Here is a 56,579-nt window from a genome sequence, read left to right on the forward strand (position 1 = left end):
ATCTCCACGGCCGCCATGGAGTCCGGGAGCAGCGCGTGCCGCATCCCCAGGCCCATCCAGAACATCGGGAAGACCTGCCCGACCCCCTGGAGCCAGGTCGGCAGCGCCGTGATCGGGTAGAAGATCCCCGAGATCGCGACCATGCCCATGATGGGGAACATGACCAGGCCCATGTTCTTGGGGTTGTCGAGCAGCGCCCCGAGGACCGCGCCGATGGGCAGGGTCGCGACGATGCCCATGAGCAGCACGGCGATGAAGGTCAGCCACCGGTCGGGGCTGGCGAACTCCAACCCGTCGAACAGCGGCAGCCCGACGGCGAGCAGTGCGACCGCGGAGACGCTGATGAACATGGCGGTCGAGACGAGGTGCCCGACGAGGTAGCCGGTCATGCCGCCGGGCATGGACTTGGCGCGCAGGAGCGTGCCGTTGGTGCGGTCCATGGCGAGCGCGCCGACCATGCCGATGATGCCGCCGAACACGACGTTCATGCCGATGAGGCTCGGCATGTTCATGGAGCCCAGGGAGACCGGGGCGCCCTCGAAGTCGGCCTTCTGCATGAACAGGAGGACGACGATGGCGATGGCGGTGGGCATGATGAAGCCCATGAGGTCGCCGATGCTGGTGAGCGAGATCTTGGTCTCGATGAGGGCCCGCTTCCAGCCGGTGCGGTACTCGTGGAGGGTGTTGGTGCTCATCGGGTGACCTCCTTGAACGCGTCGACGGCGGTGGCCGCTTCGCCGGATTCGAACTTGGCGACGAGTCCGAGGTAGGCGTCCTCCAGGCTCGCGCGGTGGATCTCCAGTTCGGTGACCTTGCCGTCGTCGGTGGCGAGGAGCTTGCGCACGAAGTCGGTGGCGTCCTCGGTGGCGTGGATCTGGAGCTGCCCGTCCTGGATCCACTTCACCTCGGCGGTGGTGGAGGCGGCGCGGGCGAGCTGGTCGGGCGAGCCGTCGGCGATGATGCGGCCGCCCGCGAGGATGAGGATGCGCTCGGCGAGCTTCTCGGCCTCGTCGAGGTCGTGGGTGGTGAGCAGGATCGTGGTGCCGTCGAGGTCGGTGAGCCGGTGGATGAGCTCGTGGAACTCGCGGCGGGCGTGCGGGTCGAAGCCGGTGGTCGGCTCGTCGAGGAACAGCAGGGCCGGGCGGCCGATGATGCCGAGGGCGACGTCGAGGCGGCGGCGCTGCCCGCCGGAGAGGGTGCGCACGCGCTGCCCGGACTGGGCGGCGAGGCCGACCATGTCGAGCAGTTCGTCGGCGCCCCAGGGGTCGGTGTACGGCTTGTAGTACTCGGCGAAGTGCGTGACGATGTCGCGCACCTTCCACTTGCCGTTGTCGCGCCACTCCTGGAGGACGACGCCGAGCTGGGCCCGCCAGCGCTCGTCGCCGTGGGCGGGGTCGGTGCCGAGGACGCTGACGTCCCCGGCCGAGCGGCCGCGGAAGCCTTCGAGGATCTCGATGGTGGTGGTCTTGCCGGCGCCGTTGGGGCCAAGGAGGGCGGTGACCCCTCCCGCCTCGATCTCCAGGTCGAGACCGGTGAGCACGTCCTTGTCGCCGTAGCGCATGCGCAGGTCGGCGACCGCGATGGCGGGTCCGTCGTGCGTTCGGGGGTGTCCCATGGATCGCTCCGTTGTATGTTTCCGATCGTTGATAGCACTCATACTACAACTCGTGGGAGAGTTCCGCTAACCCGTATTGCGCGAGGGGCCGTTCACGCAGGTGAACGGCCCCTCTGTTGCGAAGAGACGGGTCTAGGTCCGGCGCTTCTCGCCGGAGCGGGCGAGGACGCGCTGGAGGAGGATGAACGCGAGGAGGAGCACGCCGACGACGATCTTCGCCCACCAGGAGTTGAGGTCCCCTTGGAACGCGATGATCGTGGAGAGCATCCCGGTGACCATGACCCCGGCGACGGTGCCGAGGACGAATCCGGCACCGCCGGTGAGGAGGGTCCCGCCGATGACGACGGCGGCGATGGCGTCGAGTTCGAGGCCGACGCCCGCGAGCGGGTTGGCGCTCTTGGTGTAGAACGCGGAGACGACCCCGGCGAGGGCGGCGCAGAAGCCGCTGACGGCGTAGACACCGATCTTGGTGCGCGCCACGGGGAGGCCCATGAGGAGCGCGGACTGCTCGCTGCCGCCGACGGCGTAGACGCCGCGCCCGAACCTGGTGTAGTGCAGGACGACGAAGGCGACGAGCACGACGGCGAGGGCGAGGAACGAGAGGTTCGGGAGGCTGAAGCCGCCGTCGCGCACGTTCCCGAACTCGGTGCGCTCCATGCCCCAGCCGATCCCGGCGACGTCGCGCATGGACACGTCCTCGTCGGAGATCTGGAGGGTCAGGCCCCGGTACAGGAACAGCCCCACGAGGGTCGCGATGAACGGCTGCACGTTGAAGTAGTGGATGACGGCGCCGGTGAGCGTCCCCGAGAGCGTGCCGAGGGCCAGGACCATGGCGAACGCGAGCGGTGCGGAGATCCCGGCGTCGACGGTGAGCCAGGCGCAGGCCATGGTGGAGAACGCCATGACGGAGCCGACGGACAGGTCGATGCCGCCGGAGAGGATCACGAAGGTCATGCCGACGGCGATGATGAGCAGTCCGGCGTTGCCGATGAACAGGTCGGGGACGAGCTGCGGGTTGTCGAAGTTGCGGTAGTTGGCGAGGCCGCCGGTGTACATGAGCGCCAGGAGGAGCACGGTGGCGCCGATGGGCACGTAGCGGCGCAGGCCGCCCGCGGCGAGTGCGGCGGTCGCCCGCCCAGTGAGGGTCTGCGCGCTCATCGTCCGGTCCCTTCGACGGCGGGGGTGCGGCGCAGCGGCCGCAGGGTCCAGGCCCGGAACTCGGGGCTCTGGAGGAGTGCGACGGCGAGGACCACGATGGCCTTCGCGGTGAACTGCCACTGGCTGGAGAGGCCGACGTTGATGATGGTGACTTCGAGCGTGCCGATGATGGCGACGCCGATCGTGGTGCCCAGCAGGAAGAACCGGCCGCCGAGGAGCGCGGTGCCGCCGATGACGACGGCGAGGATCGCGTCGAGCTCGATCCACAGGCCGCCGTTGTTGGCGTCGGCGCTGCCGAGGTTGGCGGCGCCGATGATCCCGGCGAGTCCGGCGCACAGGCCGCACACGAGGTAGACGAGGACGGTGATCCCCTTGGCGCGGATGCCCGCGAGGCGGCTGGCCTCGGGGTTGCCGCCGACGGATTCGAGGAGCATCCCGAGGGCGGTCCTGCGGGTGAGGACGGCGAGGGCGGTGAGGACGGCGGCGGCGATGACGATCGGCACGGGGACCGTGAGGATCGCGCCGCGGCCGAGTTCCACGAACGGGCTGGTGTCGGCGACGTTGGGGATCTGCCCGCCGGTGATGAGCTGGGCGATGCCGCGTCCGGCGATCATGAGGATGAGGGTGGCGACGATCGGCTGGATGCCGAAGCGCGCCACCATGGTCCCGTTCCACGCCCCGATGGCGGCGGCGACGGCGAGCGCGAGGGCCACCGCGACGAGCACCGTGCCGACGCTGTTCTCGTTGGGCCCGGAGATCCACTGGCAGGCGACGGCCGCGCCGATGGCGTAGACGGCGCCCACGGACAGGTCGATCCCCTTGGTGGCGATGACGAGCGTCATCCCGAGCGCGATGATGAGCAGCGGCGCGGAGCGGCGCAGGATGTTCACGAACGCGCCGTTGAGCCGGCCGTCCTGGACACCGGGGATGAGGAAGTCGAACCCGGTGATCGCGATGTTGACGACGATGAGGACTACGAGCACGCCGAGCGGCCACACGAGCCGCTTCAGATAAGGGTTCATCGTTCCCCTCCGGCGACGATGGTGTCCACGATCCGCTCGGTCGTCATCCCGGCCCCGCCTTCGAGGGTCGCGATGAGTTCGCGGTCGCGCAGGACGGCGATGCGGTCGGCGAGGCGCACGACCTCGTCGAGTTCCGCGGACACGAACAGGACGGCCATGCCGCCGCCGGAGAGCTCGGCGACGAGCCGCTGGATGTCGGCCTTCGCTCCGACATCGATGCCGCGGGTGGGCTCGTCGAGGATGAGGAGCTTGGGCTCCACCAGCATCCAGCGGGCGAGGAGCACTTTCTGCTGGTTGCCGCCGGAGAGGTTCCTGACGGGCATGTCGGGGTCGGCGGGGCGGATGCCGAGCTTCTCGATGAACTCGGCGACGAGCCGGGTCCGCTGCGCGGCGGGGACGGAGCGGGCCCAGCCGCGGGACGCCTGCATCGCGAGGATCATGTTCTCGCCCACGGTGAGGTCCCCGACGAGCCCTTCGGTCTTGCGGTTCTCGGGGCAGAACGCGATGCCGCGGGCGGCGGCGGTGCGCGGGTTGTGGCCGCTCACCTTCGCGCCCTCGAAGTCGAGTTCGCCCGCGTCGGACCGGTCGGCCCCGGCGAGGAGCCGCGCGGTCTCGGTGCGCCCGGACCCGAGGAGCCCGGCGAGGCCCACGACCTCGCCGCGGCGCACCGCGAGGTCGAACGGGGCGATGGAGCCCTTGCGGCCCAGGCCCTTCGCGTCCACGAGCGGCGCGTCGTCCTCCACGTGGTGCGCGGCGGCGGCCCGCTCGATCTGCTCCAGGGCCGCGGCTTCGCGCCCGAGCATGTGGCCGATGAGCGCGTTCTCGCCGAGTTCCGCGGTGGCCCACTCCCCCACGAGCCTGCCGTTGCGCAGCACGGTCATGCGGTCGCAGATCTCGTAGACCTGGTCGAGGAAGTGGGAGATGAACACCATCGCGGTGCCCTTCTCGGCGGCGAGGCGGCGCATGACCCCGAGGAGCACGGCCACCTCGTCGCGGTCCAGCGAAGATGTCGGCTCGTCGAGGATGAGGACCTTCGACTCCACGTCGACGGCCCGCGCGATGGCGACGAGCTGCTGCATGGCGATCGAGTACGCCGACAGGGGCGCGGAGACGTTGAGGTCGAGCCCGAGGTCCTCCAGGAGCGCGGTCGCCTTGCGGCGCATGGCCCTGAAGTTGATGAACGGCCCGAGGCGCGGCTCGCGCCCGGCGAAGAGGTTCTCCGCGACCGAGAGGTTCTCGGTGAGGTTGACCTCCTGGTACACGGTGGAGATCCCGGCGGCCTGGGCCTGCTTGGGGCTGGAGAAGCGCACGGGCGCGCCGTCGAGGAGGATCCGCCCGGCGTCGTGGCCGTGGACCCCCGTGAGCACTTTGATCAAGGTGGACTTCCCGGCGCCGTTCTCCCCCATGACGGCGTGGATCTCGCCGGGCCTGAGGGTGAAGTCGACGCCGTCGAGGGCGCGCACGCCGGTGAAGTCCTTCACGATGCCGGTCATCCTGACCAGGGCAGCGTCGTCGGACATGTGGTCCCGTCCTTCGGTCGGGGCGCCGCCGCCCGCGCACGCGGCGCGGGCGGCGGTCCTGGGACTAGAACTGGTGCTAGAACTGGCGGTTCGGGAGCTCAGCCTCGAACTGGGTGCTGTCGAAGACGCCCTCTTCGACGGCGATGAACTTCTCGACCTCGTCGCCGTTCGCGACCTGCGCGACGACGTCCATGAGCTGGTCGCCGAAGGCGGGGTTGCACTCGACGATGTAGTTGACCTTGCCGTCGACGCCGGCCTGGAACCCGGCCGCGGAGCCGTCCACGATGATGACCTGGATGTCGGTGCCGGGGACCTTCCCGGCCTCCTCGATCGCCTGGATCGCGCCGAGGCCCATCTCGTCGTTGTGCGCGTACAGCAGGTCGATGTCGTCCAGGCCGTACGTGCTGATGAAGGTCTCCATGACCGCCTTGCCCTCTTCGGCGGTGAAGTTGCCCGACTGGGAGTCGACGATCGTGTACCCGACGCCCTGCGTGTCGAGCTCGTCGAAGAACCCGGCCTTGCGGTCGTTCGCGGGCGCGGACCCGGTGGTGCCCTGGAGCTCCAGGATCCGGAAGTCGGTGTCGGCGCCGAACGTCTCGGCGGCCCACGCCCCGGCGCTGTGGCCCTCGGCCACGAAGTCGGAGCCCAGGCGGGTCGTGTACAGGGCCTCGTCGGCGTCCTCGATGCCGCGGTCGGCGAGGACCACGGGGATGCCGGCCTGCTCGGCCTCGGTGAGGACCTCGGTCCAGCCGGTCTCCACGACCGGCGCCAGGACGATCACGTCGACCTTCTGGGTGATGAAGTTGCGGATCGCCTCGATCTGCTTCTCCTGCTCCTGCTGCCCGTCGACGAACTGGAGCTCGACGCCCGCGGCCTCGGCCGCGGCCTTCACGGAGTCGGAGTTGGCGGTGCGCCAGGCGGATTCGGCGCCGACCTGCGCGAAGCCGACGACCAGCGCGTCGTCGCCGCCTTCACCGGAGTCGCCGTCCCCGCCGCACGCGGAGAGGCCGAACAGGAGTGCACCGGCGCCGAGGCCGGCAAGGACTTTCTTGAGCACGGGGGTGTCGCCTTTCGAAGGGTGCGAGGTATACGGGGTTGTAGATATTTGCGGATACGAATGTTACCGCTCATATCCTTCACCCGTGTGATCGCTCCCGTCAAGAACGGCACCCCTCAGTGCCGTAACGATTTCACAACGCGCCGCGAGCGGCCGCCCGGCTAGCCCTGCGACCCCCGCGGCGCCCACAGCACGTCCCCGCCCGGGTTCGCCTTGCGCGCCAACACGAACAACAGGTCCGAGAGCCGGTTCAGATAGGTCACGGGTACCGCGTGCGTGGTGTCCGGTTCGGACTCCAGCAGCGCCCACACCGACCGCTCGGCCCGCCGCGCCACCGTGCACGCCTGGTGCAGCAGCGCCGCCCCCGGCGTCCCCCCGCGCAGGATGAACGACCGGAGGTTCTCGAGATCGGCGTTGCACTCGTCGATCCACCCCTCCAGCCGCGCCACATAGGACCCGTCGATGCGCAGCGGCGGGTACTTCGGGTCCGCCGCCACCGGGGTGGACAGGTCCGCGCCCACGTCGAACATGTCGTTCTGGACCGCGAGCAGGATCTCCCGCTCGCGCTCCCCGATCTCCCCCGTCTGAAGGGCGAGCGCCGTGCCGATCACGGCGTTCGCCTCGTCCACATCGCCGTACGCGGCGAGCCGGAGGTGCGTCTTGGGGACGCGGGAGAAGTCGGCGAGACCGGTCGTGCCGTCGTCGCCCGTCTTGGTGTAGATCCTGGTGAGATTGACCGCCATACCCCCGACCATATAGCCTCCCCCCATGACACAAGTCGCGGTAATCGGTTCGGGACTCATGGGTTCCGGGATCGCACAGGTCACAAGCCTCGGCGGTTCCGACGTCACGCTGATCGACACGGACGAGGGGGCGCTCGACCGGGCGCTGGCGGCGATCCGCTCCTCCCTCGACCGCTTCGTCGCCAAGGAGAGGACCACCGCGGAAGCCGCCGACGCGGCCCTCTCGCGGATCACGGTCGCCACGGACCTCAAGGCCGCCGCGGGCGCGAGTATCGCCGTCGAAGCGGTCTTCGAGCGCCTCCCGGTGAAGCAGGAGGTCTTCCGGCAGCTCTCGGAGATCGTGGCCCCGGAGACCGTGCTCGCCACGAACACCTCGGCGATCCCGATCACGGAGATCGCCGCCGCCGCGACCCATCCGGAGCGCGTGGTCGGCACCCACTTCTTCTCGCCGGTCCCGATGATGCAGCTGTGCGAGCTCGTGCGCGGCCTGCACACGAGCGACGAGGCCCTGGCTTCGGCGCGCGCGTTCGCGGAGGCCGCGGGGAAGACCTGCGTGGTCGTGAACCGGGACGTCGCGGGCTTCGCGACCACCCGCCTGATCTGCGCGCTGATCAACGAGGCGGCGCGGCTCGTGGAGGACGGCGTCATCTCCGCCGAGGACCTCGACACGGCCTGCAAGCTCGGCTTCGGCCACCCGATGGGCCCGCTCGCGACCGCCGACCTCACGGGGATCGACGTGATCGCGCACGCCACGGAGAACATCTACGAGGACACCGCGGACCCGCAGTTCTTCCCGCCGGCGCTGCTGCGCCGCATGGTCGCCTCGGGCGCGATCGGCCGCAAGAGCGGCAAGGGGTTCTACGACTACTGAGCGTTGTCCACAGGGCTGTGGATAACTTCTGAATCAGGGTGGCGCGGGCGGGTGCCAGCACCCGCTCGCCGCCGCTCAGCGCGGTGATCGCCAGTTCCACGGTGCCGCCGTCGGCCTTGCGGACCTTGCCCTCGACCTCGACGGACGTCCCCGCGACGGGGACGACGACGGGCTTGGCGAAGCGGGCGGTGAACTCGGTGAGCCGGGCGTCGATCCCGTTCGCGGCGGCCCATTCGAGGATCGCGCGGGAGACCAGGCCCATCGTGTACATGCCGTGGGCGATGACGTCGGGGAGCCCGGCGGCCTTCGCGGCCGCTTCGTCCAGGTGGATCGGGTTGTGGTCCCCGGAGGCGTCGGCGTACGCGGCGAGGTGCCCGCGGCCGACGGGGTAGGAGGCGGTGAACACGGTCTCGCCGACCGCGAGGTCCGACAGGTTCACTGGGGGTCTCCTGCAACGAACAGCGTGGTCCACACCTCGGCGGCGAGGCCCTGGGCGTCGTCGACGGCGGTGCGGAGTGAGAGGAGGTCGCTCCCGGCGACGGTCTTGATCGACTCGACGGTGACGGTGCACGTCACCGCGTCCCCGGCCCGGAGGTCCCGGTGGTACGCGAAACGCTGCTCGCGGTGGAGGACGCGTCCCCAGTCGAGCCCGAAGTCCGGGTCGTCGATGAGGCGGTCCGCCGCGGGCAGCGTCAGCGAGATCAGATAGGTAGGGGGGACCGCACCGGTGTCGGCGAGGCCCACGGCCTCGGCGAAGCGGGTCACCGACTCGGCGGTGAGCACCACCGGTTCGGTGGTCGGCAAGGACCGTCCCACATACGAAGCGTTGAGCATGTACCGGGGGCGGGGAAGACTAGCGGGTCTCTTTGTGGACCTGCGAGGTCTTGCAGCGCGGGCAGTACTTCTTCAGTTCGAGCCGGTCGGGGTCGTTCCGCCGGTTCTTCTTCGTGATGTAGTTGCGCTCCTTGCACTCCGTGCACGCCAAGGTGATCTTGGGGCGGACGTCGGTAGCCTTGGCCACGATGAGTGCCTTCCTCTAGCGGAACCCGCCGGTCGGCGGGTTCTCCCTGCAAAACAAAACGGCGACCAGCGTAACGCAGTGGTCGCCGATTGCCAAAAGTAGCGATGGGCAGGATCGAACTGCCGACACAACGATTATGAGTCGTTTGCTCTACCACTGAGCTACACCGCCGTGTGCTCACTGCCGCCAGATTGGCTCTGGGTGAGCAGTACAACACCAGTCCGCTTTCGCTTCGAGGTGCTTCCGAGCCCCCTTACGGAATCGAACCGTAGACCTTCTCCTTACCATGGAGACGCTCTGCCGACTGAGCTAAGGGGGCGTTCGCGAGGCTTCCCTCGCGGCCTTGACAAGAGTACATGACCGGGCCCGGTCCGCCGAAGCGGGGCCCGCCGTGCGGCGCGGGCCACAGGCCCGGGTCAGACCACCCGCAGCCGGGCCTGGCCGCGGTTCCAGCCCTGCCCGTCGAGCCAGGCCGCGAAGCGGTCCGGGGGCAGCGGGCGCGAGAAGTAGTACCCCTGCCCGGCCTCGCAGTGGAGGCCCCGGAGCTGCTCGACGGTCTGGTGCGTCTCGATGCCCTCGGCGACCACGTCGATGTCGAAGTGGCGCGCGAGCCCGAGGACGGCCTCCACGATCGCGCGGTCGTCGTCGTCGGTCGCCATGCCCTGCACGAACCGCAGGTCGATCTTGATCTCCTGCACCGGCAGCCGCCGCAGGTACGCGAGCGAGGAGTACCCGGCGCCGAAGTCGTCCACGGAGAGGCGCACGCCCATCTCGTGGAGGCGCTCCAGCGCGGGCGTGAGCCGCGGCTCGCCGGAGACCACGTCGTCCTCGGTGATCTCGAACGTGAGCCGGTCCCCGGGGACGCCGTGGCGCTCCAGGAGCGCGGCGACCCGGTCGGGGAACTCGTAGTCGGACAGGGTGCGCGGCGACAGGTTCACGGACATCGGCAGCGGCCCGTCCTCGCCGGCCCACTCGGCCGCGCGGCGCAGGGCCTCGTCCAGGACGGTGTCGGTGAGCCGCCCGAGCTGGCCGGTGGAGGCCGCGATCGGGATGAACTCCTCGGGCGCGACGGCCCCGTACGTCGGGTGGGACCAGCGCACGAGCGCCTCGGCGCCGACGACGGCCCCGCCCGCGTCGAGGTCCCGGTCGAGCCGGACCTTCGGCTGGAAGTGGACTTCGAGGCGGCCCCGGTCGAGGGCCTTGCGCAGGTCGGCGGCGAGGCCGATGCGCCGCAGGGACTCCGATTCGAGCCCCGCGTGGTACAGCTGCACGCCGTCGGCGGTGTCCTTGGCCTGCCTGGTGGCCCCGTCGGCGCGCTTGAGGAGCTCGTCGGCGTCGGCGGCGAAGTCCGGGTGCGTGACCACGCCCACGGCCGCGGAGAGGCTGACGGCGACGCCGCCGACCTCGAACGGGCCCTGGACCTCCTCGCGCAGGCGCCGGGCGGTCTCCACGGCCGCGTCGGTGGACGCCAGGCGGGTCTGGAGGATGAACTCGTCGGAGTCGATGCGGCCGATGAACGAGGCCGCGGGCGAGTGCGCCTTGAGCCGCCGCGCGAACTCCCGCAGCGCGGTGTCCCCGGCCTCGTGGCCGAGCGCGTCGTTGATCTCGTGCAGCGAGTCCATGTCGAACATGAACACGGCGACGACCTCGCCGGCCACGGTGATCGAGAGGGCCTCCTGGAGCGCTTCGAGCGACCGGCGCCGGCTCGGCAGGCCCGTGAGCGGGTCGTGGTAGGCGTCGTAGCGGAGCTGGTCAATGAGGCGCGAGTTGTCGACGGCGATGCTCACGTGCGCGGCGACGGTCTCCAGGAGCTGGAGGTCCACCGGCAGGAAGTGCGACATCTCGCCGCCGAAGCGGTCGGAGACCGACAGGCACCCGTACACCTCGTCGCCCGAGCGCAGCGGCACGAGCAGTGCGTTGCGGAGCCCGGCGGCCGCGAGGGCCTCGCGCTGCTCGGGCGTGCCGTGCCGGGGGCCGATGAGGGTCGGCTCGCTGGTGTCGATGACGGCCTGCTGGAGCTCGTCGGGGACCGGGTCGAGGTCGGTGAGGCCCACGTCGTCCACGGACGAGGTGAGCCGGATCTCCGGGTAGCGGCCGTCTGCGGGGACCCACACGGTCGCGGACTCCGCGGACAGGAACTCGCGCAGCCGACCCAGGGTCGCGTCGATGAGCCGGTTGGACCTGACGGACCCGGCGACGAGGCTGGTGAAGTTGTTGAGCTCGTTGAGGATGTGCCGCTGGCGCCGCAGCTTCATGTAGCTGCGGGAGAGGGCCACGATGACGAGCAGGAGCGCCCCGAGCGGGATCCAGGCCCACGGGGTGGCCTCGATGAGGATGAGGAACACCAGCCCCACGCAGGAGGCCATGAGCGGCCCGGCGAGGGTGAGCGCGAAGCCCGACCACGCCTTGAGCATGCTCCGCCACCCGTTGAGCAGGAACATGAGCGAGGAGATGAGGGCCGTGGTGATGAACCCGGTGATGACGATCGCGCCGACGATGACGAGCCACGTCATGGGGTTGTTCGCCGAGCCGATGCCGACGGCCTGGACGATGGCCGCGGAGGTGCCCGCGCCGAGCGCGGAGATGCCCATGTTGAACAGGGACTTGAGGGGGCCGACCGGGGAGCGGAGGTACCGCCCGCCGTAGAACAGGCCCGAGGAGACGATCCGGACGGCCACGATCCAGAACGGCGGCAGGTAGAACAGCGCCAGGACCAGCGGGATGTCGGCGAGGTTGAAGGAGATGCGGTGGCCGCGCAGGTCCTGCTGCACGAGCAGGTTCTGTGCGGCTAGGAACGCGACTGTGAAGGCGCCCGCCTGGAGCAGCGGGGCGTTCTCGGGCGGTCCGAAGGCGACGAGCATCCCCGCGTCGGCGCCCAGGACGAGGATCGTGAGCGCCCATGGCGCGGCTTTGAGCAGGATGCTGCTGAACTGCTCATTCGCCATGGGCGGACTCGATCGACATGCGGTACCCGGCTACGGGGTGATCTCGCCGGAGTTCTGGACCGTGTACGACGACTCGGTCACAGCGGCGGCCTTGGTGATCTCACCGGAGTTGCCCCCTGCGGAGGCGGGTCCGGCGATCACGCAGGCGGCGATCAGGCCCGCAGCGGCCGCCGCGCTGAGCTTCTTCAAAAATCTGGCCGGTTTCACAGGGCCTCCCGTGAGTGGTGGGTACGTTCAGTCAAGGGGACCAGTTGAGCCCATGGTGCCACAGTCGGATCGCACTAGGGAAGGCTTGCGACCGTGATTCTCGTGCTCTTTCTGGTTCAGCCCTACGTGCGAGTAGGGTCCGCGCCCATTGTCGCCGATGACCCCGCGGCGTTCGCTGACGGGTCGGGCGTTCGCAGCGCATGACACGGCCCTTGTGAATAGGTTAGGCTTGCCTTACTCCTGAAGACGGCCACAACTCGACAAGGAATACGCCCATGTCTGCTGACACCGCCAGCGCGATGTCGTTCTCGGCCCGGATCCGCGAGGCGTCGTGGTCCCGCCACCAGGGCCTCGACCCCTCAGCCGACGCCGAGCGCGAACCGGGCCTGTTCGACCGGCTCTTCGACGGCTCCCTCGGCGTGGACGACTACACCCGCTGGCACGCGCAGCAGTTCTTCGTCTACGAGGCCATCGAGGCCGCGGGCGACCGCCTCGCGGACGACCCGGTCGCCGGGCCGTTCGTCTTCGCGGAGCTGGCGCGCCGTCACTCGATCGAGGCGGACCTGAAGTTCCTCATGGGCCCGAAGTGGCGCTCGGGCGCCGAGCCGCTCCCGTCCACGCGCGCCTATGTGGATCGCATCACGGAGGCCGCGGCGGAGCCGGGCGGGTACGTCGCGCACGCGTACACGCGCTACCTCGGGGACCTCTCGGGCGGGCAGGCGTTCGGGAAGGCCGCGCGCCGCAACTACGGCTTCAACGGCGAGGGCGCCTCGTTCTACGAGTTCACCGGGATCGGCAGCCCGAAGGCGTTCAAGGACGAGTACCGCTCGCGCCTGGACGCGATCGACCTGCCCGAGGACGCGAAGGCCCGCCTGGTCGAGGAGATCCTCCTCGCCTACGACCACAACGGCGCGGTGCTCTCGGAGCTGGGCGCGAACCTGGGCCGCAACCCGTTCGAGCCGAAGACCGTGGCGGCGATCTGCCACCACATGAACCACGACCACGCCGCCGACACCCTCGTCATCTGCCGCGGCGCGGGCGGGCGGCCCGAGGCGCACGCGGCCCGGATGACGGGCTTCGACGGCGAGGGCGCGGACTTCAAGGCGTCGGTCGGCGACGGCGAGGTGGCGATCCGCCTCGCCTGGGCCCGCCCCCTCACCGAGCGCGCGGAGGTCCGGCCCGAGATCGTGCGGATCTTCACCGAGTCCAAGGAGCAGCTGGACGGCTGACCCTTACCGGTCGGTGATGTCCTGATTGTCGCGACACGCCGGGCGGTGACGCATCTCCCCCGCCCGGCGCCGTCGGCGCTACCGTGTCCCGGTTGCCAAGCTCACGGACGGCCCCCCGGAGCCGCACTCGCTGCGGCCCGCCGTCCCGTCCGATGAGTCAGCCATGGACCCGGAGGATTCGTTGTCCGATACCGGACCGGTAGGCGCCGAAGCGATTCGGCGCCACGCCGCCCGGCCGCACCGCACGAGGGGCCAGCACCGCGCCTCGTGGGCCGCAGAACTCTCCCCGCTGCTGGCGGGGACCCAGCGCCGCTACACCGCCGTCGTCGGCTCGGCCGTGGCGGGCGCTTCCATCGTCGCGATGGCGACCGCCGCCGGTATGCCGTCCGGTGAGGAGCCCGAGCCGTCCAGGGCCGTCAGCGACATCGCCGCGCTCGCCGCGGAGGCGAGCGTCCCCGAGGACGTGCTCGCCGAGGGCACCGGAGACGCCGGGGCCGTCCCCGCGGGGGCCGCGCCCGGTGAGGCCGTGGCCGCCGCGGACACCGCCGAGCGCGTCTCGCCGGTGACCGCGCAGGACGCGCAGGTGAAGTGGCGTCCGATGCTCGACCACATCACGATCACGTCGCTGTTCGGGCAGCGCTGGGGCCGCAACCACAACGGCGTCGACTTCGACGCCGCGACCGGCGACCCGGTCTACGCGGCCTACCCGGGCACCGTGAAGCACGCGGGCTGGGAGACCGGCTTCGGGAACCTCGTGATCATCGACCACGGCAACGGCGTCGAGACGTACTACGCGCACAACTCGAAGATCGTCGTCGCCGAGGGCCAGTGGGTCGACGGCGGCGAGCAGATCTCCGAGGCCGGGAACACCGGCCGCTCCTTCGGCTCCCACTGCCACTTCGAGGTACACGTGAACGGGGAGCCGGTGGAGCCGCTGAACTACCTCTCCGGTGTGGGCCTGGAGCTGCGCTAGAGCTTCGTCACCGGGGCGAGCCGCAGGATGACCCATTTGGGTTCGCCGTCGCCGAAGTCGATGCGCGCCTGGGCCCGCGGGCCCGAGCCCTTGAGCTCCACGACCCGCCCGAGCCCGTACTTGTCGTGCGTGACGCGGTCGCCCACGTCGAGCACGGGGACGTCACCGGAGTTGCGCATGACGATCGGCTGCCCGAACGAGGGCGCCTTCGTCTTGACGACCCGCGGCGGCGGCGCGGACTCGGACCACTCGATGAGGTCCCCGGGGATCTCGGCGAGGAACCGGCTGGCCGCGTAGTACTGCGGCTGCCCGAAGATGTTCCGGGTCCCGGCCCGCGTCAGGTGCAGGTGCTTGCGGGCGCGGGTGAGGCCCACGTACGCGAGGCGCCGCTCCTCCTCCATGTCCCCGGGCTTGCTCATGGACCGCTCGTGCGGGAACAGGCCGTCGTCGAGCCCGGTGAGGAACACCGTGTCGAACTCCAGGCCCTTCGCGGTGTGGAGGGTCATGAGCGTGACGACCCCGCCCTCCTGGGCCTCGGGGTCGGGGATCGAGTCGGCGTCCGAGACGAGCGCGACGTGCTCCAGGAACGACGGCACGTCCGCGTTCAGGTCCGCCTCGCCTGTCTCGTTCTCATACGCGTCCGTAGTGCCGCGCATGACCTGCTCGGTGAACTCGTGCGCGACCGCGACGAGCTCCTGGAGGTTCTCGATGCGCCCCTCGTCCTGCGGGTCCTTGGACTGCTCCAGCCCGTCGAGGTACCCGGTGTCGGCGATGAGCTTGTCGAGGACCTCCTCGGGCGGCGCGGTCTTCGCGAGTTCCGTTGCGGCGTCGATGATCTCGCAGAACTTGCGGATGCCGGGCCGGGCCCGGCCGGAGATCCCGGCGGCCTCGTCGGCCCGGTGCAGCGCCTCGGGGAACGACACCTTCAGCCGCGCCGCGAGCGCCTCCACCTCGGCGACGGCCCGGTCGCCGACGCCGCGCTTGGGCGTGTTCACCACTCGCATCGCCGAGACCGTGTCGTCCGGGTTCGCCGTCAGCTTCAGGTACGCGAGCATGTCGCGGACCTCCTTGCGCTCGTAGAAGCGCACGCCGCCGACGACCTTGTACGGGATGCCGCGGCGCACGAACACCTCCTCGAACGCGCGGGACTGGGCGTTGGTGCGGTAGAAGATCGCGGTGTCGCCGAAGCTCGTGTCCTTCGCGTCCACGAGCTCGTCGATGCGCCCGGCGACCCACGCGGCCTCGTCGTGCTCGTTGTCCCCGGTGTGCCCGAGGATGCGCCCCCCGGGGCCCTCGTCGCTCCACAGGCGCTTCTCGCGGCCGCGCTCGGTGTTGTTGCGGATGACCCCGTTGGCGGCGTCGAGGATCGTCTGCGTGGACCGGTAGTTCTGCTCCAGCAGGATCGTCTTCGCGTCGGGGAAGTCCCGCTCGAACTCGATGATGTTGCGGATCGTGGCGCCGCGGAACGCGTAGATCGACTGGTCGGCGTCGCCGACCACGCACAGCTCGGCCCGGTCGTCGCCGGTGCCGACCAGCTCGCGCACCAGCGTGTACTGGGCGTGGTTGGTGTCCTGGTACTCGTCGACCATGACGTGCCGGAAGCGCATCCGGTACAGCTTGGCGACGTCCGGGAACGCCCGGAACAGGTGCACCGTGGACCCGATGATGTCGTCGAAGTCGACGGCCTGCGCGAGGCGCAGCCGCTCGTCGTACTGCGCGTACACGTCGGCGACGAGCTTCGTGCGCGCGTCGTCGGCGCTCGACGCGGCCTGGTCGGGCCCGATCAGCTCGTTCTTGAGCCGGGAGATCTCGGCGGCGAGCCAGCGCGGCGAGTGCTTCTTGGAGTCGAGGCCGAGGTCCTTGACGATCTGGGTGAGCAACCGCCGGGCGTCGTCGGTGTCGTAGATCGTGAAGGACTGCTTCCAGCCGAGCCGGTGGGCCTCGCGGCGCAGGATGCGCAGGCACGCGGAGTGGAACGTGAGGACCCACATGGCCCGCGAGCGGGGCCCGATGAGGTCGTCGACGCGTTCGCGCATCTCTGCGGCGGCCTTGTTCGTGAAGGTGATCGCGAGGATCTCGCCCGGGTGGGCGCCCCGCTCCCCCAGGAGGTAGGCGATGCGGTGGGTGAGGACGCGGGTCTTGCCCGAGCCCGCGCCCGCCACGATGAGCAGCGGCGATCCGGCGTGCTCGACGGCTTGGCGTTGCGGTTCGTTGAGGCCGGTCAGGAGGTCGTTCATCACCGTTGATTATGCCGCGCCGGGTACGACAATCCGGCGCGGCGGTCGCCCGTTAGAGCGGCCCGCGGCCCGCGCGCAGGACCAGCATCGCGATCTGGACGCCGTCCTCGCCGAGGGCCGTGCGGTACTTCTCCAGGATGGCGCGTTCGCGGTCGAGGACCAGGCGGGTGCCGCCGTTGGCCATGCGGATCTCGCCGATGCGCTTCGAGACGGCGGCGCGGCGCTGCCAGATGCGGATGAGCTCGTCGTCGAGCGCGTTGATCTCGGTGCGCAGGCTGTCGAGCTCGTCCGTCGTCACTTCGGTCTGGGCGGTCATCAGGGTCTCCTTGCGTGGATTCGGATCTAGGTCCGGGAGGTCGCCCCGAGCGTGAAAAAAGCCCCGGGCGGATCCGCCCGGGGCTGTAGGTCTGAGTTCAGCGCGACCTACGGCTCGGGTGGTCCGTGCCGTAGTAAAAGTAAAATCGCGCGCTCTGAGTCACGCCGCAAGTATGCCACACGCCCGCCGGTGGGACCAGCGGGCGTGTGGCGATAACTACAGTGTTCGCCTGGTGTTTAGGCGTCCGAACCCCAGTCGGCGCGGGCGGCGCGGCGGCGCATGAGCACCATCGCGACGACGCCGGCGACCAGGACCGCACCGCCGATGGAGGCGATGTAGGTCAGGCTGGTGCCGGTGACCGGCAGCTGCGGCTTCGGCGACTCGGAGGGCGTCTCGACGACGTCGAGGTTGAACTCCAGCTCGGCCGCGTACTCCGAGGTGTGCTCCTCGGCGAGGATCAGGCGCTGGCCGACGACGTCGGCGCCTTCGGCGTCGACGGGCACGAAGGTGCGCCCGGCCGGCGTGGTCCAGGTGATCGAGTCGGTGACGAGCGTGACGCTCGCGTTGGCCGCCTCGTCGAACTGGACGTAGAAGGTCTGGCCGTCGACGAAGGTGGAGACCTCGTCGCCGTTCTCGTCGACGATGGTGGCGCCCTCGGGCTGGCTGAAGGTCAGCTCGTCGAAGTTGGTGGAGACGGTGAACGGGCCGACCTTGGCGCCGTCGGTGACGGCCGCGGAGTCGTCGACCTCGAAGTAGGGCTCGAAGTCGGGCTCGTCGACGGGCTCGGCGATCTCCAGGAGGTAGTCGTGGACCGCGAGGACCGCGGTGTCGACACCGGCCTCACCCTCGGTGGGGTCGGAGGCGTTGATCGCGAAGCCGTCGGTCAGCTCCCAGATGGCGGCCTGGGTGCCGGCGTAGGCGACCTCGTCCTGGGTGAACGGGTCGATGGTCTCGCCGTCGACGCCGGCGGCGGCCAGCAGGTCGGCGGCGTTGTTGCCGTTGTAGCCCTCAAGGAGGACGCCGAGCACGTACGGCAGGGCGGCCGGGTCGTCGAGGGCGATGTCGTCCCAGGGGCGCTCGGCGTGGATCAGGTCGCTTTCGAGACCGACCTCGATCTGGATGCAGTAGACGGTGCGGGCTTCGCCGTCACCGAGGTCGATGCCCATGACGACGGCCTGCGGGTTCTGGTTCCCGTGCAGGCGGATGCCGTCGGACTCGAACACGATGGTCCCGGACGCACCCGACGGGGTGGGTTCCTCGTCTTGCGCTTGGGCTGCGGCGACACCGCTGAGGCCGAGCATGACGCCCGCCGCAGCGGCGAGCGTCCCTTTCAGGGCTTTGCTCATCATTCGTAGAAGTCCCTTTGCTTTTCCGAGGGATTGACGCGTTGGAATGTTCCTTCCGACACGTTAGCGGCCGCCCGCCGGTTGCATCAGGGGGCCGGGGATCGCTGAGCTGGGGACCTGTTGCGAGGCAACGAAAGCGGCGCGACCTGGGAGAGGCGCGCCACTATAACGATTCGGTATCGACTCACCCTGTGCGATCAGGACGGTGACGGGGGGCGACCAGCGGGGCCGGTGTGGCGCGCGCGAGCGGCCGGAACCGGGGCGGATCGCTTGCCCCGGTTCCGGCCTCATCATGCGCCGGGCGGAAGAAGAGCCGAGGAGCGCGCCCGGCCGGACCGGGTCGACGTGGTCCGGATCGCTCCTGCGGCAGCGGACGGGTCTGGGGGACCGCCCGCGTCCCTGGTGCTTAGTGCGCCGTGGCCTTGCGGCGCTTGGCGAACACGGTGACCGTGAGGCCGCCGACGAGCAGCGCCAGCCCGGCCGCGAACGCGACGGTGAGGCTGGTGCCGGTCTTGGGGAGCTGCGCGCCTCCGGCCTCGGAGGGCCGGTCGGTGGGGGCGTCGAGGGCGAAGCGCCATTCGGCGGGGACCTCGCCTTCGCGCGGCTGCGCGAGGATCAGCTTCTGCGAGTCGCCGGAGATCACCCGGTTCGCGGCGTCGCCCGAGAGGGACGCCTCGGTGGTCGCGAGGAACACCCGGCCCACCGGCAGGTCGTATGCGGCGGTGCCGGTCACGGTGATCTCGCTGCTGTTGTCGTCGAGGGCGATCCAGAACTGCTCGCCGTCGTCCAGGGAGTCCGCGATGTCGCCGTTCTCCTTCTCCAGGCGGCCGCCGTCGGCTTCGAGCGCGACGGGGCCGGCGTTGGACCGCACCGTGTACGGGCCGAAGCGCCCGTCCACGTAGGCGGCGTCCTCCTCGCCTTCGAGGTCCACGATGTACTCCGAGGGGTCGGGCACGCGCCCGGGCTCCTCGGTGAGGTGCTCGTAGATCGCGAGGACCGCTTCGTCCTCGCCGTTGTTGCCGCCCTTGACCGGGTTGTCCTCCAACAGGTCCCAGCCGTCGGTGAAGTGCCAGACGGCGGCCTGCGTGCCCGCGTACGCGACTTTCACGGTCTGCTCGTCGGACCAGTCGGGGTTGACCTCGCCGCCGGAGCCCTCGATGAGGTCTTCGGCGCCGACGTTCGGGTACCCGTTGAACAGGACCCACCGCACCGCTTCGAGGTTCGCGACGCCCGACTCCTCCCAGAAGCCCTCCTCGTAGGGGGACTCGGTGTCGAGCGGGGTGCGGATGTCGATGCAGTAGACGGTGTACGTCTCCTCGGTGCCGTGCGGGGTGAGCCCGAGGACGTTGGCCCACACGTCGTACCGGTCGTCGTCGAGGTTCCCCCGCAGCTCCAGGCCCGGCTCGGCGACGGGGTCGCCGGTGATCGGCGCAGGCTCCTCCTGCGCGAAGACGGGCCCGCCGGTGAGGACGGCGGCCATGGCCGCCGCGGCGGCGAGCGGAGTGCGGATCGTCTTGAGTCTCATCGTGATTCGGTCCTCCTGGGAGTGGACGTGAGGTGTGGGGCCGCGGCGCCCGTCACGAAGGGAAACGAGGCCCCTGCGCGAACGGGCGCGGCCACTCCACCGAACGATGTGGAGAATCCTCCGAAAGTACGAGGACGAATCAGGGCAGGCGCCGCTCGCGGCACTCCCGCAACACGCAAGCAGGGGCCGGAGCACCCCGCGGCGCGCTCTATAGTCGGAGTCATGCCGATCTCGAAAGCCGCCGCTCGCGGCATCACCGACGAATTCGCCCGGCGGAGGGGCCCCAAGACCGGGCTGGTCGTGGGCGCGTCCTGGGGGAACCCGGTGCTGACGGCCGCGCTCGAAGCGCTCATGCCCAAGGACAGGCTCACCGTCGTCGCCGACCGGTCCTCCATTGAGGACCTCCGCGCGTCGCTGGCCGCCGAGGGCTCCTGGACCGCCGGGAACGTCACCGCCGTCGCCGACCTCGGCGACGCCGAGCCCGCCGAGGAGGTCATGCTCGCCGAGGCCGTGACCGTCGAGGCCGAGGCGTTCATCGACCGGATCGCCCTGCTGCGCGAGAAGGTCGCCCCCGGCGGGGTCCTGTCCTTCGCCGCCACCCTCACCGCGCCCGCGCGCGAGGAGATCGCCGAACTGGTCGCCGACTACGGCATCGGCACCGACCTCATCGTCCGGTCCCTCCCGCCCGTGCGCATCCACAAGCTCCGCATCGGCTCCGCGTCCGAGCACGACGGCGCGCCGCGGGCCGTCGCCCCCGCCGAGGACCTCGCCCCCGCCTGGCGCGCGTCCTCGGTCGCGCTCACCCCGAGCACCCACATCGACTCCAACGGCGTCATCGCCGCCGGACTCCTCCTCGGGACCGCCTGGGCCGCGAAGAAGATCAGGCCCTCCTCGAAGGCGTGGGTCCTGCCCGCGCTCGCCGCCGTCCCCGTCGCCGCGTTCTTCCGCGACCCCGTGCGCGACGCGGACCTGCGCGGCGAGGACGACGAGCCCGAAGCCGTGCTGGCCGCCTCCGACGGCCGCATCATGGCCGTCGAGACCGTCGTGGACGAGCGCTTCGGCGCCGCCACCGGCAGCGCGGGCGCCGAGTGGCTGCGCATCGCCGCGTACCTGTCGATCACCGACGTGCACATCAACCGCTCGCCCGTCGCGGGCGAGGTCGTCGACGTGTTCACCGAGCGCGGCGGCTACGCGAAGGTCTCCGCGCCCGAGGCCGAGCACAACGCCGCCTGCTACACCGTCGTCGCGACCCGCCGCGGCCGCGTCGTCGTCGCCCAGCGCACCGGCGCGGTCCTGCGCCGCATCGTCAACCGCACCAAGCCCGGCGCCTCGCTCGCCAAGGGCGAGCGCTACGGCCTCATCAGGTTCGGCTCCCGCACCGACGTGTACCTCCCCGCCGGAGCAGCCGAAGCCGCGGTCGTCCCCGGCGACCCGGTCAGGGCCGGAGAGACCGTGATCGCCCGCTGGCGCTAAGCCTGGGCAGCGAGGTTCTTGAGGTCCACGACCTGGAGCGCGTCCTCGACGGCCGCCGACAGCGGCAGGTCGTCGAGGGCCTCGGCGTCCCACCAGCGCGACTCGCTCGTGGAACCGCCCGCGGCCTCCACGACCACGGCCGCCGAAGGATCGGGGACGGTGGCCGAGTAGATCGCGCGCACCCCGTGCCAATCGAGGGGGTACCCCTCGGGGCCGATGGCGCGGCGGTGCCTGAACGACGTGACGTTGAGCAGCCCGCCGACCAGGGCCTCCTGGCCGGTCTCCTCGTAGATCTCCCGCGCGACCGCGGCCTTCGGGGACTCCCCGAAGTCCACGCCGCCGCCGGGCAGGTGCCAGGTCCCGCCGCCGGGGTAGCCCTCGGCGATGCGGGCGAGCAGGATGCGGCCGTCCACGTCCGCGACGACCCCGTACGCGCCGAAGCGCTGGCCGCGGCGGCGACGCCCCTTCTTCGCCTTCGCGGGCGGGACGGGGCGGGTCTCCTGCGGGGCCTTGTCGACGCGCCCGGCGAGCCGGTCGTCGGCGAGCCCGAGGGCCGCCGAGACGAACGGCGAGTGGGGTTCGGCGGCCGCACGCGACGGCTCGACCCACTCCGCCGTCTCACCGGCACTGTGCTCTAGAACGACGCCCTCAGCAGGCCCGCCCTTGACGTCGGCGGCGTAGACGATCGCGTTGGTGTGGACCCCGCGGCGGGCGACCGCCACGGCCTCCAGGGGACGCCCCACGACCACCTCGTAGCCGGTGTGCTCGGCGAGGAGCCGCCCGGCGGCCCGCTTCGGCGGCTCGCCGTGGTCGACGACCCCGCCCGGCAGGTGCCACGGCCCCGCTTCCCTGCCCGCGCGCTTCCGGCGCGTCAGCAGGACCCGGCCGTTCTCGTCACGTACCTCCCCGTACGCAGCTATCCGGAATTGCATCCCTCAACTGTACGGCGTGTTCACGTGGCGACTACTCCCATTCGATCGTGCCCGGGGGCTTCGAGGTGACATCGAGCACGACGCGGTTGACGTCGGCGACCTCGTTGGTGATCCGGGTGGAGATCTTCGCGAGCAGCTCGTAGGGCAGGCGCGACCAGTCGGCGGTCATGGCGTCCTCGGAGGAGACCGGGCGCAGCACGACCGGGTGCCCGTAGGTGCGGCCGTCGCCCTGGACGCCCACGCTGCGCACGTCCGCGAGGAGCACCACCGGGAACTGCCACACGGACCGGTCCAGGCCCGCGGCGGTCAGCTCGGCGCGCGCGATCGCGTCTGCGGCCTTGAGCAGGTCCAGGCGCTCCTTCGTGACCTCGCCGACGATGCGGATGCCCAGGCCGGGGCCGGGGAACGGGTGGCGCCAGATCATCGCCTCGGGCAGGCCCAGCTCCAGGCCGATCGCCCGGACCTCGTCCTTGAAGAGGGTCCGCAGCGGCTCCACCAGCGCGAACTGGAGGTCGTCGGGGAGCCCGCCCACGTTGTGGTGGCTCTTGATGTTCGCGGTGCCGGTGCCGCCGCCGGACTCGACCACGTCCGGGTACAGGGTGCCCTGCACGAGGAAGTCGATGCCCTGCTCCTCGGCGAGCCCGCGGGCCGCGGCCTCGAAGGTGCGGATGAACTCGCGGCCGATGATCTTCCGCTTCTCCTCGGGGTCCGTGACGCCCTTGAGGGCGGTGAGGAACTGCTCCGAGACGTCCACGGTGCGCACGTCGATGCCGGTGAGCTGCGCGTAGTCCTTCTCGACCTGCTCGGCCTCGCCGGCGCGCAGCAGCCCGTGGTCCACGAACACGCACGTCAGCTGGTCGCCGACGGCCCGGTGCACGAGCGCCGCCGCGACGGAGGAGTCCACGCCGCCCGAGAGCGCGCACAGGACCCGCTTGTCGCCGACCTGCTCGCGGATGGCCGCGACCTGCTCGTCGATGATCGCCGAGTTCGTCCAGTTCGGCTTGATGCCCGCGATGTCGTGCAGGAAGTGCCGGATCACGGCCTGGCCGTGCGGGGTGTGCGCGACCTCCGGGTGGTACTGGACGCCCGCGAGGCGCGACTCCAGGTTCTCGAACGCCGCCACCGGCGCGCCGCCGGTGCGCGCGACCACGTCGAAGCCCGCGGGGGCCTCGGTCACGGAGTCGCCGTGGCTCATCCACACCGACTGGTGCTCGGGGAGCCCGTCGAGGAGCTTCGAGGCGCACAGCACGTCCAGCTCGGTCCCGCCGTACTCCGACAGGCCGGTCTTCGCGACCGTCCCGCCCAGGGCCTTCGCCATCGCCTGGAACCCGTAGCAGATCCCCAGCACCGGCACCCCGGCCGCGAACAGCGCCGGGTCCACCTGCGGGGCGCCTTCGGCGTACACGCTCGAAGGGCCGCCGGACAGGATGATCGCGGCGGGCTCCTTCGCGAGCATCTCCTCCGCGGGCATGGAGGACGGGACGATCTCCGAGTAGACGTGGGCCTCCCGGACGCGGCGAGCGATGAGCTGCGCGTATTGGGCCCCGAAGTCGACCACCAGCACCGTTTGTCGCATGCCACCAGCGTAACCGGTCGTCGTCCTCACACCCGTAGGCGCCGCTACGCTTTTGACGTGCTCAACAACCCGGGCGTGGACGAGTCGGTCCGCCGGGTCGGCGACGACCTCAAGTCGTGGACCCCTGGCGAGGCCGCGCCGGTCCTCGCCGTGCGCGCGGCCTGCGGGATCGCCGTCGCCATGGCCGCCGTCGCGTTCCTCGACCACCCCGGCTGGGGCCAGGCCGCGATCATGGGCGCCTGGCTCGGCGGGGTCGCCCTGCTCACCCCCGGGACGCGGACGGGGCCGTCGCTGCCGCTGCTCGTCGGGTTCGCCGGGTCGCTCGGGGTCGTCCTGGGCGCCATCCACAACCCGGTCCTGCTGGTGGCCGCCGCCGCGGCGTACGCGTTCACGCTCACGTTCACCGGCTCGGTGACGCACGTCGCGGGCGTGACGTTCACCGTCTCCGGCATCATGTTCTTCCTCGCCGAGCACATCACCGCCGGGACGACGCCGCTCATCGCGGCGGCCGCGGTCCTCGCGGGCGGGCTCCTCCAGGCGCTCATGGCGCTCCTGCCGCCCTATTTCCGGTGGGCCGAGGACCGGCGGACCCTCGCCGAAGCATGGCTCGCGCTCGCCGCCGAGGCCGAGACCCTCGCCTCGGACCCGGACGCGCCCTTCGACACCGAGGCCCTCCACGAGGCCGCCCGCGAACTCGACCGGCGCCGGGTCCTGCCCGCGGCGATCCTCGACGCACGCCGCCAGATCTACGCCGTCTCGGCCGCGATCGGCCGCACCGCCTCCGCGCGCGCCCGCGCCGACGCCCAGGACCGCGACACCGTCGCGTTCTACTCCGAGGCCCTGGAGATGGCCGCGCGGCTCCTCACCCACTTCGCCGACCGGATCACCGCCCGCCGCCCCGCGGACCTCGACTGGGACGACCTCCTCGCCGGGCTCTCCCAGAACCCCATGGCGACGTCCACCGGCACGATGCCCACCGAGATCGGCGGGCTCCTGCGCACCCTCCACGAGACCGGCGGGTTCGCCGAGCGCATCACCTCCGGCGGCGACTCGGTCGTCGCCGACCCCGCGCTCGCCCACGCCACATCCACCGTCCGCCAGGCCGCCGGGCAGCTTCGGGCCCGGCTCCACCGCCGCGACCCGGTCGTCCACCACGCGCTGCGCCGCGCCGGGGTCATCGCGCTCGCCATGACGATCGGACTGCTCTGGCCCACCGGCCACGGCTACTGGATCCCCTTGACGGCGTGGCTGGTCCTGCAAGCGGACTTCTCGGGGACGCTCACCCGCGGCGTCACCCGCGCGGCCGGGACCACCGGCGGCGTCGTCCTCGCCTCGCTCCTCGGGCTCCTGATCCCGCAGGGGCAGGTGTGGATCAGCCTGACGATCCTCACGTACGCGCTCCTCGCCTACCTGGTGCGCCCGGTGTCGATGCTCGTGTTCACGGCCGCGGTCTCCGGGTTCACGGTGTTCCAGATCGACCTCACCGGCGAGAACCCGCTGTCCGCGGCCCTCGACCGCGGCGCCTGCACCCTCGTGGGCGCGGCGCTCGCGATCGGCTTCTACGTGCTGGTCCCGACCTGGCAGACGCGCCGCCTCGGCGACCTCCTCGGGGACCTCGTGGACGCCTACCGCGACTACGCGCGCCTGGTCCTGGACCGCCAGGCCCACCCGGACGACTACGACCGCAAGACGATGCACGCCGCGATCGACCAGGTGCGGGCCCGCCGGGCCGCGCTCACGCAGGCCGCGGACCAGGCGAAGGCCGAGCCGATCGGCGGCCCGGGGCCCATGTCGGGGGACGTGCTCGGCGCGGAGGCGGCGCTGTCGCGGGCCGCGCGGGCCCTGGTCGCGGTGAACGCGACGCTCGCCCGCGGCGAGGAGGCGCCGGGCCTGGCCTGCGTCGACGAGTTCGCGGATGCACTGGACGCCGCCTACATGCGGCTGGCGGCCCTCGCACGGAACGCGGCGCCGCCGCGGGGCGTGGACCTGAGCGACGCCACCGCGCGGCTCGACAGGGCCCTGGGGGCGATCGAGGACCGCGGGACGCGCACGCGGCGCAACGTGCTCCGCTGGGAATCGGACAACCTGGTGGACGCGCTGGACGACGCCGCGCACGTCATGACCGGCTGGGTCGACTAGAAGAGGGCGGCGCGGGCCGTCGCGACGGCTGCCTCTGTTCTTTCCCTGTGCGCGTCGCTGAGCGGTTCGAGTTCGATGAGGTCCACGCCCACCACCTGGAGCTGGTCGGGCAGGTGGAGGTCGTTGGGGAGGCGCGGGACGGGGCGGCGGGGCCGGTCCTCCGCGTCGGCGGCGATGTCGGCGATCTCCTGCACGAGGGCGTGCATCGCGTCGGCCCGCGGAGACCAGCGAGCGGGCGACCAGTGGCGCGTGCCTTCGACGACGCGCCCGATCGCCCGCTCGATGTCGGAGCTCACTGCCGCTAGTCGCCCTGGAAGTAGGACAGGAGGCGCAGCAGGTTCCAGTACAGGAAGATGAGGCCCGCGGTGAGGCCGAAGGCCCCGGCCCACGCGTATTTCTTCGGGGCGCCGTTGTTCGCCGAGTACTCGATCATGTCGAAGTCGAGGATGAACGAGAACGCGGCCCACAGGGTGATGCCGATCGCGATGATCCACTGGAGGGTGTTGGCGTTGCCGTCGTTCGCGAACAGGCCGAGGTCGAGGCCGAAGAGGCTCGCGACCAGGTTGACCATCGACAGCGCGAAGATGCCGATGCCCGCGCCGACCATGACCTTGACGAACACCGGCGAGGCTTTGAGGATGCGGAACTTGTACAGCGCCAGCATGGCGCCGAACACGAGGATCGTCGCGAGCAGCGCGTTGACCACGATGCCGGGCCACTGCTGCTCGAAGATCGCCGAGACGCCTCCGAGGAGGAGGCCCTGTCCGATGCCGTATGCGAACGCCACGAAGGGGTTCGTGATCGGCTTGAACATGGAGAAGATGATGACGCCGAGGCCGACGACCCCGCCGACCGTCATGAGCAACCCGGCCGTGCCCAAGGACGAGGCGTCGCCGCTGCCGACCATGCCGTACGTGAGGAGTGCGGCCACGAAGGTCGCGGCGACGAGGGCGACGGTGCGGATGATGACGTCGTCGATCCGCATGGTCTCGACCTGCGGCGCCTGGGTCATCTGTCCGTAAGGCCCGTACGCGGCACCCATGTGCTGCTCGTTGTACTGGGTCTTCACCATGTTCCGTAGGGATGAGTTCCTGCTCTGGATTGCCATGACCTGCGGTCCTCCGTCGAATGTTCAGGGTGGTACCAGACTATCCGGTACTTGCTGGGAATACGAGAAGCGGCGGGGGCATTCCGCCCCCGCCACCTGTGAATCTCTTCAGGAACTACGAGACGACCGTGATGCGGCCGAGCTCGGGCGCCTCCAGGGGCGCGGCCTGGGTGCCGTACTCGGCGATGTAGTCCTCGAACGCGTCGACGTCGAGCTCGCCGAAGAGGCGGTTCTCGCCCTCGGCGAACGCGGCGAAGGAGTCGCCGCCGTCGGCGAGGAAGGAGTTGACCGTCACGCGGTAGACCTGGTCGGCGACGATCGCCTCACCGTTGAGGGTGAGCGAGTCGGCGACGATCTGGTCGGTGCCGGTCTTGGTCTTGTCCCATGTGTACGTGAAGCCCTCCGACACCTGGAGGACCAGGGTCGTGGAGCGGCCTTCGCTCGGCAGCTGCTGCTGGAGCGCTTCGAGGATCTGCGCGCCGGTCAGGTCGAGGGTGACCACGTAGTTCGCGAACGGCTGCACGGTGAACACCTCGCCGTAGGTCGCCTCCCCCGGCGTCCCCTGCGAGTAGAGGAGGTCGGCTCTGACGCCGCCGGGGTTCATGAACGCGATCTCCGCGCCCCCGGTGTCGGCGCCCGCGGTGTTCCACAGCTGCGCGTCGGCGATGAGGCTCCCGAGCGGGAACTCCTCGGCCCTGGTGGCGCCGCGCTTGATGTCCTCGGCGATGTAGCCGACGACGCGGTTCCCGGCCTCGGCCGCGAGCGGGCCGTACTCCTCCAGGATCTCGGTCTGGTCCTCGTCGGCGTCGACGTCGCGGGTGACGACGGTGTTGGAGCCGACGACGGTGGACCGGACGATGTCCTTGGTGCGCTTGTCGTAGGTCGCGTCGATCTCGGTGAACACGCGGCCGTAGTTGGACGCGGAGGTGACCAGGCGGGGGTTGCCGTTCGGGTCGTCCACGGAGCAGACGTACTCCTGGTGGGTGTGGCCGGAGACGATGACGTCGACGAGGGGGGTCATGGTCTCGGCGATGTCGACGATCGGGCCGGACATGCCGGTGGAGGTGCCGTCGGCGGACTCGCAGTCGTGGCCGGTGTCCTCGGCGACGGGCACGCCGCCTTCGTGGAGGAGGACGACGATCGCGTTGACGCCCTTGCGCTTGAGCTCGCGGGCGTACTTGTTGGCGGTCTCGGTCTCGTCCTTGAAGACGAGGCCCTCGATGCCGGACTTGGAGACGATGTCGCCGGTGCCTTCGAGGGTCATGCCGATGAAGCCGACCTTGACGCCGCCGCCGAAGTTCTTGATCCAGTACGGGTCGAGCACGGGCCGGCCGGTGTTCTCGTCGACGACGTTCGCGCCGAGGTAGGGGAAGTCGGCGCCCTCGAAGTCGTCGTCGCCCTCGATGATCCGGTTGAGCTCCTCGTACCCGGCGTCGAACTCGTGGTTGCCGACGGAGGAGACCTCGACGCCCATGGCGTTGAGGGACTCGATGGTGGGCTCGTCGTCGAAGACGGCGGACATGAAGGGGCTGGCGCCGATGAGGTCGCCGGCGGCCACGGTGGTGGAGTAGCGCTCGCCTTCGCGGGCCTGCTCCAGGTGGGTGGCGAGGTACTCGGCGCCGCCGACGGGCTCGGTGTGGCCGGGCCAGGTCAGGCTGGAGGCGGCCTCGATGTTGCCGTGGAAGTCGTTGATGGCCAGCAGCTGGAGGTCGACCTCGCGGCCGTGGCCGTTCCCGTGGCCGGGCCCGAAGGACCAGGCGCCGACCGCGAGCGTGGTCGCCGCGAGGGCGAGTGCTCCTGCCGCCGCGACGGCGCGGCGTTTGAAGTTGAACATGGCTCTCCGTACGGATGGGGGGTCGATGGGCAGGGCAGACACCCCAGATCCAATCATGGGACGATTGCCCGCGAGTCAACGCAGCATAACGGCTCGGCGAAGGCCGGGCAACGTAGCACGCGGTCACCGTCCGCACACCCTCACTCCCGGGATTTGGGATTATTTGGTTTCCTTGGGGCCCAACGGTTCGTTACCGCCACGTAACCGGCTTTGGTCCACATTGCTGACCCTTGCCCCATGAGACTCGCGTTGCTACAGTCACTGCGAGAACATTTCGCATATACAGCTTGTCACTTGGTGGGGACCACCGCACCACGTGCGGACATCGACGAGCGCACGCCCACAGGGGGGTTACCCGTTGACGACCGGCTACTTCACGACCGAAGAGCATGACACCCTCAGAGCCCGGGTGCGGGACTTCGCAGAGAGCGAAGTCCGACCGCACATCCCCGAAATGGAATCCACGAAGACCGTCCACACCGAGCTGTCCCGGCGCATCGCGGCGCAAGGATGGCTCGGCGTCACCGTGCCCGCCGAGTACGGCGGCATGGGCATGGGCCACTTGGCGAAGACCGTCATCATCGAGGAGCTCGCCCGCGTGTCCGGCGCGATGGGCGCGATGGTGCAGGCGTCCCAGCTGGGAGTCGCCAAGATCCTCCACTTCGGATCCGACGTGCAGAAGAAGACCTGGCTCCCCAAGGTCGCCGACGGGTCCTGCCTCCCCACCATCGCCGTCACCGAGACCGCCTCCGGCGGCCACGTCCTCGGCATGCGCGCCAGGGCCGTCCGCGACGGCGACGACTACATCCTCAACGGCCACAAGGTCTTCGTCGGCAACAGCCACGTCGGCGACCTGCACGGCGTGGTCGTCCGCACCGGCCTGGGACCGAAAGGGCTGACGGCTTTCCTGGTGGAAGCCGACCGGCCCGGGTTCGCGGTCGCACCGCAGCAGACCACGATGGGGCTCCACGGCTTCTCCTTCGGGGAGCTGCTGTTCGAGAACTGCCGGGTCCCCGCCGCCAACCGGCTCGGCGACGAGGGGGACGGCCTCGCCGTCGCCTACTCCTCGTCGATCCTCTACGGGCGCGCGAACCTCACCGCCGTCGCGCTCGGCATCCACCAGGCCATCCTGGAGGAGACCGTCGCCTACGCGACGGAGCGGGAGCTGTACGGCAAGCCCATCGCCGAACTCGACAACATCAAGCAGAAGATCGGGCAGATCACCTCGCGGCTCATGACCGCCCGCATCACTGCCTACCACGCCGCGGACCTGCTCGACCAGGGCAAGCCCTGCGACATCGAGCTGATGAACGCCAAGCTCGTCAACGTCGAGTCCGCACTCGACTCGGCGCGCGAGGCCATGGAGATCCACGCGGGCATCGGCCTCACCACCGAACGCCCGATCGAAAGGTTCCTCCGGGACGCGTACCACATATACGCCCCGGCGGGGACTTCCGACGTGCAGCGGCTGCGATTGGCCGAGGCCGCGATGGGACGGACCAAGGGCCAGTGGTCCGAGCGCATCGCGGCCGGGGCGGTCAAGGTCGGTAGTTAGCGTTCACCTTCCGGAGGGATCGGCCGGACGGCGAACGAAAAAGAGGAGGCAGCTTCGGCTGCCTCCTCTTCTCTGTTGCCCTACCCCTGGAGGGGGTTGTCGCCCCCGTACGGGTCGCGCTCCAGCGCGTTGCGCTCGCGGATGCGGTCCATCACCTTGGCGGCCATGCCCTTGATGATGTCCAGGCCCGGACGGCCCCAGTCGTGCGTCTCGGTGTCCACCACGCACACCGTCCCCAGGGTGTTCCCCTCGTCGTCGATGAGCGGCGCGCCCAGGTACGAGCGGATGCCGATCTTGTCGACCACCGGGTTCCCCGCGAACCGCGGGTAGTCGCACACGTCGCCGAGCACGAGCGCCTTGCCGCGGACCACCACGTGCGGGCAGTACCCGTGGTCGCGGTCCATCTCGCGGCCCACCTCGACCGCCTCCCCCGCGCCCGCGATCGCCTGGTTCCCGGCGTCCTCGTCCGGGGCGGCGAGGCCCGCGAAGTACTGGCGGTCCTCGTCGATGAAGTTCACCATCGCGTACGGCGCGCCCGTGAGCTGCGTCAGCTCCTTGGCGAGCTCGTCGAACTCGGGGTCCGGCAGGTCGCCGATCCCCAACTGGCGCAGGCGTTTGACCCGTTCGGGCGCGCCCGGGTCGTCGGGCGTGATCGTGAGACGGAACTCGTTCTCGGACATGGACATTGCAGGCTCCTTTACCGGACGCTCGAAGCAGCGGCCGACATCAGGTGCTTCGTCAGAGTGACCAGCACCAAGGTTGCGGAACGTGGATCGCGTGCGTCGCAGCAGACGATCGGGATATTCGGTTTGAGGTCCAGAGCGGCCCTGACTTCGTCCGGCTCGTAGTGGAACCCGGTCTCGAACTCGTTCACCGCCACGATGAACTGCGTCCCCCGCCGCTCGAAGAAGTCGAGCGCCGGGAAGCAGTCCTCCAGGCGGCGCGTGTCCGCGAGGACCACCGCGCCGAACGCCCCGTCCGACAGCTCGTTCCACATGAACCAGAACCGGTCCTGCCCGGGGGTGCCGAACAGGTACAGGATGTGCTGCGGGTCGAGCGTGATCCGGCCGAAGTCCAAGGCGACCGTGGTGGTCGTCTTGTCCCCCACGCCCGTGAGGTCGTCCGTCCCGATCGAGGCCGTGGTGATGGTCTCCTCGGTGCTCAGCGGCTCGATCTCCGAGACCGCTCCTACGAAGGTGGTCTTGCCGACCCCGAAGCCCCCGGCGACGAGCAGCTTGATGGCGGTGGGCAGGACTGGTTGTTGTGCGGGCGCTCGGTCAGAGTCGCCGTTGTAGGCCATTGAGGAGTGCCTCCAATACGGTTCTGTCAGTGGGATCGACGGCGGGGTCGGGGGCGTGGGCGGTCACGGCCCCGCAGTCCACGAGATCGGACAGCAGGACCTTGATGACCATGGCGGGCAGCCGCAGGTGGGCCGAGACCTCCGCGACCGAGATGGGCTCCCGGCACAGGATCAGCGCCTCGGCGTGCTCGGCCTCCAGCTGCGAGGGACGCAGCTGGCCGGTGGCGCGGACCAGGGACAAGAGGTCCAGCTTCGCCGTGGGTGCGGTGCGCCCGTTGCTGACGGTGTACGGCCGGACCAGCGGGCCCGCGTCCTCGTCGAGCAGTGGCCGGTGCTCGGAGTCGCCCATCAGCTCACCATTTCGCCGCTCGGTCTCCGGACGGGTGTCTCCAGGTACGGACGCACGCTCTTGACGAGGATCGACATCTCGTACCCGAGCACCCCCGCGTCCGCCTCCCGCCCGGCCGCCACGGCCAGGACCGCGCCCTGGCCCGCGGTCGACACGAACAGCAGCGTGTCGTCCAGCTCCGCGACCACCTGCCGCACCCCGCCCGCGGACCCGAACTGGGCCCCCGCGCTGCGCGCCAGCGAGAACATCCCCGACGCGATCGCCGAGAGCTGGTCGGCCTGGTCCGTGCCCATGCCGTGGAACGCCTTCTTGATGCCGTCCGAGGACAGCAGCAGTGCGCTGCGCGTGTGCGGGACCTTCCTGATGAGGCCCGCCAGCAGCCAGCTCAGATCCGTGTGGGCGCCTGCCTCGTCGCCTGCCATTAGAACTCCTCATTCCTGTACGGAGAAGAAACGGAATCGTTGGGGATCTGCGGACTCCCGTCCGCGCGCTGCTGGCCCTGCTGGAACGCCGCCATGAGCCCGGGGTCGTGCCCCGCGTCCGAACCCCGCGCCGACCGCACCGGGTCGTCCCGCAGCTGCGGGGCCAGGTGGGACTGCTTGGTGCGCTTGGGAAGGACGGGACGGCCGTCGGGGCCGTACGAGGGCTCCTGATATGCGGGGGCGTCGTACTGCGGGGTGTCGAACGACGGCCCCTCGATCGCCTGCATCTCCGCGGTCACCGGCAGGGCACCGGTGTCCACCGCGACGCTCACCGGCGTGTAAGCCGGGGCCGCATCCATCCGCGGCTGCGGCATCGGGGCGCTCCGCGGAGTCGCCCCCGCCGACGGGAGCGGACGCAGCTGCACCGAGGGCAGCTGCGGCGGCGTCTGCGAACCGGGCTGGCGCACCGGCATCGCCTGCGGCGCGGCCGGGATCTCCCGCGGCGCCGGCGCCTTCGGCGCCGGCGGCGTGTCGTCGCCGAGGAGTTCCTCGGGGACCACCAGGACCGCCTGCGTGCCGCCGAAGATGTTCGACTGCAACTGGACCGTCAGCGTGTGCCGGCGGGCCAGCGACGAGACCACGTACAGGCCGATGCGGCCGTCCGCGAGCAGCTCGTCCAGGTCGACACGGTCCGGCGTCGCCAGCATCGTGTTGTACCGGTTCCGCTCGTGGTTCTCCATGCCCAGCCCGCGGTCCTCGACCTCGACGGCGAGACCGGTCCGGACCCGCTGAACCCGGATGAGCACCTGCGTGCCCGGGGCCGAGAACGTCGTCGCGTTCTCCACGAGTTCGGCGACCAGGTGGATGATGTCCGCGACCGCGTGGCCCTTGAGCGTCCCCTCGATGGGGCGCACCAGCTTCACGCGGGCGTACTGCTCCACCTCGGCGACGGCCGAGCGGAGCGCCTCGTACACGTTGACCGGACGCGACCACTGCCGGTGCGAGGTCGCCCCGCCGAGGACCGCCAGGTTCTCGGCGTGGCGGCGGATGCGCGTGGCGAGGTGGTCGACCGAGAACAGGCCCTTCAGCAGGTCCGGGTCCTCGACCTGGTTCTCCAGCTCGTCCAGCTGCTCGATCTCCCTGTGTACCAGGGATTGCAGGCGGCGGGCCAGGTTCACGAAGATGCCCACGCGCGAATGCACGTCGACCGCGTCGATCGGGCCCGACGTGACCATCTGCTGGGGCATCCGGGCCGGGACCTGCGGCTGCTGTTGCTGTTGCGGAGGTGTCGGGCGGACGCCTCTGGCCGCCACTGCCTCGGCGGCCGCGCGCAGGTGCCTCGCCTCGGACGCGAGGAGGCGCAGGGCCTCCTCGGTGGAGGCGGCGCTGGCGCCGGGGTTGGGGAGGGGGACGGACCAGCGCTGCTCCTGGGGGAGTTCGCGCTGGAGGTCGTCCAGGATCTGCCAGACCTTGTAATGGGTCTCCACCGTGGAGCGGCGGACGGTCTGGACCTGGCGGGTGATGTCGGATTCGGCCCTCGACGCCGCGGCGGACGCGAAGTACGCGACCACCGCGATCAGCACGAGTGCCGAGCCGAGCACGGCCGGGACCATCCATGAAGGACGGTCCGCGGCATCGGTGGCCGCGAACACGACCGCCGCACCCGCACCGAGGAACGCTGCTGCGGTCAACGGCAGCAGCGCGATGCGCATCAAACGGGGTTTGAGTTCCGGGGCGCCGGCGTCTTCGCCGGAGAAGCCTTGGGGCGCTGGCCCGGAGGGTTGAAAAGTATGAGTTGTGGACCGAGGTGTTTCGGGCATCGCCATCCTCACGACACTGGCCTATCGGCTTCCGCGATACCGGGAAGTGACAAAGTCGTTGCAGCAGAAGGGAAGGCATTAGCCCCCACCGGCTTGCTCGACAGAATGGTATCAGCGCTCGCCTCCCTGGATAGCACGGCGGCCCTGTGCAGTCAACCTGCCGATGCATTTGGCCCAGATGGCGAAACACGCCGTTCACAGTGCCGGGCGGGCAGGTCAGGGGTTGTTTGATCGCAGAGAGTCACCGGTTCCGCAGGAGCGCCGCGGCCTCACCCGTTCGGGCGGAACGCGTGGCTTGCTCGCGAATGCGAGGAACGACACCCCGGGACCGGACGGTCCCGTACCGTCCGATCCCGTTGGCCGACAGGACGAGGGCTGTGCCCGGTGCCCGAGACGGGACTTGAACCCGCAAGTCTCCCGACGGCCGGTTTTAAGCCGACTGTGTCTACCAGATTCCACCACTCGGGCCCGTATGCTGCCACGCTATCGGCTTCCAGGGGGTCCACGGGGGCGCTGGTTTACGGGTATACCGCTCCTACCTGCGGAGACGGCGAAGTGTCAGCATCCCGACACAAGGTGGGATTTTCCCAGGCGGGGGGTGGTCGGGTTTGCGGTTGAGTGTCCATAAGGTTCAATTGGCGGCGACAAAGAGGTGAGCGGGTTTTCTTGTCGCACTTGGGCTTTGGGGTGCGGTGGGGTTGGGGCGGGGCGGATCTCTTAAGTCTACTTAGTACTAATGTTCACCCGAATGAGTGATGACACCAGCCTCACTACCTGTCACTATTGAACTACCGCACCAGAAGTCACAACAGGAGAGGAGGAGATCAGATGTCCGCAGCCGTAATCGACCAAGACCGCGAAGCCTCTCTTCTCCACTCCGACATCGAGTCTCTGGCTTCTCAGGCCCGCGCTCTTGAGGCCGCGGCACTCAGGGCGGTCATCGCCTACACCTCGGCGGGCTTGCACAAGACCCGGGACGGGTTCTCGGGCATCCGCGACTGGATCATGGAGACCTACTCCTTCAACTCCTCCAGTGCCGGGCAGATGGCCTCGATCGCACGCCTCGCCCCCAAGTTCAAGCACCTGGCGGAGGCGGCGACTTCTGGGACCGCCAGCCTTGACTCCATTGCGTATGCCATGCGGCGCATCGAGAGGGAAGGGCTGGCCCTCCACTGCCGGGTTCCCTACCCTGAGCCGGTCGAGTCCCCCTACTCCCCCTCGCTGTGCCGCACTCCCGAGGAGCTGATCCGGGAGTACTGCACCCACGCGGTCCGCTCCGAACTGGCCGAGCACTTCGATCGGATCTGCGCAGAGCTGTTCGACCGGCAGTCGATGCTCGATGAGCTGAGCCAGCAGACCCTTGCGTGGCTGGAAGTCACTGAGCGCCCTGATGGCATGTGGGACTTGGACGGTCGCCTCACCGGTGACACGGGGAAGCTCCTGAGCAATGCACTCCGCACCGCGGTCCCCCCGCCCCGCCAGGACCAGGCCGATGACGACGGCCTGCTCCCCCGGGCCTCGGGCCGGAACGCCGAGGCCCTGCACCAGATGGTGGCGGCCTACGGCACCGACCCCGAGGCCCCCAAGCGGCACGGGCACACCGCGACCCTGAACCTTCTCTGCGACATCGAGACGCTCAACGGCGCCGCCACGGGCCGCCTCCCGATCCTCGACGGCCGCCCGGTCTCGGTCTCCAAGGCCCGCCACCTCGCTTGCGAAGCCGGCGTCCTCCCCGCGGTCTTCGACTTCAAGACCGGCGAGGCCCTCGAACTGGGCCGGGAGAAGCGCCTCCCCAACACGGCCCTCCGCCACAAGCTGGAACTCGAACAGTCGACCGGTTGCGCCTGGTCCGGCTGCCGAGCCCTGGTCAGCTGGACCGAAGCCCATCACATCACCCACTGGGCAGATGGCGGAGAGACAAATGCGGACAACTTGATCCTCCTCTGTCGATTCCATCACGGCCGCATACACACTGGCAATTGGGAAGTGACCAAGACAGGTCCCGGCAAGGCAAGCATCGTTCACCTCAACGGAGTCACCGACCAGGAGTGGGAAGCAGATCCCCTCAAGGCCCTCCCAAATGGACACGATCCGGGCGAATGGTCTCCACGCTATAAGAGGGAGCTGAGCGACCTCGCCCTCTGGTACGCCCAGAAGCAGATGCAGGCCGCCATGGTCAAAGCCCGAGCCCGATTCAAAGCCCGGTCGGGCTGACCCCGGCGGGTCCGGCAGGCCCGCCCGGGGCCTTCACCATGCCCGGCCTCGCCCGGGTACCCCATCAGGCCCCATGACCCAAGTCCCGGCCCCGCCCGCCCCTCCACCTCTTTGTCGCTGCCTCAAGACCCGCACCGGAATGGACTCCAAGGTCTGTCGGATACCTGACTCTTTGCGGCGCTGGACAGCCGAGCCCATGCGAGCAGAGGGCCGATTCGCGCCTGGCAACCTGGAGAGCGTGAGAAATCGGTAGTGGATTTTGCCCGCTTCGATTCTCCCGCAATGAACTCCACGCATTTGGTGAAGTCGATTTTCTCAGTGCTCATGGGATAGTGGATATCCACCAAGTACAGCGGTTTGTGCGGAGGCATCGATGACCGAGGACCGGCAGGTTGAAGACGGGCAGGATGAGGAACAGCAGGGCGAGAGCCAGATCAATTGGTTCAAGCGCATGATGCTGGTCAAGTACCGGACGATGAAGGGGCTCACCCAGCAGCGGGTCAGCGTCGCCGTCTACAAGTCCAAGGACACGGTGCGCGCCTACGAACGCGCGCGGTCGCCGATCCCGGCGGGCATCATCACCGACCTCATCGAGGTGTTGGACATCCCGGAGGATGTCGCCGACTACCTCCGAATCATCGCTCCGCTCAAGGGGAATGAGCCACCGATCGAGGCGGATGGGCGATTCAACGCCCTGTACCTGTCACTCTGCGAGCAGTACATGGGCCAGATCTTCGAGTGGGCGCCAACGCTGTTCCCAGGAGCACTCCAGACCCGCGCCTACCACGACGGCCCTTCCCGCGAGGCCGCCATCAACCCCACCGATGAATGGATGGAGTCCGGACGGATATTCAAGGTAGAGCGCAACACGACGCTGGTGGGCCGGCTCGACCGCCCTCAGATCCACTTCCTTCTCGGGGAGCCCGCGTTCTTCTTCCTGAGCAAGACACCGAGGAAACTCCAGATCGAGCAGCTGGACTACCTCTCGGCGCACGACGAGTTGCCCGGATGGGAAATCCGCGTCCTCACCGAACCGTCGTTCAACGGCATGAGCACCTTCAGTTGCTTCGAGCCTGGCCCGCAAGAGAAGTACCCAGATGTCGGGCCGAAGGTCGTGTACACGGAACTCCCTCATTCCAGCTGGGTCTTCCAGGATGAGGATCGGATCGCGTTCTACGATGGGTGGCGCCACGCTAAGTGGCCCAGCTCGATCCGATTCAAGGAGTACCGCGATGCATACTGGCGTAACTGGCTGGCGTAAGAGCACCCGCAGCGGGAGCGGTGGCAACGACAACAACTGTGTTGAGGTCCGGCGCTCCATGAACGCGGATTTCCACCTCCGGGACTCGAAGCTCAAATCAGGCTCTCCCGTGTTCGCCCTGTCTGCCGCCGACTTCACCGCGCTCGCCAAGGCCCTCTGAACTATCAGGTTTCCGACATTCACGACTTAAGTCCACTCCGGAGTGGCCGAAGCTGCCAGCATGAAGCGGCAACCTCGGCACTACACAACAAAGGTGGACAAATGCGAAGAGTTCTTGCGGCCTCGGCCATGGCTCTCATGATCGGCGCAGGATGGGCGGCCCCAGCGATGGCCGAACAGCCCGAGACCGACCGGATCGCACCGGACACGGCGACGGAAAGCGTCTCCTGCGCCGTCAAGTTCATGAACGACACCAAGGTCCGGGAGATCCCCTACGCGGACTCCGCAGTCCTCGGCACGATCCCGGCCGACACCTGGGCCGACGGGGCCTGGTGCATCCCGCTCACCACAGGCGGCAAGCACACCACCTGCGCCCAGTTCTCCGACATCTGGGTCGCCGTCGACATCGACGACACCTGGGGCTTCGCCCACGTCGGCTGCATGGACGACTACTACCTGCACTAACCGAGAACGCAGAACGGCCGGGTGGGAGACCACCCGGCCGTTGCCGCGTTCTCACACCAAGGCGCGCAAGGCGTTCACCGCAGAATCGTCCAAGGTCACCTCGCCGTCGCCGACGAAGACCATGCGCCCCGCGGCCCCGGAGACCAGCGCCTCCCGCACGTCACGCCAAGCCGCCAGGTTCGGGTGCTCGTAAGCCGTGCACACCTCCGCTGGAGCCAGCAGGCGAATCGCGAGGTCCAGCAGCTCCAGGTCCACCGCGTACGAGGCCGAACCGCCCCCGTGCCCCAGCACGGTCGCCATCACCACCGCCGGAAGCGGATGCACACCCGCGTTGACCCGCGGGAACTCGAACCCCGCGCCCGACTCCACCGCGAGGCCGTAAGCCGCAGGCAGGGTCCAACCCGGGATGCGGGCGATCATGGCCTCCCGCGCGGCCCCGATCGCCTCGGGAGTCGGCCACTCGTCGCCAAGTTCACCGAGCAGGGCGTCAACGGTCTCAAGAGAATCGCTCATGCCGGAAGTCTCCCAGCCGGAACCCACCCCCGCAAACAGGAAAGGCCGCCCCGCCGGAAGGCGGGACGGCCGATCGCGAACAACTCCGATTAAACGAGCTGCTTCTTCTGCGCGTAGTGGCACGCCGCGCGGGTCAAGCCGTCGTGGTCGGACCGCAGGAGCGGCTCGACGTCGATGCACTTGGCCTGCTGGTCCTCGGACAGCGTCTTGAACAGCGGGCAGCGCGTGCGGAACCGGCAGCCCGAAGGCGGGTTCGACGGGCTCGGGACGTCGCCCTGGAGGACGATCCGCTCACGGGTCCGCTCCTTGCGCGGGTCCGGCAGCGGGATCGCCGACATGAGGGCCTGCGTGTACGGGTGGGCCGGACCGGCGAAGAGCTGGTCGGTGGTCCCCTCCTCCACGATCTTGCCCAGGTACATGACCGCGACCTTGTCCGCGATGTGCCGCACCACCGAGAGGTCGTGCGACACAAACAGGTACGACAGGCCCAGCTCGTCCTGGAGGTCTTCGAGCAGGTTGATGACACCCGCCTGAATCGACACGTCCAGGGCCGACACCGGCTCGTCCAGCATGAGCACGCGCGGCTGGAGCGCGAGCGCACGGGCGATGCCGATGCGCTGGCGCTGGCCGCCCGAGAACTCGTGCGGGTACCGGTTGCGGTGCTCCGGGTTCAGGCCGACGATCTCGATCAGGCTGTTCACCCGGTCGCGGCCGCCGTTCTTGAACACGCCGTGCACGCGGAGCGGCTCGGCGATGATCTCGAAGACCGTCATGCGCGGGTCGAGCGAGGCCATCGGGTCCTGGAAGACCAGCTGGATGTCGCGGCGCATGGGGCGCATCTGGGCCCGCGAGAGCTTCGTCAGGTCCTTGCCCTCGTAGAGGACCTGGCCCGAGGTCGGCTCGATCAGGTTCATCATCAGGCGGGCCGTGGTGGACTTGCCGCAGCCGGACTCGCCGACCAGGGCCAGCGTCTCGTTCGCGCCGATCTCCAGGTTCACCCCGGAGACGGCGTGGACCGCGCCCACCTTGCGCCGCATGATCCCCTTGGAGCGCACGGGGAACTCCTTGACCAGGTCCTTCCCGGCGATGACCGGGTTGGCCGCGGTCTGCGGAGTGTCGAGCATGGCGTTCACTTGTCCTCCTCGTCGGCGGCCGCGGCGCCTTCGGCGTCCATGGCCTCCACCTCGGCCTCGACGGACAGGTCCGTGGCGACGGGCGCGAACACGTCGTCGGGGGCCTTGCCTTCGAGCTGGTCCGAGAAGTGGCAGGCGGCCACGTGCCCGGAGCCGTTGATGGGCATCAGGTCGGGTTCGACCTCAGCGCAGATGTCCTGGTGCATGGGGCAGCGGGCCCGGAACGGGCAGCCCGGCGCCAGGTTGAGCATCGACGGCGGCGTCCCGTGGATGGGCGTGAGGCGCTGGTCGCGGCTCTCGTCCATGCGCGGGAGCGAGCCGATGAGGCCCAGCGTGTACGGCATGCGCGGCTGGTAGAAGATCTCGTCGACCGAGCCGTGCTCGACGGGGCGCCCGGCGTACATGACCAGGACCTCGTCGGTGTGCCCGGCGATGACGCCCAGGTCGTGCGTGATGAGGATCAGCGCCGCGTTCACTTCCTCGCGGGCCTTCTCCAGGGCTTCGAGGACCTGCGCCTGGACGGTCACGTCGAGGGCCGTGGTCGGCTCGTCGGCGATGATCACGTCCGGGTTGTTCGCCATCGCGATGGCGATGACGACGCGCTGGCGCATGCCGCCCGACAGCTCGTGCGGGTAGGCGTCGACCCGCTGCTGCGGGTTCGGGATGCCGACCGAGTCGAGCAGGTCGATGCAGCGGACCCGGGCCTCGGCCTTGGAGATGTCCGAGTAGTGGGTGCGGATCGCCTCGGCGAGCTGGAAACCGACCGTGTAGACCGGGTTGAGGCTCGTCAGGGGGTCCTGGAAGATCATGGAGATCTTCTTGCCGCGGATGCGGGACAGTTCGGCGTCGCCGAGGCCGAGGAGCTCCTCGCCTTCGAGCTTGGCCGAGCCGGTGATCTCGGCGGTCTTGGGCAGGAGGCCCATGATCGCCATGGAGGTCACCGACTTGCCGGAGCCCGACTCGCCCACGATGCCGAGGCTCTGGCCGCGGCGGAGCTCGTAGGACACGCCGCGGACGGCCTGGACGAGGCCGTCGTCGGTCGGGAAGCCGACCTTGAGGTCCTGCACGGACAGGACGGTGTCGCCCCTGGTGCCCGTGGCGCGGCCCTTGTCGCTGGTGGAGACCGAGATGTTCGCCATGCTTATCGCCTCACCATCGTCTGTCGCGGGTCCATCGCGTCGCGCAGGCCGTCGCCGATGAAGTTGATGGTCAGCGCGATCAGGATGATCATGACACCCGGGATGTAGAACAGGTACCAGTGCTCGTTGAACGCCGACGCGCCCGCCGCGTCGATGAGCAGGCCCAGCGACGTGTCGGGGCTCTGGATGCCCAGGCCGAGGAACGACAGGGTCGTCTCGGACAGGATGGCGAAGGCGATCTGGAGCGTCACGGACACGATGATGACGCTCATCGTGTTCGGGATCAGGTGCTTGGTGATGATGTGCCAGTCGGAGCCGCCCGCAGAGCGCGCGGCCTCGATGAACTCCTTCTCGCGCAGGGACAGGACTTCGGCGCGCACGGCGCGCGCGATCGAGGTCCAGCCGAACACGGCGAGGATGATGGCCATGTGGTACCAGCGCACGGAGGTGTCGATGGCCCCGGCGAGCGCGCCCGTGATCACCAGGAACGGGATCACGAACATGATGTCGAGGAAGCGCATGAGCACCGAGTCGATCCAGCCGCGGTAGAACCCGGCGACGGCGCCGTAGAGCGCGCCGATGACCGTGGAGCCGATCGCGACGACGAGGGCGACGTTCAGGGACTGCTTGGTCGCCTGCATCATCGCGCCGAGCATGTCGCGGCCGGCCTTGTCGGTGCCGAACGGGTGGGCCAGGCTCGGAGCGGCCCACGAGGGGATCTCCGAGTGGATCTTGTAGTCCCACTTCCACAGGAACGGCCCGATGTACGCGAACAGCACGATGACCAGGAAGATCACCAGGCTGATGACGGCGGCGCGGTGCCGGAAGAAGCGGCGGCCGACCATCTCCCACTGGCCGCGCTCCTTGGTGGTGATGGCCTCGGCGTCGAGGCGCGGGGAAGCGGTGTTACTCATAGCGGATCCTCGGGTCGAGCACGCCGTACAGGATGTCGGAGATCAGGACGCCGATCAGGACGACGACGCCGGAGATGAGCACGTAGGCCATCACGGCGAAGGTGTCGCCCGCGTTGATCGCGTCGAGCGAGTAGACGCCCAGGCCCCGCCAGCCGAAGATGGACTCGGTGACCATCGCGCCGCCCATGGCGCCGGAGAGCGCGAGGGGCGCGAAGGTCGCGACCGGGATGAGGGCGGTCCGCAGGGCGTGGCGCCGCATGACGGTGCCGTTGCGGACGCCCTTGGCCCGGGCGAGGCGCACGTAGTCGGAGTTCATGACTTCGAGCATGCTGGCGCGCTGGTAGCGGGAGATCGCCGCGTAGCCGCCGAGCATGAGCACCAGGGTGGGCACGATGAGGAACGGCAGCGAGTCCATGAAGACCTGCCAGCCGTTGCCCTGGAAGCCCGTGGTGCCCGAGCCGTAGGTCTGGAAGATCGTTGAGCCCAGGACCTTGTTGAGCTGGACGGCGCCCTCCTTGAAGAGGGAGCCGAGCCAGAAGATGGGCATGGCGAGGAACAGGAAGCCGAGGAACGTGAGCGTGTAGTCCGTCCTCGAATACTGTTTGACGGCGCTGACGACACCGGCGAGAATGGCGATGCCGATCGACGCGATGGTGGCGAACAGGACCAGCCGGAGCGTGATCCAGAACCTGCTGGAGATCTCAGTGCCGATGTCCATGGCCGAACCCTCGATGGAGGGGCCCCACTTGCCCTGGAGCAGGCCGATGTCGTCGTTGGTGTCGCCGAGCCCGGTGAGCCAGATCCAGTACCGCTCGGGGACCGAGCGGTCGTAGTACCAGGACGCTTCGAGCGCGTCGATGGTGGTCTGGGGTACCGGCTCGCCTGTGGACTGCTCGATCTCGAAGACCCTGTCCTGTACCGGGTCGTTCGACAAGTCGACCAGGGCAAAGCACAGGATAGTCGCCCCCAGCAGCACCGGGATCATCATCAGGGTGCGCCGGATTATGAATACAACCATAATGCCTCGTTAACGGTTTCTCTACTGTGGCCCGGTCCGCCTGCCGACCGGTCCCGCCGCGCTGCCGCGCGGCTCCTCATTGGGCTCACTGACTCCCCATTCTGCGGCCTCAACGTTCCGGCCTCACCAGCGAGCGGGTACTCGCCCGGAATGGGCGACTCGAAGGTAAAAACTACTCAGTGTCTGCCACACCCCATTCTGCGATGTTGTAGGCCGCTCGTTGCTGGGAAGCCCAATTGTCCCGGACGTTGACCAAGTTATCGGAGACCATCACCACCACCGGTGAGTCCACGATCGGGAGGACGTACGCGTCCTCGATGACGCGCTTGACGGCCTCGTTGGCGCGTGCTGCGGCGTCGTCCATGTCCAGGGTGCCGTTGATGTCCTCGATGAGGGCGTCGAGGTCGGGGTCGTTCAGGTTGCCGAAGTTCGATCCGGACTCCGAGGACCAGTACTGGGACGCGGAGCCGACGAACAGCGGGTCCGAGCTCCAGCCGAAGTTGATCATGTCGAAGTCGGACTCGGCGAGGACCGTGCCCAGGTCGGAGTCGGGGATCGGCTTCAGGGTGACGTCGATGCCGAGGTCCGCGAGGGTCGCCTGGGTGAGCTCGCCGGTGATCTTGCGGGACTCGCGGGACTCGATGTAGCGGAAGTTGAGCTTCACCTCCTCGCCGTCCGGGTTCTCCAGCGCCCCGTCGGAGTTCCAGGTGTACCCGGCGTCCACGAGGGTGTCGCGGGCCATCTCGATGTCGCCCGCGCCCTGGCCGGTGGAGGTCAGGTAGTCGGTGAAGTACTCCGAGCCGTTGCGGAAGAGGTGGTTGTTCTTCCGCTCGATGTCGGACTGCACGAACGCATAGGTGCGGGAGATGATGCTCTCCAGGTCGATGGCCTGGAAGACCGCGGTGCGCAGCTTGACGTCCGAGAGGAACTCGTTGTTGGTGTTCAGGTCGATGTGCTCCCACGAGGGGCCGCCCGCGATCGAGTAGGAGAGGCCGTCGGCGCTCTCCAGCTGCGTGATCGCCTCGGCGGTGACCGAGAAGGGGGAGGCGCCGTCGATCTCGCCGTTGCGCAGGGCGGTGACGATGTTGTCGAGGCCCTCCATGACCTGGAAGGTGATCTTGTCGAGGGTGACCTCGGTGTCGCCGGCCCAGTCGGGGTTCGGCTCGTAGATCACGTACTCGCCCATGGCCGCGTTCGACACCTTGTAGGGGCCGGTGGTCCAGGTGGGGGTGGTCGCGGAGAAGTACAGCTCGGCCGCGGCCATGGCGGCCGGGTCGTTCTTCCAGTCGAAGCCCTGCTCCTCGGCGACGTGCGCGGGCTCGGAGAGGACCTCCTCGTACTTCCACTCCGCGGAGTGGTACGAGTCGACGTACGTGACGGTGACGGTGTTCCCGTCGCCCTCGATGCCGGCGACCTGGGAGCCGTAGGTGGTGGTCGCGGGGGTGCACTCGGCGCACAGGTCGTTGTTGCCGGACCTGGCGTACCAGTGGTAGATGAAGTCGTCGGCGGTGATGTCGGTGCCGTCGCCCCAGTTCGCGCCCTCTTTGAGGGTGTATTCGACCGTCACGGGGCTCTCGCTCACGAGCTTGGGCTCGGAGGCGAACAGGCCCTCGTTGACGATGAAGTTGTTGTCCTGGTCCCACTGGCCGGTGTACGGCCACATGCCCGCGAGGGCGAGGCTCACGTACGCGTTGTTGCCGTCGGCCGTGTTCTGGTTCCAGCTGCTCCATCCGGCGTCGATGGCCCACGTGATCTCGCCGCCGTCCGCGCGCTCGCCGGCGTTGCACCCGGCGGCGTCGGTGACGCAGTCGTCCAGGCTGGACGAGACCGCGTTCCCCTGGCCGCAGCCCGCAAGGGCCAGGGTGGTGCAGGCGAAGGCGGCGACGGCCGCCATGTGGTGTCGCTTCATGGTTCCTCTCGTGGGTTTGCGCCGCCGGACCGGTCGGCGGGGAGGGCACCGTGGTGGGGGCGGTGTGCCTGCCTGGCCGATTCGCCGCCGGGGGCCGCGGGAGGGCTCCGTGAGACGACGGTCGGGTGACGCGAGGTACAGCCTTCCACGGGAATCGCAGGTTTCGGACAGCCGAACCAGAGATGATCTTCGTTCGTTATGGTCCCGTGATGTTCATTCCCTGAATGGCTGCGAAAGGTGGGATTTTCACAGTCCACCAGGGGAAACCCGTCGCGACACTGAGACCGGGCCGGGCTCCGGGCGGGCCGTCCGCGGCGGTGCGTCATCGCCTCGCCACCGGATCGGAATCCGCTCAGAAACCATTCGAGCGGCGGAGCCCCGGGAAGGGGCTCCGCCGCTCGGGCTCAGAGAGCCCTGGTTACTTGATCTTCCACTCGCGGATGTTGAAGAGCGGTCCGGCCTGGGTGTAGCCGTTCACGACCGGGCCTTCGAGCACCTGCGGGTTGTTGTAGAACGCCTGCGGCTCGTCGAAGATCGGCAGGGTGTAGGCGTCCGGCACGACCAGCGCGTCGACCGCGTTGGCGGCCTCGGCGGCGGCGTCGATGTCGAACGTCGCGCGGACCTGCGCGATGAGCGCGTCGGCCTCGGGGTTGTTGTACTTGCCGTAGTTCGAGCCGGAGCTCGACAGGAAGTACTGCGAGGGGGCGACGGTGAACGCGGCCGAGCCGGACCAGCCGAAGATGATCAGGTCGAAGTCGCCCTCGGCGAGGACGTTGCCGAGCTCGCCGTCCGGGATCGCGACGAGTTCGAGCGCGATGCCGATGGAGGCGAGGGACGCCTGGGACAGCTCGGCGGCGAGCTTGCGGACCGGGTCCGACTCCGCGTAGCGGATGCGGAAGGTCACGGCGGTGCCGTCGGGGGTCGTCAGGGTGCCGCCCTCTTCGGCGCCGGTGTAGCCGGCGGTCGTGAGGATCTCGGCGGCCTTGGCGACGTCGCCGGAGCCCTGGCCCGTCGGGCCGATGATGTCCTGGAAGTACTCGTTGTCGTTGGAGAAGAAGTGGTTCAGCTTCTGCTGGACGCCGCTCTCCGGGTAGTTCTTGGCCGAGATGTCCGGGATGTTGATGGCGGTGAAGACCGCCTGGCGCAGCGGGATGTCCTTGAGGAACTCGTTCTGCACGTTGGCGTCGAAGTGCAGCCACACCGAGCCCGCGTAGGTCTCGATCTGCATGTTCGGGTCCTCGGCGAGCTTGGCGTTCTCCTCCTCGGAGAACTCGCTCGGCCAGGCGCCGTCGATGGTGCCCTGGCGCATCTCGGTGACGATGTTGGCGGTGCCCTCGACGACCTTGAGCGTCAGCTTCTCGATGGTGGGCTTGATCGAGCCCTGGTACTTGTCGTTGATCTCGTACACGATGTACTCGCCGAGCTTGGCGTCGACCAGCTTGAACGGGCCGGTGCCGAGGACGCCCTGGCCGTCGGCGGTCGGGGTCGTGGTCTCGAAGTACTGGATCGCGTCGCCCATGACCTCGGGGTCGGTGGCCCAGTCGGCGAAGCCGTTGGCCTCGGCGATGTGCGAGGGGAGGTAGATCGTCGAGGAGTAGAGCCACTCGGGGTCGGAGTAGCCGTCGGCGTAGGTGACGAGGATGGAGCCGTCGTCGGCCTGCTCGATGGAGGCGACCATGGAGCCCCAGTCGACGGAGGCCGGGAGGGCCTTCTCCTGGTTGGCGTGCTCGGCCTTGCCGGACATCGAGTACCACTGGAAGATGAAGTCCTCGACGCGGACGGGGTTGCCGTCCGACCACTGGGCGTTCTCGTTCAGCACGTACTTGATGGTCATCGGGGCTTCGGAGACGAGCTCCGGCTCCGAGGCGAAGATCGCGTCGTCGTAGACGAACTTGGCGTTCGGGTCGAAGTCGCCCGAGCCGGCGGCCATCGGCACCATGGCCTGGTGGCCGTAGGAGTTGTTGCCGGCCTGCGTGTTCTCGTTCCAGGAGGCCCAGGCGGAGGAGATCGCCCAGACGACCTCAGTCTTGCCGGAACCGCCGCCGTCGCCGTCGTTGCCGCCGCAGGCGGCCAGCGTGAGGGCGGCGCCGCCGCCGAGCGACAGGCCGCCGAGAGCTCTACGGGTAAGAGCCATGAGTGTTTCTCCTCCAGATATCGATGCCGAGGGGCCTCCGGTCGGCCGCGAAAGCGCCGATGCCTCGCGTCCGGACGAAACGGGTTGGGGGAAGGCGTGCGTCCCTCGGCGGTGTTGTGACAAACACTGGCACAGACGTGAGCGGATTGACACGGCGGAGGGCCCAACTGGAGTTTATTCGTGATGCATTCGTGACTTAGGGCCCTTGGGGGTGTGGTCTGAATGGACCGTGGGGCCGATGTGGCATCGGCCCCACGGGGGAATTCAGTGAATTATCGGGATGCAGTACTGCGAATCGACCGCCGTTGTTCGCGCCCCGTTCCCGGGACCGCGGGGGGTCGTTCCGCTACGGCTTGTCCCACTCGCGGACGTTCCAGACCGGGCCCGCCTGGCTGGCGGGGTTGACCGGGTCGGTGAGCTCGACGAGCTTCTTGTTCCACATCACCGACAGCGGGCTGGAGTACAGCGGCAGGGTGTACGCCTGCGCGACCGCCTGGGCGCTGATCTGGTTCGCGAAGCCCGCGGACTCGGCGAGGTCGAACGTGCCGCGGACCTTCGGGAGCAGCTCGTTGATGACCGGGTCGTCGTAGCCGCCGTAGTTGGAGGCCGAGTCCGTCGAGAAGTACTGGTTCGGACCGGTCGTGAACGCCGGGGAGCCGACCCACGAGAACACGATCATGTCGAAGTCCGCGGAGGCGAGCGTCGCCGAGAAGTCCTCGTCGCCGAAGCCCTTGAGCTCGACGTCGAGGCCGAGCGGCTCCAGCTGCGCCTGGATGATCTCGCCGGTGAGCTTGCGGATCTCGTTGGAGGTGGCGAAGCGGAAGTTGAAGACGACCTGCTCGCCGTCCTTCTCCAGCTTCTCCTCCGCGTTCCAGGTGTACCCGGCCGCGGTGAGGATCGCCTTGGCCGCGTCGATGTCGCCGAGGCCGTAGTTCGCCGGGGTGAGGTAGTCCTCGTAGTCCGCGGCGCCCTCGGTGAAGAAGTGGTTGCCGAGCCACGGGACCTCGGTGCCGGGGAACGCCCGCTCCTTGATCTCGTTGATGTCGATCGTCGTGAAGACGGCCTTGCGGAGCTCGACGTCCTTGAGGAAGCCGTTGCGCACGTTGATGTCGAAGTGCGACCAGGTGGCGCCCGCGTACGTCTCGTACGCGTACTCCTCCGGGTTGTCGTCGAGCTCTTCGAGGATCTCCAGGGAGAAGTCGTTGGGCCAGCAGCCCGCGATGGTGCCCTGGCGCAGCTCGGTCACCTCGGCCTCGATGCCCGTCACCGGCTTCATCGTGAGCTTGGTGAACTTGGCCTTCTTCGAGCCCTGGTACTTGTCGTTGGGCTCGTAGACGATGTACTCGCCGAGCTTGTTGTCCACCGGCTTGTACGGGCCGGAGACGACGGTCCAGAGGTTCTCGTTGAACCAGGTGATCGCGTCGCCCATGACCTCGGGGTCGGTGGCCCAGTTCGCGAAGCCGCCCTCCTCCTCGGCGTAGTGGCTGGGCAGGTAGACGCCGCCGGTGAAGGTCCACTCCGGGTCGACGTTGCCCTCAGTGAACGTGAAGACGATGACGCCGGGCTCGGTCTCCTCGATCGAGGCGACCGTGGAGCCCCAGGCGGTGGAGGCCGGGAGGGCCTTCTCCTGGTTGGCGTGCTCGGGCAGGCCCGAGACCGAGTACCACTGGAAGATGAAGTCCTCCAGGCGGATCGGCTTGCCGTCCGACCACTGGGCGCCCTCTTTCAGGGTCACCTGGATCTGCATCGGGGCCTCGCTGATGAGCTGCGGCTCGCCCTCGAAGATGGCGTCGTCGTAGAAGACGTTGCCCTCCGGGTCGAAGTCGTAGCCGATCTGGCCGACGGAGATCATCGGGGTCATCGCGAGGTGGCCGGCCGAGTTGTTGCCGGTGCTCGTGTTCTCGTTCCAGGCTTCCCACGGGTACGCGATCGCCCAGACCAGCTCGCCGCTGGCCTCGCCGCCGTCCTCTTCGTTGCCGCCGCAGGCCGCCAGCATGAGCGCGGACGACCCGCCGATGGTCAGTCCGCCGAATGCTCTACGGGTAAGAGCCATTGCTGTGTCTCCTCCATTGGGTGTGTTCGACCGAGGGGATCGCCCGGTCGCGGACCGCGGAGAGCGGCGTCGGTGCCGCGCGCGGGCGCAGAGGGGGTGGACGTTCTCCTCGGCAGTACTGGATCACAGGCTTCCACGGCGACGGGACGAATGGAATGTCTCGGTACGGATTTGGCGGGGCATTGTTACCCGACCGATACGCGAAAGGGGCGATCCGTGCGGATCGCCCCTCGATTGCGCCGCTGTCAAGCGGTTTTCCCTGCTAGGCGGGCTTCCAGTTCTGGACGTCCCACAGCGGGCCGGACTGGCTGTTGCCGTTCGGCGTGACCCCGCCGAGGTTGTTCTGGTTGTAGATCGTGGACTGCGGCTCGTCGAGCAGCGGCAGCGTGAACGCCGCGGGCATGACCATGGCCTCCACGTCGTTCGCGAACCCGGCGGCCTCGTCGAGCGAGGTCGTCGAGGTGACCTTGGCGATCGCCTCGTCGAGCCCGTCGAGGGCGTACCCGCCGAAGTTGGAGCCCGAGGTCGAGCCGAAGTACTGGTACGGCGCGGTGGTGAACGCGGGCGTGCCCGACCAGCCGTAGACGATGAGGTCGAAGTCCGCTTCGGACAGGACCGGGCCGAGCTGGCCGTCCGGGATCGCCGTGAGCGTCACGTCGATGCCGATCTCGGCGAGCCGGGACTGGACGACCTCGCCGATGAGCGTGCGGGTCGCGTCCCCGTCGGCGTAGCGGAACTTCAGCGTGACCGCCTCGCCGTCGGGCGTGGTCAGCGTGTCGCCGGTGGTGTACCCGGCGGCGGTGAGCGCGGCGTTGGCGGCGTCGGCGTCGCCCGAGCCCTGCTGCGGGTCGGTCTGGCCGAGGAAGTCCTCGAAGTACTGGCTGGTCTGGCTGAAGAAGTGGTTCTGCCGCAGCGCCACCTCGGTGTCGGGGTAGGCGCGGTCGACGAGCTCCTGGTTGTCGATGGCGGTGAACACGGCCTGGCGCAGCACCTGGTCGGACAGGAACTTGTTCTTGGTGTTCGTGTCGATGTGGAGCCAGACGTTGCCCTCGTAGACCTCGGTCTTGATCGCGTCGTCGCCGTCGAGCTTGTCGAGCTCCTCCTGGCTGAACTCGCTCGGCCAGGAGCCGTCGATCTCGCCGTTGCGCAGGGCGGTGACGATCGCGTCGGTGCCCTCCACGACCTTGAGCGTGAGCTTGTCGAGCCCGGGGTCCGCGCTGCCCTGGTAGTTCTCGTTGGGCTCGTAGATGACGTACTCGCCGACCTTCGCGTCGGTGGGCTTGTACGGCCCGGCCGACCAGGTGGGCGAGGTGGTGGCGAGCCAGTCGGCGCTGTTGCCCATGACGGCCGGGTCGCTCTGCCAGTCGGCGAAGCCGTTGTCCTCGATGACGTGGCTGGGCTGGAGGTTCGGGTAGGCGAACTGCCATTCGGGGTTGAGGTAGCCGTCGATGTAGGTGACGGTGACGACGCCGTCGGCCTCGGTCACGGACGCGACGTTGGCGCCCCAGTCGGTGGTGGCCGGCGCGCACTGCTCCTGGTTGCAGAAGTCGGCGCTGCCCGACATCTGGTACCAGACGTAGATGAAGTCCTCGGCGCGGATGGGCTTGCCGTCGGACCACTGGGCGTTCTCGTTGAGGGTGTAGGTGACGGTGAGCGGGGCCTCGGAGGTCAGCTCGGGCGCCTTGGAGAGGACGGCGTCGTTGAACTCGAAGTCGCCGTCCGGGTTGAAGTCGCCGAAGGACGCGGCGAGCGGGGTGAGCACCTGGTTGAGGTAGCTGTTGTTGCCCTCGCTGGTGTTCGGGTTCCACGAGTCCCAGCCCGAGCTGATCGCCCAGGTGACGTCGCTGTCGCCGCCGCTCGACGAGCCGCCGCCGCAGGCGCCGAGCGCCCCCGCCGCGAGCGCCGCCGCACCGGCCACCGCCAGCGCGGTTGCCCTTGCAGGTCGCATATGACCACTCCCCCTGTTGCTCCCTTGTGGGCCGCGCCGAGGGGCGCGACCGGTTCATCGTTACACCTGGGGGGCCGTATTTCGGGGAGTTTCGGACAAAACAGGGGCCGGTGCGGATGCACCGGCCCCGTTGCGCATGAGGGTTATTCGGCTCTGAGGCCCCACTCGGCGACGTTGTAGAGGGCCCGCTGCTGGGAGGCCCAGTTGTCGCGGACGTTGACGAGCTCGGGGGTGGCGATGATGGCGACGGGGGTGTTCACCAGGGGCAGCTGGTAGGCGTCGTCGACGACCTTGTCGGCGATCTGGTTGCCGATCTCGGCGGCCTTCGCGGGGTCGGGTTCGAGGGCGAGGGCGTCGATGAGCGCGTCGAGTTCTGGGTCGTCGAGGCGGCCGTAGTTGGTGGGCGCGTCGGAGGCCCAGAACTGGCGGGCGGAGTTGACGATGACGGGCTGGGAGGTCCAGCCGAAGGCGACCATGTCGAACTCGGAGCCGTCGAGGGTGGGGCCGAGCTCGGCGGCGGGGAAGGACTTCAGCTCGACGTCGATGCCGATGTCGGCGAGGTTGAAGGCGACGAGGTCGGCCATGGTCTGGCGGTCGTCGGAGCCGTCGGCGTACCGGTAGTTGAAGACGACCTGCTCGCCGTCGGGGTCGAGGAGCTTGCCGTCGGAGTTCCAGGAGTAGTCGGCGCCGAGGAGGGCGTCGCGGGCCTGCTCGGTGTCGCCGGCGCCCTGGCCGGTGGCGGTGAGGTGGTCGGTGAAGTTCGGGGAGTCGTTGCGGTAGAGGTGGTTGAGTTTGCGGGCGGCGTCGGACTGGACGTTCGCGTAGGTGCGGGCGATGATCTCCTCGACGTCGATGGCCTGGAAGACGGCGGTGCGCAGGACCGGGTCGGAGAGGAACTCGTTGTTGACGTTGATGTCGATGTGGTGCCAGAGGGGGCCGCGGTCGACGTTGAAGTTGATGCCGCCCTCGCCGACGAGCTGGACGACGTTCTCGGCGCTGATGTTGCCGGGGCTGGAGCCGTCGACGTTGCCCTGGCGGATCTCGGTGATGATCGATTCGAGGGAGTCGAAGGACTTGAGGGTGAGCTTGTCGAGGGTGACCTCGGTGGACCCGGCCCAGTCCGTGTTGGGGGTGAAGATGGCGTAGTCGCCGGTGGCGGCGTCGTCGATCTTGAAGGGCCCGGCGCTCCAGGTGGGGACGGCCTGGGAGAAGTAGGTCTCGGCGGCGGCCATGGCGGCGGGGTCGGCGCGCCAGTCGAGGCCCTGCTCGTCGGCGATGTGGGAGGGGTTGGAGAGGACGGGCTCGTACTTCCACTCGGAGGAGGCGTACTCCTCGCTGTAGGTGATGACGATCTTGTCGGCGGTGGCGCCCTCTTCGATGGACTCGACGTCGGCGGCGGTGGCGGCCGCGGGGGTGCAGTCCTGGCAGAGGTCGGGGTTCCCGGAGCGGGCGTACCAGGTGTAGGTGAAGTCGTCGATGCCGATGGGGTTGCCGTCGCCCCAGTTCGCGTCGGGGTTGAGGGTGTACTCGACCTGCATGGGCTTCTCGTTGACCAGGACGGGGTCGCCGGAGAAGATGGCGTCGTTGACGATGAAGTCGGCGTTCTGGTCGAACTGGCCGACCGCGGGCCAGTAGGGGGCGGTGACCTGGAGCGTGTAGACGGTGTACTCGGCGGAGAGGTTGGGGTTCCAGCCGGTCCAGGAGCCGTCGATGCCCCAGGTGATCTCGCCGCCGTCGGCGCGTTCGCCGGAGTTGCAGGAGACGGGGTCGGAGGCGCAGTCCTCGAAGCCGGGGTCGCCGGCTCCCTGGCCCTGGCCGCAGGCGCTGGTGGCGCCCAGGATCATGACCAGGGCGGCGCCGGTCCCGATGGCGCCGGTTCCGGGTCGTCGTGCTCGCAACATCGTTCTCCTCATACTCCGGGCCGCGGGGCAATAGCAGGTTTCGCGGCGCTATGGGGAATATGAGCATGCAGTGCCACTGCGCCCCAAGTGTCCTCATTGACCGTCCAATGGGTACGGTTGCGGAGCTTGCGGCGGGTATATCCGCAGGGTGGGGCATGGTTGCGGCGAATCCGTAAAGGACCTATAGATTTCATTGCTTTGACCGACAAACCAGGCGTTCGCCCCGGCGTTCGATGATTGTGACCAAATCGGTATGAACTCGGAGGCGGGCGCCACATCCGGCCTGGTCACCCCCGGTGAGTCACCGCATCTCGGGCGGGAGCTCCCGGGAGCGGACCACGGTGAGCCGCGAGACGGCCCGCGTGAGCGCGACGTACAAGTGCCGCAGGCCGACTCCGTCCACCGTCGCCCCGCCGGTGGCGGGCGCCTCGACGATCTCGACGGGTTCGACGACCACCACGTGGTCGTATTCGAGGCCCTTCGCGAGGCTCGCGGCGACGAGCTCGACCCGCTCGGTCCCTTCGAGGAGGGGCCGCAGCTCCTCGGCGCGCGCGTCGGCGGCGATGACCCCCACGAGCCCTTCCTCGCTGAGGGCCTTGGCGACCGCTTCGCGCACGCCCGCGGCGAGGTCCGCGGTCTCGATGTGGTCGAGCGAGCCGTCCGAGCGGATCGACCGGGCCGGGGCGACGCCGACGCCCAGGTGCGGCAGGACCCGGTTGGCGAGTTCGATGATGACCGCGGGGACGCGGAACCCGGTGGTCAGCTCGGTGTGCTCGACCTGGTCCTTCCCCAAGTGCCGCATCTGGTCCGCCCACGAGGACGCGGCCCACGGCGTGGTCCCCTGCGCGAGGTCCCCGAGGACGGTGACCGAGCCCTTCCCGGAGCGGCGGGCGATGGCCCGGCACTGCATCGGGGACAGGTCCTGGGCCTCGTCGATCACGATGTGCCCGAACGAGGCCGACGGGTCGCGCAGCTTCAGGTGCGCCTCCACCTCGTCGCTGACGAGCAGGTCGGCGGCGCTGGGCTTCGCGGGCTTCCCCGTCAGCAGCGCGGCCTCGTCCTCGGTGAGGATGCCGCGCGTCGCGTCGGCCCGGAACGCCGGATCGGTGTACAGCTTCTTCATGACGGTCTTCGCGTTCAGCTTGGGCCACACCGCGTCCATGAACGCCTGGACCGCCTCGGTCCGCTTGATCTTCGTGCCCCACTTGGCGTCCGGGGAGTGCCCCGACCGGATCTCGGCCTGGCGCCGCACCCCCTGCACGATCGCGTCCTCGACGGCCTTGCGTCCGGCCGTGTACGTGCGGGTGTGCCTGCGGGCGTTACTGATCGCCTCCTCCAGGAACTTGGCGCCGAGGCGCCAGCGCCACCCGCCGTCTGCGATGAGCAGGCCCTCGTCCGCCGTGACGCCGCCGTCGGCGACGGTCCCGAGGTGGCCCCAGACGGCGCGCTCGCAGACCAGGGCGATCCGCTCGTCGTGCTTGACGAGCGCCGCCTCGTGCGTGTCGGTCGCGGTCGCGGTGTGGGCGCCGGTGAGCTGCTGGACGGTGACCTGCCAGACGGAGGTCTCGCCGAGGGTGGGGAGGACCCCGGCGATGTAGTTGAGGAAGCCCTCGTTGGGGCCGACGACGAGCACGCCGGACTTGTTGAGCTTGTCGGTGTAGTTGTAGAGCAGCCAGGCGGCGCGGTGCAGGCCCACGGCGGTCTTGCCGGTGCCGGGGGCGCCCTGGACGCACAGGTTCGACTCCGCGCCGCGGCGGATCAGCTCGTCCTGCTCGGGCTGGATGGTCGCGACGATGTCGCGCATCGGGCCGGTGCGGGGGCGCTCGATCTCGGCGGTGAGGATGTCGGAGGCGACCTCCTCGCCGAAGACGAGGTTCTCGTCCTCGAAGCCGGTGAGCACGCCGCCGTTGAAGCCGAAGCGGCGGCGCCGGGCGACGTCGCGGCGGTCGTGGGCGGAGGCCCGGTAGTACTGCTCGGAGAGCGGGGCGCGCCAGTCGAGGACGATCGGGTCGTTGCGCTCGTCGCGGATGTGGCGGCGGCCGATGTGGAAGTCCTCGCCGTCGTCCATCCAGATGCGGCCGAAGAACAGCGCGATGCCGCGGTCGGTGAGGTCGGCGAGGCGGGGCTTGGTGTAGTTGGCCATCGCCCACCCGAAGAGGTGGTCGGACCTGACGTCGCCGAGCCCGAGGTTCCGCGCGGACTCGTCGAAGTCCCCCGAGTAGATGCTCTGGATGCCCTCGGTGAGCTCGCGCATCCGCGCCATGCAGGCGCGGGCGTGCTCGTGTCGGGCGATCTCTTCCTGGAGTTCGGTTTCTGACACAGGAGTCTCCCCGGTGGATTTGTCAGATTTCACGGCTGCCTGAAAGGCGAACCGTCGACCCTACCGGGGGTTGAACAGGGGCTGCAAACGATTTAGCGCACGCTCAGCGGCTTGACGTCCACCAGGCGCCCGTCGTCGCGGTGGAGGACCCACCCGCCGCCGGGGGCGAGGTCGCCGTCCGGTTCCTGCGAGCGGACGGCCAGGTCGTGGCCGTCGAGGGCGGCCGTGGCGACCAGGAGCGCGCACAGCACGGGGGCCTCGGCGCACACGACCGCGGTGCGGCGCGGGTCCGGGAGGGACCGCAGGGCGCGGGCGGCCCGCCAGACGGCGGCGTGCGCGGGGGTGAGCGCGGGCGCGTCCCGGGCCAGGTCCGGTGAGGCGAGCGCCTGGAGTTCGAGGCGGCTCGCCAGCGGCGCGAGCGTGTCGGCGCACGCCTGCCCGGGCCCGGCCAGGAGCGTCGTCGGGCTGTACAGCTGGAGGAAGTCGGCGAGCGCCCAGGCGCGGCGCGACTGGGCGTCGGTGAGCCGGTCGCCGGGCCCGTCGGCGACGTGCCGGAGCAGGATGAGCGCCGACAGCATCAGCGGCCTCGGAGGGCAGAGGTTCGTCGCATATCGACGATGCTTCATCCCCCGGTGAACGGCAGTTGAACCCGCAGTTTGCGCAGAGGTGAACAGTCCGCACCGGTGCGGCCTAACGCCTCCTGAACTCTTCCGCTACTGCGGCACGTACCGCAGGTCCTCGTACTCGTCGTGCCGCTGCATCCACCGGTCCACGAACGGGCAGGTCGGGTACGCCTTCGCGCCCTTCGCCCGCAGGTCGTCCAGCGCGTGCCGCACCAGCCGGTCCCCCCAGCCCTGCCCCCGCAGCGACCGGTCGACCTCCGTGTGCGGCAGCACCACGAAGTCCTCCCCCTGCATGTACTCCAGGTACCCCAGCACCGCCCCGGCGTCGTTCCGCAGCTCGTACCGCTGCTCGCCGCCGTTCTCCACAACAGAAAGATCCGCCATGCGGCAACCATATCCGGCCCGGCGGCACCGCGAGGAGCCCTGAACGTGAACCCTCCGGGTCCGGAAACGCCGGGACCGTGCGGGAACCGTGGGCCCGGCGGGCGGAAAACCAGTACTCGCGACGTGACCGATTCCACGTAGGATGAACCGCCGCACCGCGGCACCCCCCGAAACCCCCCTTCCCCTGAGAGGTTCCTG

General features: G+C 69.3%; 48 protein-coding genes, 3 tRNA genes and 1 pseudogene (1 of these 52 cut by a window edge). 10 read left to right on the forward strand and 42 right to left on the reverse strand.

All coding sequences use genetic code 11. The features are described 5' to 3' along the window. The 7 genes from AB0A65_RS17625 to AB0A65_RS17655 all read right to left on the reverse strand — a co-directional run. A protein-coding gene (locus AB0A65_RS17625) for an ABC transporter permease (protein WP_359952347.1) crosses the window boundary here: on the reverse strand, positions 1 to 695 show its 5' portion. 157 nt of this gene lie to the left of the window's left edge; only the first 695 of its 852 coding nucleotides appear in the window; the start codon lies at positions 693 to 695; its stop codon lies off the left edge, out of view. Next, positions 692 to 1,615, reverse strand: a complete 924-nt coding sequence (locus tag AB0A65_RS17630; RefSeq protein ID WP_359952349.1) for an ABC transporter ATP-binding protein — start codon at positions 1,613 to 1,615, stop codon at positions 692 to 694. The genes AB0A65_RS17625 and AB0A65_RS17630 overlap by 4 nt, the downstream gene beginning before the upstream one ends. A gap of 132 nt (positions 1,616 to 1,747) precedes the next feature. After that, positions 1,748 to 2,773 carry a sugar ABC transporter permease YjfF gene (locus AB0A65_RS17635; protein ID WP_359952351.1) on the reverse strand — a complete coding sequence of 342 codons (1,026 nt, stop codon included), beginning with the start codon at positions 2,771 to 2,773 and terminating at the stop codon, positions 1,748 to 1,750. After that, positions 2,770 to 3,795, reverse strand: coding sequence for an ABC transporter permease (locus tag AB0A65_RS17640; protein ID WP_359952352.1), 1,026 nt, complete (start codon positions 3,793 to 3,795; stop codon positions 2,770 to 2,772). Before AB0A65_RS17640 ends, AB0A65_RS17635 begins: the two co-directional genes overlap by 4 nt. Then, the gene (locus tag AB0A65_RS17645) at positions 3,792 to 5,315 is read right to left on the reverse strand and encodes a sugar ABC transporter ATP-binding protein (RefSeq protein WP_359952354.1); all 1,524 of its coding nucleotides are present in this window, start codon (positions 5,313 to 5,315) and stop codon (positions 3,792 to 3,794) included. The genes AB0A65_RS17640 and AB0A65_RS17645 overlap by 4 nt, the downstream gene beginning before the upstream one ends. Before the next feature lie 76 nt (positions 5,316 to 5,391). Further along, positions 5,392 to 6,372 (reverse strand): ABC transporter substrate-binding protein, encoded by a 981-nt coding sequence (locus AB0A65_RS17650; RefSeq protein ID WP_359952356.1) that lies wholly within the window; start codon positions 6,370 to 6,372, stop codon positions 5,392 to 5,394. Positions 6,373 to 6,533: 161 nt separating this feature from the next. Then, positions 6,534 to 7,115, reverse strand: coding sequence for a cob(I)yrinic acid a,c-diamide adenosyltransferase (locus tag AB0A65_RS17655; protein ID WP_359952358.1), 582 nt, complete (start codon positions 7,113 to 7,115; stop codon positions 6,534 to 6,536). 25 nt (positions 7,116 to 7,140) lie between these two features. On the opposite strand from AB0A65_RS17655, the gene AB0A65_RS17660 reads away from it, so the two are divergent. After that, positions 7,141 to 7,986 carry a 3-hydroxyacyl-CoA dehydrogenase family protein gene (locus tag AB0A65_RS17660; protein WP_359952360.1) on the forward strand — a complete coding sequence of 282 codons (846 nt, stop codon included), beginning with the start codon at positions 7,141 to 7,143 and terminating at the stop codon, positions 7,984 to 7,986. A gap of 112 nt (positions 7,987 to 8,098) precedes the next feature. Here AB0A65_RS17660 and AB0A65_RS17665 read toward each other — a convergent pair. The 7 genes and pseudogenes from AB0A65_RS17665 to AB0A65_RS17695 all read right to left on the reverse strand — a co-directional run. Further along, positions 8,099 to 8,458 (reverse strand): annotated as a pseudogene (locus AB0A65_RS17665) (MaoC/PaaZ C-terminal domain-containing protein); the annotation flags it as partial. After that, entirely contained in the window at positions 8,422 to 8,790 is a 369-nt protein-coding gene (locus tag AB0A65_RS17670) for a MaoC family dehydratase N-terminal domain-containing protein (RefSeq protein WP_359952362.1), read from the reverse strand. The gene AB0A65_RS17670 and the pseudogene AB0A65_RS17665, both read right to left, overlap by 37 nt. 49 nt (positions 8,791 to 8,839) lie before the next feature. Next, positions 8,840 to 9,007: a 50S ribosomal protein L33 gene (gene rpmG / locus AB0A65_RS17675; RefSeq protein ID WP_181245701.1), complete on the reverse strand. Its 168-nt coding sequence runs from the start codon at positions 9,005 to 9,007 to the stop codon at positions 8,840 to 8,842. Between the two features lie 99 nt (positions 9,008 to 9,106). Further along, positions 9,107 to 9,178: transfer RNA gene (locus AB0A65_RS17680), tRNA-Met, on the reverse strand. 75 nt (positions 9,179 to 9,253) lie between these two features. Next, positions 9,254 to 9,326, reverse strand: a tRNA-Thr gene (locus AB0A65_RS17685). A gap of 97 nt (positions 9,327 to 9,423) precedes the next feature. Then, entirely contained in the window at positions 9,424 to 11,952 is a 2,529-nt protein-coding gene (locus AB0A65_RS17690) for an EAL domain-containing protein (protein WP_359952364.1), read from the reverse strand. Between the two features lie 30 nt (positions 11,953 to 11,982). Next, positions 11,983 to 12,159, reverse strand: coding sequence for a hypothetical protein (locus AB0A65_RS17695; RefSeq protein ID WP_359952365.1), 177 nt, complete (start codon positions 12,157 to 12,159; stop codon positions 11,983 to 11,985). 275 nt (positions 12,160 to 12,434) lie between these two features. Between AB0A65_RS17695 and AB0A65_RS17700 the strand changes: the two genes are divergently transcribed. Next, positions 12,435 to 13,388, forward strand: a complete 954-nt coding sequence (locus tag AB0A65_RS17700; protein ID WP_359952367.1) for a biliverdin-producing heme oxygenase — start codon at positions 12,435 to 12,437, stop codon at positions 13,386 to 13,388. 181 nt (positions 13,389 to 13,569) lie between these two features. Continuing rightward, positions 13,570 to 14,361 carry a M23 family metallopeptidase gene (locus tag AB0A65_RS17705; protein WP_359952369.1) on the forward strand — a complete coding sequence of 264 codons (792 nt, stop codon included), beginning with the start codon at positions 13,570 to 13,572 and terminating at the stop codon, positions 14,359 to 14,361. Here AB0A65_RS17705 and pcrA read toward each other — a convergent pair. From pcrA to AB0A65_RS17725, 4 genes are all read right to left on the reverse strand, one after another. Then, a complete protein-coding gene (pcrA, locus tag AB0A65_RS17710; protein ID WP_359952371.1) occupies positions 14,358 to 16,598 on the reverse strand; it encodes a DNA helicase PcrA in 2,241 nt (746 codons plus the stop codon). The two genes, AB0A65_RS17705 and pcrA, sit on opposite strands and share 4 nt — an antisense overlap. Before the next feature lie 52 nt (positions 16,599 to 16,650). After that, on the reverse strand, positions 16,651 to 16,914 hold the full coding sequence (locus AB0A65_RS17715) for a chorismate mutase (protein ID WP_359952373.1): 264 nt from the start codon (positions 16,912 to 16,914) through the stop codon (positions 16,651 to 16,653). 236 nt (positions 16,915 to 17,150) lie between these two features. Beyond that, positions 17,151 to 18,263 (reverse strand): Cys-Gln thioester bond-forming surface protein, encoded by a 1,113-nt coding sequence (locus AB0A65_RS17720; protein WP_359952375.1) that lies wholly within the window; start codon positions 18,261 to 18,263, stop codon positions 17,151 to 17,153. 403 nt (positions 18,264 to 18,666) lie between these two features. Beyond that, complete coding sequence (locus AB0A65_RS17725; protein WP_359952376.1) at positions 18,667 to 19,785, reverse strand: Cys-Gln thioester bond-forming surface protein; 1,119 nt, start codon at positions 19,783 to 19,785, stop codon at positions 18,667 to 18,669. A 222-nt stretch (positions 19,786 to 20,007) separates the two neighbouring features. On the opposite strand from AB0A65_RS17725, the gene AB0A65_RS17730 reads away from it, so the two are divergent. Further along, complete coding sequence (locus AB0A65_RS17730) at positions 20,008 to 21,258, forward strand: phosphatidylserine decarboxylase (RefSeq protein ID WP_359952378.1); 1,251 nt, start codon at positions 20,008 to 20,010, stop codon at positions 21,256 to 21,258. Here AB0A65_RS17730 and AB0A65_RS17735 read toward each other — a convergent pair. Together AB0A65_RS17735 and guaA are read right to left on the reverse strand one after the other, a co-directional pair. Continuing rightward, complete coding sequence (locus tag AB0A65_RS17735) at positions 21,255 to 22,190, reverse strand: NUDIX hydrolase (RefSeq protein ID WP_359952379.1); 936 nt, start codon at positions 22,188 to 22,190, stop codon at positions 21,255 to 21,257. The genes AB0A65_RS17730 and AB0A65_RS17735 overlap by 4 nt on opposite strands. A 31-nt stretch (positions 22,191 to 22,221) precedes the next feature. After that, complete coding sequence (gene guaA / locus AB0A65_RS17740) at positions 22,222 to 23,766, reverse strand: glutamine-hydrolyzing GMP synthase (protein WP_359952381.1); 1,545 nt, start codon at positions 23,764 to 23,766, stop codon at positions 22,222 to 22,224. Between the two features lie 57 nt (positions 23,767 to 23,823). Here guaA and AB0A65_RS17745 point away from each other — a divergent pair, with 57 nt between their 5' ends. Then, positions 23,824 to 25,905, forward strand: coding sequence for an FUSC family protein (locus AB0A65_RS17745; protein ID WP_359952383.1), 2,082 nt, complete (start codon positions 23,824 to 23,826; stop codon positions 25,903 to 25,905). Here the strand turns inward: AB0A65_RS17745 and AB0A65_RS17750 are convergent. The 3 genes from AB0A65_RS17750 to AB0A65_RS17760 all read right to left on the reverse strand — a co-directional run bounded on the left by AB0A65_RS17750 (position 25,902) and on the right by AB0A65_RS17760 (position 28,847). Next, a complete protein-coding gene (locus AB0A65_RS17750; RefSeq protein ID WP_359952611.1) occupies positions 25,902 to 26,177 on the reverse strand; it encodes a hypothetical protein in 276 nt (91 codons plus the stop codon). The genes AB0A65_RS17745 and AB0A65_RS17750 overlap by 4 nt on opposite strands. 29 nt (positions 26,178 to 26,206) lie before the next feature. Beyond that, positions 26,207 to 26,977: a Bax inhibitor-1/YccA family protein gene (locus AB0A65_RS17755; protein ID WP_359952385.1), complete on the reverse strand. Its 771-nt coding sequence runs from the start codon at positions 26,975 to 26,977 to the stop codon at positions 26,207 to 26,209. Positions 26,978 to 27,128: 151 nt separating this feature from the next. Continuing rightward, the gene (locus tag AB0A65_RS17760) at positions 27,129 to 28,847 is read right to left on the reverse strand and encodes a 5'-nucleotidase C-terminal domain-containing protein (protein WP_359952387.1); all 1,719 of its coding nucleotides are present in this window, start codon (positions 28,845 to 28,847) and stop codon (positions 27,129 to 27,131) included. Positions 28,848 to 29,205: 358 nt separating this feature from the next. Between AB0A65_RS17760 and AB0A65_RS17765 the strand changes: the two genes are divergently transcribed. Continuing rightward, on the forward strand, positions 29,206 to 30,402 hold the full coding sequence (locus tag AB0A65_RS17765; protein ID WP_359952389.1) for an acyl-CoA dehydrogenase family protein: 1,197 nt from the start codon (positions 29,206 to 29,208) through the stop codon (positions 30,400 to 30,402). Between the two features lie 80 nt (positions 30,403 to 30,482). Here the strand turns inward: AB0A65_RS17765 and AB0A65_RS17770 are convergent, their stop codons facing one another. From AB0A65_RS17770 to AB0A65_RS17795, 6 genes are all read right to left on the reverse strand, one after another. After that, a complete protein-coding gene (locus tag AB0A65_RS17770; protein ID WP_359952391.1) occupies positions 30,483 to 31,088 on the reverse strand; it encodes a GAF domain-containing protein in 606 nt (201 codons plus the stop codon). A gap of 11 nt (positions 31,089 to 31,099) precedes the next feature. Further along, positions 31,100 to 31,702: an ATP/GTP-binding protein gene (locus AB0A65_RS17775; RefSeq protein ID WP_359952392.1), complete on the reverse strand. Its 603-nt coding sequence runs from the start codon at positions 31,700 to 31,702 to the stop codon at positions 31,100 to 31,102. Then, positions 31,680 to 32,051: a DUF742 domain-containing protein gene (locus tag AB0A65_RS17780; RefSeq protein ID WP_359952394.1), complete on the reverse strand. Its 372-nt coding sequence runs from the start codon at positions 32,049 to 32,051 to the stop codon at positions 31,680 to 31,682. The genes AB0A65_RS17775 and AB0A65_RS17780 overlap by 23 nt, the downstream gene beginning before the upstream one ends. Next, entirely contained in the window at positions 32,051 to 32,473 is a 423-nt protein-coding gene (locus AB0A65_RS17785) for a roadblock/LC7 domain-containing protein (RefSeq protein WP_125247703.1), read from the reverse strand. The genes AB0A65_RS17780 and AB0A65_RS17785 overlap by 1 nt, the downstream gene beginning before the upstream one ends. Then, the gene (locus AB0A65_RS17790) at positions 32,473 to 34,185 is read right to left on the reverse strand and encodes an ATP-binding protein (protein WP_359952396.1); all 1,713 of its coding nucleotides are present in this window, start codon (positions 34,183 to 34,185) and stop codon (positions 32,473 to 32,475) included. The genes AB0A65_RS17785 and AB0A65_RS17790 overlap by 1 nt, the downstream gene beginning before the upstream one ends. Before the next feature lie 493 nt (positions 34,186 to 34,678). Beyond that, positions 34,679 to 34,761, reverse strand: a tRNA-Leu gene (locus AB0A65_RS17795). Positions 34,762 to 35,121: 360 nt separating this feature from the next. Here AB0A65_RS17795 and AB0A65_RS17800 point away from each other — a divergent pair. The 4 genes from AB0A65_RS17800 (at position 35,122) to AB0A65_RS17815 (ending at position 38,392) form a co-directional block, all read left to right on the forward strand. Next, positions 35,122 to 36,507, forward strand: coding sequence for a DUF222 domain-containing protein (locus AB0A65_RS17800; RefSeq protein WP_359952398.1), 1,386 nt, complete (start codon positions 35,122 to 35,124; stop codon positions 36,505 to 36,507). Positions 36,508 to 36,880: 373 nt separating this feature from the next. Beyond that, positions 36,881 to 37,768: a Scr1 family TA system antitoxin-like transcriptional regulator gene (locus tag AB0A65_RS17805; protein ID WP_359952400.1), complete on the forward strand. Its 888-nt coding sequence runs from the start codon at positions 36,881 to 36,883 to the stop codon at positions 37,766 to 37,768. After that, a complete protein-coding gene (locus AB0A65_RS17810; protein ID WP_359952402.1) occupies positions 37,740 to 37,928 on the forward strand; it encodes a DUF397 domain-containing protein in 189 nt (62 codons plus the stop codon). Before AB0A65_RS17805 ends, AB0A65_RS17810 begins: the two co-directional genes overlap by 29 nt. Before the next feature lie 101 nt (positions 37,929 to 38,029). After that, positions 38,030 to 38,392 (forward strand): hypothetical protein, encoded by a 363-nt coding sequence (locus AB0A65_RS17815; RefSeq protein ID WP_359952404.1) that lies wholly within the window; start codon positions 38,030 to 38,032, stop codon positions 38,390 to 38,392. 51 nt (positions 38,393 to 38,443) lie between these two features. On the opposite strand, the gene AB0A65_RS17820 is transcribed toward AB0A65_RS17815, so the two are convergent. The 13 genes from AB0A65_RS17820 to AB0A65_RS17880 all read right to left on the reverse strand — a co-directional run bounded on the left by AB0A65_RS17820 (position 38,444) and on the right by AB0A65_RS17880 (position 56,381). Then, positions 38,444 to 38,905: a hypothetical protein gene (locus AB0A65_RS17820; RefSeq protein ID WP_359952405.1), complete on the reverse strand. Its 462-nt coding sequence runs from the start codon at positions 38,903 to 38,905 to the stop codon at positions 38,444 to 38,446. Positions 38,906 to 38,994: 89 nt separating this feature from the next. After that, the gene (locus AB0A65_RS17825; protein ID WP_359952612.1) at positions 38,995 to 40,029 is read right to left on the reverse strand and encodes an oligopeptide/dipeptide ABC transporter ATP-binding protein; all 1,035 of its coding nucleotides are present in this window, start codon (positions 40,027 to 40,029) and stop codon (positions 38,995 to 38,997) included. Positions 40,030 to 40,034: 5 nt separating this feature from the next. Then, a complete protein-coding gene (locus AB0A65_RS17830) occupies positions 40,035 to 41,177 on the reverse strand; it encodes an ABC transporter ATP-binding protein (protein ID WP_359952407.1) in 1,143 nt (380 codons plus the stop codon). A gap of 2 nt (positions 41,178 to 41,179) precedes the next feature. Next, entirely contained in the window at positions 41,180 to 42,091 is a 912-nt protein-coding gene (locus AB0A65_RS17835) for an ABC transporter permease (protein ID WP_359952408.1), read from the reverse strand. Next, complete coding sequence (locus tag AB0A65_RS17840; protein WP_359952410.1) at positions 42,084 to 43,109, reverse strand: ABC transporter permease; 1,026 nt, start codon at positions 43,107 to 43,109, stop codon at positions 42,084 to 42,086. Before AB0A65_RS17840 ends, AB0A65_RS17835 begins: the two co-directional genes overlap by 8 nt. Positions 43,110 to 43,281: 172 nt before the next feature. Then, positions 43,282 to 45,018: an ABC transporter family substrate-binding protein gene (locus AB0A65_RS17845; RefSeq protein ID WP_359952412.1), complete on the reverse strand. Its 1,737-nt coding sequence runs from the start codon at positions 45,016 to 45,018 to the stop codon at positions 43,282 to 43,284. Between the two features lie 418 nt (positions 45,019 to 45,436). Continuing rightward, positions 45,437 to 47,152 (reverse strand): ABC transporter substrate-binding protein, encoded by a 1,716-nt coding sequence (locus AB0A65_RS17850; protein ID WP_359952414.1) that lies wholly within the window; start codon positions 47,150 to 47,152, stop codon positions 45,437 to 45,439. 346 nt (positions 47,153 to 47,498) lie between these two features. Next, positions 47,499 to 49,205: an ABC transporter substrate-binding protein gene (locus tag AB0A65_RS17855; RefSeq protein WP_359952416.1), complete on the reverse strand. Its 1,707-nt coding sequence runs from the start codon at positions 49,203 to 49,205 to the stop codon at positions 47,499 to 47,501. A 262-nt stretch (positions 49,206 to 49,467) separates the two neighbouring features. After that, positions 49,468 to 51,153 (reverse strand): ABC transporter family substrate-binding protein, encoded by a 1,686-nt coding sequence (locus AB0A65_RS17860; RefSeq protein ID WP_359952418.1) that lies wholly within the window; start codon positions 51,151 to 51,153, stop codon positions 49,468 to 49,470. 143 nt (positions 51,154 to 51,296) lie between these two features. Further along, on the reverse strand, positions 51,297 to 53,054 hold the full coding sequence (locus AB0A65_RS17865) for an ABC transporter family substrate-binding protein (RefSeq protein WP_359952420.1): 1,758 nt from the start codon (positions 53,052 to 53,054) through the stop codon (positions 51,297 to 51,299). 301 nt (positions 53,055 to 53,355) lie between these two features. Then, on the reverse strand, positions 53,356 to 55,374 hold the full coding sequence (locus AB0A65_RS17870; protein ID WP_359952421.1) for an AAA family ATPase: 2,019 nt from the start codon (positions 55,372 to 55,374) through the stop codon (positions 53,356 to 53,358). Between the two features lie 92 nt (positions 55,375 to 55,466). Then, complete coding sequence (locus tag AB0A65_RS17875; protein WP_359952423.1) at positions 55,467 to 55,952, reverse strand: hypothetical protein; 486 nt, start codon at positions 55,950 to 55,952, stop codon at positions 55,467 to 55,469. Positions 55,953 to 56,087: 135 nt separating this feature from the next. Further along, positions 56,088 to 56,381 carry a GNAT family N-acetyltransferase gene (locus tag AB0A65_RS17880; RefSeq protein ID WP_359952425.1) on the reverse strand — a complete coding sequence of 98 codons (294 nt, stop codon included), beginning with the start codon at positions 56,379 to 56,381 and terminating at the stop codon, positions 56,088 to 56,090. Positions 56,382 to 56,579 lie beyond the last annotated feature (198 nt).

The organism is Glycomyces sp. NPDC047010, assembly GCF_040644205.1.
Taxonomy (GTDB): domain Bacteria; phylum Actinomycetota; class Actinomycetes; order Mycobacteriales; family Micromonosporaceae; genus Glycomyces.

What these genes read in the sequence shown, in the direction of transcription:
- AB0A65_RS17645 (WP_359952354.1), bottom strand. Translation starts at nt 5,315, where the DNA reads ATGTCCGACGACGCTGCCCTGGTCAGGATGACCGGCATCGTGAAGGAC.
- AB0A65_RS17800 (WP_359952398.1), top strand. Translation starts at nt 35,122, where the DNA reads ATGTCCGCAGCCGTAATCGACCAAGACCGCGAAGCCTCTCTTCTCCAC.
- AB0A65_RS17760 (WP_359952387.1), bottom strand. Translation starts at nt 28,847, where the DNA reads ATGTTCAACTTCAAACGCCGCGCCGTCGCGGCGGCAGGAGCACTCGCC.
- AB0A65_RS17810 (WP_359952402.1), top strand. Translation starts at nt 37,740, where the DNA reads ATGCATACTGGCGTAACTGGCTGGCGTAAGAGCACCCGCAGCGGGAGC.
- AB0A65_RS17850 (WP_359952414.1), bottom strand. Translation starts at nt 47,152, where the DNA reads ATGGCTCTTACCCGTAGAGCTCTCGGCGGCCTGTCGCTCGGCGGCGGC.
- AB0A65_RS17655 (WP_359952358.1), bottom strand. Translation starts at nt 7,115, where the DNA reads ATGGCGGTCAATCTCACCAGGATCTACACCAAGACGGGCGACGACGGC.
- AB0A65_RS17835 (WP_359952408.1), bottom strand. Translation starts at nt 42,091, where the DNA reads ATGAGTAACACCGCTTCCCCGCGCCTCGACGCCGAGGCCATCACCACC.
- AB0A65_RS17815 (WP_359952404.1), top strand. Translation starts at nt 38,030, where the DNA reads ATGCGAAGAGTTCTTGCGGCCTCGGCCATGGCTCTCATGATCGGCGCA.
- AB0A65_RS17720 (WP_359952375.1), bottom strand. Translation starts at nt 18,263, where the DNA reads ATGATGAGCAAAGCCCTGAAAGGGACGCTCGCCGCTGCGGCGGGCGTC.
- AB0A65_RS17830 (WP_359952407.1), bottom strand. Translation starts at nt 41,177, where the DNA reads ATGGCGAACATCTCGGTCTCCACCAGCGACAAGGGCCGCGCCACGGGC.
- AB0A65_RS17715 (WP_359952373.1), bottom strand. Translation starts at nt 16,914, where the DNA reads ATGACCGCCCAGACCGAAGTGACGACGGACGAGCTCGACAGCCTGCGC.
- guaA (WP_359952381.1), bottom strand. Translation starts at nt 23,766, where the DNA reads ATGCGACAAACGGTGCTGGTGGTCGACTTCGGGGCCCAATACGCGCAG.
- AB0A65_RS17690 (WP_359952364.1), bottom strand. Translation starts at nt 11,952, where the DNA reads ATGGCGAATGAGCAGTTCAGCAGCATCCTGCTCAAAGCCGCGCCATGG.
- AB0A65_RS17660 (WP_359952360.1), top strand. Translation starts at nt 7,141, where the DNA reads ATGACACAAGTCGCGGTAATCGGTTCGGGACTCATGGGTTCCGGGATC.
- AB0A65_RS17840 (WP_359952410.1), bottom strand. Translation starts at nt 43,109, where the DNA reads ATGGTTGTATTCATAATCCGGCGCACCCTGATGATGATCCCGGTGCTG.
- pcrA (WP_359952371.1), bottom strand. Translation starts at nt 16,598, where the DNA reads ATGAACGACCTCCTGACCGGCCTCAACGAACCGCAACGCCAAGCCGTC.
- AB0A65_RS17875 (WP_359952423.1), bottom strand. Translation starts at nt 55,952, where the DNA reads ATGCTGTCGGCGCTCATCCTGCTCCGGCACGTCGCCGACGGGCCCGGC.
- AB0A65_RS17790 (WP_359952396.1), bottom strand. Translation starts at nt 34,185, where the DNA reads ATGCGCATCGCGCTGCTGCCGTTGACCGCAGCAGCGTTCCTCGGTGCG.
- AB0A65_RS17775 (WP_359952392.1), bottom strand. Translation starts at nt 31,702, where the DNA reads ATGGCCTACAACGGCGACTCTGACCGAGCGCCCGCACAACAACCAGTC.
- AB0A65_RS17845 (WP_359952412.1), bottom strand. Translation starts at nt 45,018, where the DNA reads ATGAAGCGACACCACATGGCGGCCGTCGCCGCCTTCGCCTGCACCACC.
- AB0A65_RS17755 (WP_359952385.1), bottom strand. Translation starts at nt 26,977, where the DNA reads ATGGTGAAGACCCAGTACAACGAGCAGCACATGGGTGCCGCGTACGGG.
- AB0A65_RS17855 (WP_359952416.1), bottom strand. Translation starts at nt 49,205, where the DNA reads ATGGCTCTTACCCGTAGAGCATTCGGCGGACTGACCATCGGCGGGTCG.
- AB0A65_RS17700 (WP_359952367.1), top strand. Translation starts at nt 12,435, where the DNA reads ATGTCTGCTGACACCGCCAGCGCGATGTCGTTCTCGGCCCGGATCCGC.
- AB0A65_RS17825 (WP_359952612.1), bottom strand. Translation starts at nt 40,029, where the DNA reads ATGCTCGACACTCCGCAGACCGCGGCCAACCCGGTCATCGCCGGGAAG.
- AB0A65_RS17770 (WP_359952391.1), bottom strand. Translation starts at nt 31,088, where the DNA reads ATGTCCATGTCCGAGAACGAGTTCCGTCTCACGATCACGCCCGACGAC.
- AB0A65_RS17730 (WP_359952378.1), top strand. Translation starts at nt 20,008, where the DNA reads ATGCCGATCTCGAAAGCCGCCGCTCGCGGCATCACCGACGAATTCGCC.
- AB0A65_RS17735 (WP_359952379.1), bottom strand. Translation starts at nt 22,190, where the DNA reads ATGCAATTCCGGATAGCTGCGTACGGGGAGGTACGTGACGAGAACGGC.
- AB0A65_RS17805 (WP_359952400.1), top strand. Translation starts at nt 36,881, where the DNA reads ATGACCGAGGACCGGCAGGTTGAAGACGGGCAGGATGAGGAACAGCAG.
- AB0A65_RS17780 (WP_359952394.1), bottom strand. Translation starts at nt 32,051, where the DNA reads ATGGGCGACTCCGAGCACCGGCCACTGCTCGACGAGGACGCGGGCCCG.
- AB0A65_RS17785 (WP_125247703.1), bottom strand. Translation starts at nt 32,473, where the DNA reads ATGGCAGGCGACGAGGCAGGCGCCCACACGGATCTGAGCTGGCTGCTG.
- AB0A65_RS17630 (WP_359952349.1), bottom strand. Translation starts at nt 1,615, where the DNA reads ATGGGACACCCCCGAACGCACGACGGACCCGCCATCGCGGTCGCCGAC.
- AB0A65_RS17635 (WP_359952351.1), bottom strand. Translation starts at nt 2,773, where the DNA reads ATGAGCGCGCAGACCCTCACTGGGCGGGCGACCGCCGCACTCGCCGCG.
- AB0A65_RS17880 (WP_359952425.1), bottom strand. Translation starts at nt 56,381, where the DNA reads ATGGCGGATCTTTCTGTTGTGGAGAACGGCGGCGAGCAGCGGTACGAG.
- AB0A65_RS17860 (WP_359952418.1), bottom strand. Translation starts at nt 51,153, where the DNA reads ATGCGACCTGCAAGGGCAACCGCGCTGGCGGTGGCCGGTGCGGCGGCG.
- AB0A65_RS17865 (WP_359952420.1), bottom strand. Translation starts at nt 53,054, where the DNA reads ATGTTGCGAGCACGACGACCCGGAACCGGCGCCATCGGGACCGGCGCC.
- AB0A65_RS17640 (WP_359952352.1), bottom strand. Translation starts at nt 3,795, where the DNA reads ATGAACCCTTATCTGAAGCGGCTCGTGTGGCCGCTCGGCGTGCTCGTA.
- AB0A65_RS17725 (WP_359952376.1), bottom strand. Translation starts at nt 19,785, where the DNA reads ATGAGACTCAAGACGATCCGCACTCCGCTCGCCGCCGCGGCGGCCATG.
- AB0A65_RS17820 (WP_359952405.1), bottom strand. Translation starts at nt 38,905, where the DNA reads ATGAGCGATTCTCTTGAGACCGTTGACGCCCTGCTCGGTGAACTTGGC.